Raw genomic sequence first — 56,431 nt, forward strand, 5'->3', positions numbered from 1 at the left:
CCGGTCGCCCTGTCCGAGCTGAGCGCGATCGTCCGAGCGGCCCGTTGCCGGTTTGCGCAACAAGCGGCCCGCAACGTATCGCTCTTCGCCCAACTGGGCATCCACGCAGAATAAATACACCCGCTTTTAGGAGTTAAGATGGCCCGCATCACGATTGAAGATTGCCTCAAGAATGTCCCCAACCGCTTCCAGCTGACCCTGGCCGCCACCTATCGCGCACGCCAGTTGCTGCAAGGCCACACGCCTAAAGTGGAAGCCAAGGACAAGCCAACCGTGGTCGCCCTGCGCGAAATCGCGGCCGGCAAAGTCGGTCTGGAAATGCTGAAAAAGGTTCCCATGTAAGTGGCACCCGCGTTCCATGGTGATGGTGGTCAGGACCTGGGCAGTTCTGCAATAATGCAGCTGGCGTGTTGACCATTTCACTGCGACGGAACGCGAACAAGATGAACCTGACTCCTGCCGACACCCTCCCCACCGGCACCCGCGCCAAGAATCCGCCCTCGGCGGCTGGCGCCAGTATCGCCACGTCCGCGGCAAGCGCCGCTCCCGTTTCCTCCCCATTGGCAACGCCCACCGTCACCGCCGGCGTCGCCTCGGTCACCCACCTGACGGAAAAACTGGCCGAATACATGACTCCCGCCGACCTGAAAAAGGTCAAGGAAGCCTATCGCTTCTCGGACGAGATGCATCTGGGCCAGGTGCGTAAATCGGGCGAGCCCTACATCTCGCACCCGATCGCCGTGGCCGAGATCTGCGCCGACTGGAAGCTGGACGCGCAAGCCATCATGGCCGCCCTGCTGCACGACGTGATGGAGGACCAGGATGTCAAGAAGGAAGAACTGATCGAGCGCTTCGGCGCGCCCGTGGCCAGCCTGGTAGATGGTTTGTCCAAGCTGGAAAAGATCGAGTTCCAGAGCCAGATCGAAGCGCAGGCGGAAAACTTCCGCAAGATGCTGCTGGCCATGGCCTCGGACGTGCGGGTGATCCTGATCAAGCTGGCCGACCGCCTGCACAACATGCGCACGCTGGACGTGATGGCGCCGGCCAAAAAGGCCCGCATCGCCGGCGAGACGATGGAAGTGTATGTGCCCATCGCGCACCGCCTGGGCCTGAACAATATCTACCGCGAACTGCAGGACTTGTCGTTCTGCCACCTGTACCCGCTGCGCTACCGCACCCTGTCCAAGGCCGTCAAGGCGGCCCGCGGCAACCGGCGCGAAGTGGTCAAGAAAATCCTGGAAGCGGTCAAGAGCACGCTGTCCATGGCCAATATCCAGGCCGAAGTGTACGGCCGCGAAAAGACCCTGTACGGCATCTACAAGAAGATGCGCAGCAAGCACCTGTCGTTCTCGCAGGTGCTGGACGTGTACGGTTTCCGCGTGGTGGTCGACAGCTTCCCCAACTGCTACGTGGCGCTGGGCACGCTGCACTCGCTGTACAAGCCCATGCCGGGCAAGTTCAAGGATTACATCGCGATCCGCAAGCTCAATGGCTACCAGTCGCTGCACACGACGCTGATCGGCCCCTACGGCACGCCGGTGGAATTCCAGATCCGCACCCAGGAAATGCACCGCACGGCCGAATCGGGCGTGGCGGCGCACTGGCTGTACAAGAATGGCGATTCGAACCTGTCGGACCTGCAGCAGCGCACCCATGCGTGGCTGCAATCGCTGCTCGATATCCAGCAGCAGACCGGCGACTCGGCCGAATTCCTGGAACACGTCAAAGTCGATCTGTTCCCCGATTCCGTCTACGTGTTCACGCCCAAGTCCAAGATCATCGCCCTGCCGCGCGGCGCCACGGCGATCGACTTCGCCTATTCGATCCACACCGGCATCGGCGACCATACGGTATCGGTCACCATCAACAACGAAGCGGCCTCGCTGCGCACGGAACTGCGCAATGGCGACATCGTCGAGATTGTCACCGACAGCAATTCGCGGCCCAGCCCGACATGGCTGTCGTTCGTGCGCACCGGCAAAGCCCGTTCGGCCATCCGCCACCACCTGCGCACCATCAACCTGCCGGAATCTATCACGCTGGGCAAGCAGTTGCTGGCCCAGGCCTTGACCACGCTGGGCATCGACCCGTCGATGGAAGACCAGCTGGTGGAACGCTTGCTGAACGAGTCGAGCGCCAAGTCGCTGGATGAACTATATGCCGACATCGGCATCGGCAAGCGCATGGCGGCACTGGTGGCGCGCCACATCTTCGGCCTCAAGGGCGGCGAATCGGCCAGCGCACCGATCGACCACAACAGCGCGACGGAGCTGGATCCTGTCACCATCTGCGGCAGCGAAGGCGTGTCCGTGCAACTGGCCCAGTGTTGCCTGCCGATTCCCGGCGACGCCATCATCGGCCAGTTGCGGCGCGACCAGGGCTTGCTGGTGCACACCAGCGACTGCACGCTGGCCAAGCGCCAGAAAAGCAAGGAGCCGGACCGCTGGATCGCCGTCAAGTGGGGTTCGGAGCTGAACCGACGTTTCGACTGCCGCATCAAGCTGTTGATCAACAACGAAAAAGGCATCCTGGCCCGGGTGGCGGCCGAGATCGGCGAATCGGACGCCAACATCACCTACGTGGGCATGGACGAGGACAAGGAACACATCCTGCACCAGTTGCGCTTCACGATACAGGTCAAGGACCGCGTCCACCTGGCCGGCCTGCTGCGCAACGTGCGCCGGGTGGCCGGCGTCAACCGCATCCTGCGCGAGCGCAGCTGATCAAAAATTTGGGGACGTAACTCAATTTGCGCTGACGCAAATTGTGTTACGTCCCCAATTTTTTCGCCGGTTTAACCCGCTTCCGGTGCCGGATAGCTCACTTCCAATATCTCCAGCTCCTCCATCCCGTGCGGCGCCTGGAAACTGACCACATCCCCCACCCGCGCCTTGGTCAGCGCGCGCGCCACCGGCGCCACCCAGCTGATCTTGCCCTTCAAGGGATCGAGTTCGTCGATGCCGACGATGGTGATGGTGCGCTCCGCCCCCGTCTGGTTGCAATAGGTGACGGTGGCGCCAAAAAAAACTTGCTCGCTGCCATGGTGCACGCTGGGATCGACCACGGCCGCCAAGTCCAGGCGCTTGGTGAGGAAGCGGATGCGGCGGTCGATCTCGCGCAGCCGCCGCTTGCCATATATATAGTCGCCATTTTCGGAGCGGTCGCCATTGGAGGCGGCCCAGTGCACGATGCGCACCACTTCCGGCCGGTCGACATCGATCAGCTGCAGCAGCTCATCCTTGATGCGCTGGTAGCCAGCCGGGGTGATGTAGTTCTTCGACCCGGGCGGGATGGCCAGCGCCAGCGCGGCCGCTTCCTCATCGTCGTCATGGTCGGATTCTTTGACAAAGGCTTTGTTCATACGCCTATTGTAGCGGCTAGCGGCTGGCCGGCGCCCTGCGCAGCGCACGTTTTTTCACGTATGATCCACGGATGCGCGCACTCGCCCAGCCGGCCTTCCCGGCATGAAACTCTCGCCCTCCGCGCGGCGCCGGCTGACGGCGCCCCTGGTCTATGTGGCCGCCCTGCTCCTGCTGCTGGAAGACTGGCTGTGGGACCTGGGCGCGGCCCTGATGGCCTACCTGGCCCGTTGGCCGCCGCTGCGCCGGCTCGAAGCCTGGCTGCAAGGCTTGCGCCCGGGGGCCGCGCTGGCCGTGTTCGTGCTGCCGGCCATGATGTTGTTTCCCGTCAAGCTGTTGGCCTTGTTCGCCATGGCCCATGGCCACGCCCTCATGGGCCTGGCCGTGATCGTGACGGCCAAGGTGGCAGGCGCGGCGGCGGTGGCGCGGCTGTATGCGCTGACCCGGCCCACGCTGCTCACCATCGCCTGGTTCGCCCGCCTGCTGCACTGGTTCCTGGCCCTCAAGCAACGCTGGATCGCCCGCCTGCGCGCCAGCGCCCCGTGGCGCGAAGTGCAGGCCCTGGCCGCCGCCGTGCGCCACTGGCGCCGCCGCCTGCCGCGCAAGCGCTGGTGGCCAACCCGGGTATTGCGCCGTTACGCGGCCCGCTGGCGCGCGCGCCGCCACGATTTTTCCGATGACCACGAACAATGACTGATCCCACCGCCTCCACCGCCCCCGTCCCCGCCCCTGCCGCCGACCCGGCCGCCGTGGCCGCCGAGCTGGCCCAGGTCCGGGCCCGCCTGGACGCCATCGTCTCCAACACGCCCGGCCTGGTGTACCAGTTCGAACTGCGCGCCGGCCAGCGCGTGTGCTTCCCTTACCTGAGCGATGGTTGCCAGGCCCTGCTGGGCTTGACGCCGGCCGCCCTGCACGCGGCGCCCGAGTGCTTCCTGGCCCTGATCCTGGAACCGGACCGGCTGTCCTACCTGGACGCCATGCAAGCCTCCGCCACCACCCTGGCCAGCTGGAACTGGGAAGGCCGGATCTGGATCGAGGCCTGGAAGGACATCAAGTGGATCAACCTGCGCGCCACCCCGCACCTGCTGCCCGACGGTGGCGTGCGCTGGGAAGGCATCATGACCAACATCACGGAAAGCCGGCGCGAGCAGCAGGAAGTGCGCCAGTCGCGCGCCCGGCTGGCCGAGCTGACGGCCCACATCGAAAAGGTCAAGGAACAGGAACGCACCCGCATCGCGCGCGAAATCCACGACGACCTGGGCGGCAACCTGACGGCCATCAAGATGGCGCTGGCCATGCTGGCGGCCCGCCTGCCCGAGGGCGATGCGGCGCTGCACGACAAGGCGGCCTATGTGGACGCGCTGGTCGACCGCACCATCGACGCCGTGCACCGCATCTCGCTGGACTTGCGCCCGCCGCTGCTGGACCTGGGCATCGTGGCCGCGCTCGAATGGCTGTGCAAGGAATTCGAGCAGCAGGCCGGGGTGCACTGCGCGTTCAGCGCCAACGCCCGCGAGTTCGCGCTCGACAACGACCAGACCACGGCCCTGTTCCGCATCGTGCAAGAGGCGCTCACCAACATCGCCAAGCACGCCGGCGCCAGCCGCGTCACCGTCAAGCTGGCCCGTACCCGCCACCACGTGGGCCTGAAAATCAGCGACAACGGCGGCGGCATCTGGCAGGGCGACCGCGCCAAACCGGAGTCGTTCGGCATCCGCGGCATGACGGAACGGGCGCGCGCGCTGGGCGGCACGTTGACGCTGAGCCACGCCGTGGGCGGCGGCACCGTGGTAGCCGTCAAAATTAAACGCGATGGCGTACACCCGGCCGCCATTCCAGCCGCCAGCGGCGCTACAATAGCGGATCAGAGTGTTTCCACTGTGAAATAACGCAACCCTGCAGAAGATCCATCCATGACAGAAAAAGCCATCATCAAGGTCTTCATCGCCGATGACCACGCCATCGTGCGCGAAGGCTTGAAACAGATCCTGGCCGAAACGGGCGACATCGTCGTGGCCGGCGAGGCTGAAAACGGGCTGGACGCCATCAAGCTGTTCCGCAAGGCCGACTGCCAGGTGGTGTTGCTCGACATCTCCCTGCCCGACCGCAGCGGCATCGAAGTGCTCAAGCAGATCAAGAAGGAAAAGCCGGAACTGGCCGTGCTGATGCTGTCCATGCACCGCGAAGATCAATATGCGATCCGCTCGCTCAAGGCCGGCGCGTCCGGCTATCTCACCAAGCAGAGCGCGCCGCGCGAACTGGTGACGGCGATCCGCCAGGTGGCCGGCGGCCTCAAGTACATCAGCCCCGCACTGGCCCAGGAACTGGCCAACCACGTGGGCGAAGACCACGAGGCGCCGCCGCATGACTGCCTGTCGGACCGCGAATACCAGACCCTCACCATGATCGCATCGGGCAAGACGGTGGGCGCCATCGCCAAGGAATTGTCGCTGTCGGTCAAGACCGTCAGCGAATACCGGGCCCGCTTGCTGGTCAAGATGAAACTCAAGAACAGCGCCGAACTGACCCACTACGCCATCAAGAACCAGCTGATCGAGTAAGGGCGGCGCCCGCGAGGGACAATAAAATTGCCAAGAAGAATATTTCGTATGCGTTTAATTAAGACCCCTTCCGGCCGCTAATCGTCGCTATGCACGGCCGCCGTGTCGCCTATCATGATAGGACTGAGTCACTGAAAGAGGCTGTGCGCAACCATGTCTAGCAAAAACACCCAAGCGGCCGCGGCGGAACAGAACCCGGCCGATATCGCCCGCGAAGCGTTCCGCCGCCTTGCCGTGCGCCGCATCGCGCCCACGCCCGACGCCTATCGCGACATCTATCTGGAAATCGCCGGTTTGCCGCCGGCCGTGCCCGCCATGCCACCGGCGCCGCTGGGCAGCGTTGACCCGGGACCGGAATCGGTGCTGAGCGGCTTCGCCAGCCGGTTGTCGGACGGCGTGGGCGACCTGGCCGAGTTCGGCCGCCGCTTCAACCGCGCCGTCAAGTCGCGCGACTGGGATGGCTACGCCAAAGCCCTGTCGCAACTGGTGGACAAGCACATCACCGTCAAGAAAGGCATCGAGACGGCCGCCGCCCCTGATTCCGAACAAAGCCGCATGCTGCGCGACCTGCTCAGCCGCACGCTCACCTTCGCCGTCGCCTCGCTGCTGACGGGCGCGCCGGCCCTGGTGGCCGAGGCCGAATCGCTGGGCGCGGCCACCCGCCAGGCCCACAGCGAGGAAGCACTGGCCGAAATCGCCGTGCGCCTCAAGCAACTGTGCTACCAGATCGAACTCAAGAGCGGCGACACGGCCGAGCAGCAGGAATTGTTGCTGCGCCTGTTCAAGCTGCTGCTGGAAAACGTCAGCGAACTGCTGGACGACGACAGCTGGCTGCGCGGCCAGATCGACGCCGTGCAAAACCTGATCGCCGGCCCGATCGACCAGCGCGCGCTGGAGGACGCCACCCGCAGCCTGAAGGACGTGATCTACAAGCAAAGCCAGCTCAAGCACAGCCTGTCGGACGTCAAGCTCACCGTCAAGAACATGATGATGACCTTCATCGACCGCCTGGGCCAGGTGGCCGCCTCCACCGGCGACTTCCACGAGAAGATCGGCGGCTATTCGGAAAAGATCAGCCGGGCCGAGAATATCGGCGAACTGAACCAGATTCTCGACGACGTGCTGCGCGAAACCCGCATCGTCCAGAACGAAGCGCTCAAGGCGCGCGACAAGATGGTGCTGGCGCGCCAGGAAGTGCAGGACGCCGAACAGCGCATCCACGCGCTGGAAGCAAAGCTGCAGCATATGAGCGAACTGGTGCGTGAAGACCAGCTCACGGGCAGCCTCAACCGACGCGGCCTGGACGACGTGTTCGAGCGCGAGACGGCCCGTTCCGACCGCCGCGGCACGCCGCTGTGCATCGCCCTGCTCGATCTGGACGACTTCAAGCGCCTCAACGACACCTACGGCCACATCGCCGGCGACGCGGCCTTGAAGCACCTGGTCAAGATCGTCAAGGAAACGCTGCGCTCAATGGACGTGATCGCCCGCTTCGGCGGCGAGGAATTCCTGATCCTGCTGCCGGAGACGACGGTGGAGGCGGCTTCGCAGACGATGACCCGGCTGCAGCGCGAGCTGACCAAGCACTTCTTCCTGCACGATAACGAGAAAGTGCTGATCACCTTCTCGGCCGGGGTGGCCTTGCGCCGTCCCAACGAGGAACAGGGCGAACTGGTCAAGCGGGCCGACAAGGCCATGTACCAGGCCAAGCAGTCGGGCAAGAACCGGGTGGTGGTGGCTGACTGACGGCTTGCCCCGCCTTATCCGCCGCCCCCAAGGCCGGCGCCAGCGATGGCGCCGGCCTTTTTTTCATCTCCACCACGCACTATGCTTAACATGAAGACCACAAAATTCCCGCCACCCTGTCCAAAACTGGCGGAAATAAAGGGCAAAATATAATTATTTTCACCCTAAAGATTCACCGGTCGCGGTCGTTTAAGCGGGCATGGGCCACCAACGTTTAGCCCCGCAAGTGAAAATTTCGCGCTCTTTTTTCGCTAAATTTTCCCGTGGGGCAACCGTTACACATTACAACAGCGGTTTGATTGTCTCGGAACGCGGAGACAGACCAAAGTGAAATGAGCAAGTCGCCCAAATCGAAGTACTAGTCTGGAGAAATATCATGGCTGCAACCATCAATACCAACATCGCCTCGCTGAACGCACAACGCAATCTGAACACCTCGCAGGCTTCGCTGTCGACCTCGTTGCAACGTCTGTCTTCCGGCCTGCGCATCAACAGCGCCAAGGACGACGCCGCCGGTCTGGCCATTTCCGAGCGCTTCACTTCGCAGATTCGCGGCGATACCCAGGCGGCACGCAACGCCAACGACGGTATCTCGCTGGCGCAAACTGCCGAGGGTGGTTTGAGCACGGCCGGTGACCTGCTGCAGCGTATCCGCGAACTGGCCGTGCAGTCGGCCAACGGCACCAACTCCGATTCGGACCGCAAATCGATCCAGAACGAAGTATCGTCGCTGTCCCAGGAACTGAACCGCGTGGCCAACACCACCCAGTTCAACGGCCAGAACGTGCTCGACGGCAGCCTGACCAGCACCCAGTTCCAGGTCGGCGCCAATTCGAACCAAACCATCAACGTGGGCATCCAGAGCGCCAAGGCTTCCGACATCGGCAACAACACGCTGAAATCGGCCTTCACCTCCGCTGGCGGCCAGATCTCCGACGCGTTCGGTGGCACCGCCAACAACGTGACGGCACAGACTCTGACCGTGACCTCGGGTACCGGCACCACCACCAGCGTGGACGTCAAGCTGGCCGACAGCGCCAAGCAGATCGCCGCCAACGTCAACGCCCTGAGCGGCACCACCGGCGTGACGGCCACCGCCAGCACCACGGCCACCCTGTCGGGCCTGGCCACCGGCGTCGACGGTTCCGTGCAATTCGAACTGCGCGGCCAGAATTCCGTCGCCAACGACGCCAATTCGACCCCGGTGACGATCTCGGCCAAGGTGAAAGGCAACGACCTGTCGGCCTTGGCCCAGGCCATCAACGCCCAGTCCGGCACCACCGGCATCACGGCCGCCGTCAAGCTGAACTCGACCACCAACGTCAAGGAAGTGGTGCTGACTGAAGCGTCGGGCGACGACATCCAGATCAAGAACGTCAACTCGGCCGCCGACGACCTGCTGACCGCCACCACCATGCGTGGTGCGGAAAAGCCAGCCGCAGGCCTGACCGCCGCCGTGGCCGCCAATGCGACGGCGATCGGCGCCAGCGGCCAGTCGATGACGGTGGGTGGCAGCCTGGCCTTCTCGTCCGACAGCGGCTTCACCATCACCAGCACCGCCACCAACGTGGTCAACAACGCTGCCGATGGTACGGGCGCCAACAACAACACCGGTAGCGACCTGCAATCGGTGGCCAAGATCGACGTCTCCACCGTGGCCGGCGCCAACGCCGCGCTGCTGTCGATCGACTCGGCCCTGAACCAGGTCAACAGCAACCGCGCGTCGCTCGGTGCGATCCAGAACCGTTTCGCTTCGACCATCTCGAACCTGCAAACGACGACGGAGAACTTGTCCGCCTCGCGTAGCCGGATTCAAGATACCGACTTCGCGGCGGAAACGGCCAGCCTGACCCGCGGCCAGATCCTGCAACAAGCCGGTACCGCGATGTTGGCCCAGGCTAACTCGCTGCCGAACGGCGTGCTGTCGCTGCTGCGTGGTTAAACCCGTGTGACGATGGACCTACATCGTTAAAACCCGGTTCCCCGGCTGCCTCGTGCAGCCGGGGTTTTTGCACAAATAGGAACCATCATGACCATCGACTCATTAAGCACTGCCTCGGCAGCGCGCCCGATCGAGCGCCATCCTGCCGGCTACGATGCCGCCCCCGCCTCCGGCGGCGCGGCGCGCGCACCGGCCACCGCCGTCGAGACGGCAGCCGCCGTCAAAGGCGCGGCCGCCGTGCCGACCCTGGACCAGGTGTCGCAAGCCGTGTCGCAGCTGAACCAGTCACCCCAGGCCCGCGCCCAGGGACTGGAATTTTCCATCGACAAGGACAGCAAACGCACCGTCGTCAAAGTGATCGACCAGACCACCAAGGAAGTACTGCGTCAGATCCCCTCGCCCGAAGCGCTGGAGATCGCTAAATCGCTGGGTAGCGCCAGCCACAACGCCGGCCTGCTGATCAAGCAGACGGCCTGAAGCGGACGCGCCAGGGGCGCGCCGCTTTTCCTTCCATCATGGCATGTTTGCGCTAAGCTATAGCCATGCGTCCCGTGCCGATCGCGCCCGCCCCGCCCCCGCGCGGCCAGCTTCCCCGCCCGCCGCATCAACGGCACGAACCCGTTTGCCGCTGCACAATTTTTAAGCGAAAGGCAAACAGACCGGCATTTCCCCCTCTCAAGTCCTCTTTGATTGCGCCGATAATGTCTTATATTGTTGCTTTCCTTAGGAGTCCAACGTGGGTATCTCTTCTCCCGGCATCGGTTCTGGCATCGACGTCAACACCATCGTCAGTAAGCTGATGCAGGTGGAGTCCGCCCCGTTGGCGGACTTCGACAAAAAATCGGCCAGCTACCTGGCCCAGGTATCGGCCTTTGGCAACCTGTCCGGCGCGCTCGGCCAGTTCCAGAGTTCGCTGTCGTCGCTGACCTCGCTGTCGAGCTTCCAGTCGCTCAGCGCCGTCCCCAGCGATTCGAGCGTGCTGAGCGCCAGCGCCACCACCAAGGCGCTGCCGGGCAGCTACCGCATCAACGTCAGCCAGGTGGCGCAGGCGCAGACCCTGGCCTCGGGCGGTTACAAGAGCACCACGGCCGCCATCGGCCTGGGCGCCACCACCACCATCAACTTCGCACTGGGCACGGTGGCCGGCGGCACCTTTGGCCTGGCCGGTACGGCCCTGGGCGCGGGGGTGAAAACGGGCGGCCTGACGCCGGGCGCGCTGACCCTCAACGGCACCACCATCGCCACCGACGGCAGCACCCGCAGCGCGCGCCTGCTGGCCGACGCCATCAATGCCAAGAGCGGCACCACGGGCGTATCGGCCAAGGCCAGCGCCACCGTCACCAGCGCCACCCTGTTCGGCGCGGCCGGCGCCAGCACCTTTGGCGCGGTCGATACCAGCGGCGGCGGTACGTACGCGCTGACAGTGGGCGGCGTGACCATCGCCAGCCAGGCCACCGGCGTGGCAGCCGGCGCCGCCGGCAGCATCGACGCGGCCGCGCTCGATACGGCACTGACCGGCGATACGGCCGTCACCCGCGCCCTGGCCGACGCCAACATCACCATCAGCGGCACGGCCGCCGGCGGCACCTTGCAGTTCACCAACGCCGACGGCACCAACATCAACGTGGCCGAAGCGGTCAGCGGCAGCGTCACCGGCGGCATCGGCAACAGCGGCACGGCCAATATCGGGTCCACCACCACGGCCGTCAGCACCATTGCGCTGGAGTCGGCCGACGCCAGCCCCATCACCGTGGGCGGCACCAATCCGGCCGCCGCCGGCTTGACGGCGGGCGTGGGCGGCGCCTACCTGGGGGCCGGCTTTACGGCCGATCCCGACCGCACCTCGGGCAGCATCGTCATCGACACCAGCAACAACACGCTGCAAGGGATCGCGGCCGCCATCAACAAGGGCAATTTCGGCGTCACCGCCAGCCTGGTGTCGGACGGCGCCACCGGCGCCAACGCCACCCCCAACCACCTGGTGCTGACCTCCACCGCCACCGGCGCCTCGTCGACCATGCGCATCACGCTCAGCGGCGCCAACGGCAACCCGGCCGACCCCGACCTGGTCAATCTGCTCGGTTACGACCCGGGCGGGGTGCAGAACATGAGCCAGAAAGCGTCCGCGCTCGACACGCTGGCCAACGTGAACGGCATCGCCGTCAGCAGCAGCAGCGCCTCCATCAGCGGCGCCATCGCCGGCGTCTCGCTCAACGTGAGCAAGACCGGCAGCAGCAGCCTGACGGTGGCGCGCGACACCGGTTCGCTGACCAATTCGGTCAACAGTTTCGTCAAGGCCTATAACGACCTCAACAACCAGATCACGCAGCTGTCGGGCTATAACGCCGATACCAAGACCGGCGGCCCGCTGTTGGGCGACGCCACCGTACGCAACCTGCAGGCGTCCGTGCGGCGCCAGCTGTCGCAACAAATCACCGGGCTCAAGGGCAACCTGACCAACCTGTCGCAGATCGGCATCTCGTTCCAGAAGGATGGCACGTTGACGCTCGACACGGGCAAGCTGAACAAAGCCATCACCAGCAACTTCAACGACATCGCGGGCCTGTTCGCGGCCGTCGGCAAGACCAGCGACAGCAAGATCAATTTCGTCAGTTCGACCTCGGCCACCCAGGCCGGCGACTACGCGCTCGATATCACCACGCTGGCCACCAAGGGCAACCTGACCAGCGCCGCCGCCGTGCCGGCCAGCACCGTGATCGACAGCGACACCACCTGGGTCGTCAAACTGAACGACACGGCCACGGCCGCCAGCACGGCCACCATCACGCTGCCGGCTGGCACCTACACGCCCAGCCAGCTGGCCACCCAGCTGCAATCGTCGATCAACGGCGTGAGCGGCTTCGCCAACGCGGGCTGGTCGGTCAGCGCCACGATCGGCACCGACGGCAAGCTCAAGCTGGAATCGAACCGCTATGGCGCCCAATCGAATATCAGCCTGGTCGATGACACCGGCAGCAGCGTGGCATCGCTGTTCGGCGGCGCCGCGTCGGTGGACGGGGTGGACGTGGCCGGCACCATCGGTGGCTACGCCGCTACCGGCGATGGCCAGACGCTGACGGGCGCCCCCGGCGCCCCCGTCGCCGGCCTCAAGCTCACCATCGATGGCGACACCACCGGTTCGCGCGGCGACATCGGCTTCTCCCAAGGTTATGCCTACCAGCTGAACAACCTGGCCGCCAACTTCCTGGGCAGTAAAGGCTATATCACCAGCCGCACCAACGGGCTGAACCAGAGCGTCAAGGATATCGGCAAGCAAAAGGATGCGCTTAGCGCCCGCCTGGTCGATGTCGAGGCGCGCTACCGGGCCCAATACACCAAACTCGATACGCTGGTGGCCAGCTTGAACACGACCCAATCGTATTTATCGCAACAATTGGCGGCCATCGCCAAAAACGGTTAACAGACAGGAGATACCCTATGTTCGGATCCCGACAAACTGGCGTGCATGCCTATGCCAAGATCGGCATGGAAACGGGCGTGCTCGCCGCCAGCCCGCACAAACTGATCGTGATGCTGTTCGATGGCGCCCTGGTGGCCATCAACACGGCGCAGGCTGCCATGCGCAGTGGCAACATCGGCGAAAAAGGCAAGTCCATCTCCAAGGCCATCATGATCATCGACAGCGGCCTGCGCGCCGCGCTCGACAAGAAGGCCGGCGGCGAGATCGCCGAAGGCCTGGACGCCCTCTACGAATACATGAGCGCGCGCCTGCTGGCGGCCAACCTGCAAAACGACCCGGCCATCCTGGAGGAAGTGCAGCGCCTGCTGACGGAACTGCGCGACGCCTGGAACGCCATCGGCGACGCCCCGGCCACCACCGGCCGTGCCACCCCCACCCCTTCCCTCGCGAGTGCCTGAACGATGATGACCAGCCAAGAAGTGTTGACCGTGTACGCCGCCATGGCGGAACTGACCGAACAGATGGTGCAGGCCGCCACCGCCAGTGACTGGGACCAGCTGGTGCAGCTGGAGCAGCGCTGCGCCGCCCATGTCCAGCGCCTGCGCGCGCATGAGCCGGCCGCGCCCATGCAGGGCGCCCAGCGCGAGCAAAAGATCGAACTGATCCGCCAGATGCTCAACGCCGACCGCCAGATCCGCGACCTGACCATGCCGTGGATGGCGCAGTTGTCCAAGCTGATCAATAACACCGGCACGGAACGGCGCCTGGTCAACGCCTACGGCAGCGTCTGATCCCGGCGGGGGCCATGCTGCCGCGCCTGGACGCCACCGTCGGCCCGCTCACCGCGGCCGACGCCGTACATGGCACGCCGGCCATCGGCGACGCCCGCCAGGCCGCGTTCCAGCGCAACCTGCAGGCGCTGGTGGGCCAGTCGCTGCAAGCGACCGTGCTGTCGAAATACCCTGACGGCAGCTTCCTGGTGCGGGTGGCCGACAACGCGGCCCGCATGCTGTTGCCGCCCGGGGTGCAAGTCGGCAGCGAAGTGCCGCTGACCGTGATCGCGGCCCAGCCCCGCCCCACTTTCCAGCTCGGCAACACCCCCGGCAGTGCCGCCACCCTGGTCTACAGCGACACCCCGCCGGCCGACGCCGACGCCCAGCTCTACCACCCCACACCGTCCGCGCCGGACACGGCCGCCAGCGCGGCCCGCCCGGCGGCGGGCGCGCCAACGGCCAGCCCGGCCAGCACCGCCCAGCAAGCCTTGCCAGCCGGCGCCCAAGGCGCCAACCAGGGCAACGGGGCCACCGCCAGCGCCACGCCCGCGTCCGCCGAGCTGGCGCGCCCGGCCACGGCCGGCGCCGCCCTGCTGGCCAGGGCGCCCTTGATCCCCGCCAGCGAATTGCCATCGCTGGACGCCAGCACGCCGCCGCCCACGCTGAGCGCGGCCGCGCGCGTGCTGACCACCGTGCTCACGGCCGCACCGGCCACCCCGGCTGGCGCGCCCGTCGTGCTGACGGGAAAAACGCCGCTGGTGGCCGCCGGCGCGCCGCCCGTGCCCGAGCAACTGGCCCAGCAGCTGCAAACGACCATCGCGCAAAGCGGCCTGTTCTACGAATCGCATGTGGCCGAATGGGTCAAGGGCGAACGCAGCCTGCCCGACCTGATGCGCGAACCGCAGATGCAGCGCCAGCAGCAAGCGCTGGCCGACGGCGGCGCACGGGCCCAGGCCGGCGGCCCGGACCTGTCGGCGGCGCTGATGATCAACCAGCAATTGCACGCACACGAACAAGGCCGGGTGCAATGGCAGGGCGAGGCGTGGCCGGGCCAGCCCATGCAGTGGGAAGTGCGGCGCGAGCAGCGCGACAGCGACAGCCAGCGGCGTGGCGACGGGCGCGACGGCGCCGATGGCCAGCCGGAACAGGTGTGGCGCAGCGGCGTACGGTTCCGCTTTCCGCTGCTGGGCCAGGTGGCGGCCTCCGTCACCCTGGTCGGCGACCAGGTGCAGATCCAGGTACAAACGGGCAGCGACCAGTCGGCCGTCACGCTGCGCGCCTACGCCGGCCTGCTGGAACAAGCGATGGCGGCGGCCGGCGCACCGCTGTCCTCGCTCACCATCTCCGCCGATACCGCCCAGGCCGGAGAGCACCATGAGCCGTGACGCCCCGCGCCGCCCGCTGCAAAGCGCCGTGGCGCTGGCCTACCAGACGGGCGCGGCCGCGCCCAAGGTGGTGGCCAAGGGCCGCGGCCTGGTGGCCGAGCAGATTATCGCCGTGGCCCAGGAGCACGATGTGTTCGTGCACGAATCGAAGGAACTGGTGTCGCTGTTGATGGAAATCGACCTCGACCACCAGATTCCGCCCACCCTGTATCGTACGATTGCGGAACTGTTGGCCTGGCTATATCATATTGAATCAGCGCAAAAATCAGGCGCGCCGCTTCCCGCGCCGCCCGATACCAGCCTGCCGCTCACCGAACCCTAGACCCCGATACGGACGCGATGCATTCACTACGACAGGAAGCAGACTTGGAAAACTGGCATGACTTCGAAGTCGAGTCGCGCCGGGAGATTATCGCCCTGCTGCGCAGCATCGGCGAGAAGAACCAGCTGATCCGCATGTTGGTGCAGGGCGAGGCCGACGTGTGCGTGACGTCCATCCTGGAAGTGCAGCCCGACAACGACGCCGTCATCCTCGATTGCTCCATCGACCGCGAGCAGAACCAGCGCGTGGTGGGCGCGGCGGCCGTCCATTTCGAGACGACGCTGGACAAGATCCGCATCCTGTTTTCTTCGAACAAGGTGGAAAAGTGCTTATACCGGGGTAACCCGGCGTTCCGCATGGCCTTGCCGGCCACGCTGATCCGTTTGCAGCGGCGCGAGTTCTACCGCATGAACACCCCGGTCAGCAATCCGGTGCGGGTGGCGATTCCCCTGCCGGCCGAGCTGGGCGGGGGCAACCACCCGTTTCCGCTGGCCGACATCAGCTGCGGCGGCATCGCCATCCTCGACAACAAGCAGTTGCTGGGCGACACCATTGGTCACAACTATGTGGATTGCCGCATCGACTTGCCGGACGTGGGCGCCATCGTCACGACCTTGCAGATCCGCAATTCGCTCGACATGACTTTGCTCAACAACAAATCGAACCGCCGCCTCGGTTGCCAGTTCATCGACATCCCCCGGCCCATGCTGGCCCAGGTGCAGCGCTACATCACCAAGCTCGAACGCGAGCGCAACGCCCGCCTGGCCGGCCTCGGTTGAACGGGCGGGGGCGTTCCAGCCCGGCCCGGCCGGCGCCGGACATCATTATCATTGGATGATGATCCGATGATAGTATAACTACAATACAATTACACTTGCATGTTCATGATGTCGTGATAGGCCGTCACCAGCTTGTTGCGCACCTGCATGGTGGCCTGGAAGTTGATGCTGGCCTTCTGCATCGAGATCATCACGTCCGACAGGCTGACCCCGTCGTCGCCCATGGCGAAGCTCTTGCCTTGCGCATCGGCCTTGACCTGGCTGGCGTTGACCGCGTCCAGCGAAGTTTTCAGCGCGTCGGCGAAATTGACTTTCGCGGCCGGGGTTTCCGTCTGCACCACGGGCGGCGTGGCCTGGGGCCGCGTCGCGTGGGCTTTCAGCTGCGCGATCATGGCCTGGATCTGGCTGCCGTCGATACCACCTGTTCTCATCTTGACTCCAATTTGTTGCTGCCGCGGAACAACTTCCGGCGGCCAGGACGACAGCGCACGTTACAATAGTGACTGTCAGGCTGTCAGAATAACAGTCCAGGCGCCAGCGGCACGCGCGAGCAGGAGGGGAAACGGGGTTCTGTTTGACCATTTGAATTCCCCTGTTCCCGGCGATAATCCGTATCAGGCCCAACTCCCGGCAGGGGATTGGATAGCGACACTCAGAGAACCTCACACCCACCATGGCCGTAGCCGAAGAACGCGACATCGACGCAGCAGAGCAAGCGCCCGCGCCCGACGAGGCGGCGGAAAAGCTGCCCTTCATCCAGACGCCGATGGGCAAGAATTTCCTGCGCGGGGGCGCGGCCGCCGGCGTGCTGGCCGTGATCCTGGCCCTGTGGCTGTGGAACAAGCCGCCCGAATACGGTGTGCTGTTCTCCAACTTCACCGACCGCGACGGCGGTGCCATCACGGCCGAACTGGACAAGCTGAACGTCAAGCACAAGTTTTCCGAGAACGGTACCGCGATCCTCGTGCCCACCGAGCAAGTGCACGACATCCGCCTCAAGCTGGCGGCCCAGGGCTTGCCCAAGGGCGGCAACGTCGGCTTCGAATTGATGGAGAACCAGAAGCTGGGCGTGTCCCAGTTCCTGGAACAGGTCAATTACCAGCGCGCGCTCGAAGGCGAACTGGCCCGTTCGATCCAGTCGCTGGCGGCGGTGGAGTCGGCGCGCGTGCACCTGGCCTTGCCCAAGCCATCCGTGTTCGTGCGCGACCAGCAAAAACCGACCGCTTCCGTGCTGCTCAACCTGCACCCCAACCGCGTGCTCGACCCGCAGCAAACCAGCGCCATCGTGCACCTGGTGGCCTCCAGCGTGCCGGAACTGCTGCCGGCCAACGTGACGGTGGTGGACCAGGCCGGCAACCTGATCTCCGACCTGAACAAGAACGGCAACGCCGGCCTGAACGCCAAGAACATGGATGAGACGCAGCTCAAGTATGTGAAGGAGATGCAGAACGCCGTCATCAAGCAGGTCGAATCGATCATCATCCCCATCGTGGGCGAAAACAATGTGCGGGCTGAAGCGACGGCCGACGTCGACTTTTCCCAGGTCGAGCAGGCGGCCGAGACGTACAAGCCGAACTCGCCGCCGGCCGCCTCGGCCATCCGCAGCCAGCAGACCAGCGAGAGCGGCGGCGCCGGCAACACCAACCCGTCCGGCATACCGGGCGCGCTGTCGAACCAGCCGCCGGGCACGGCCACCGCGCCGCTGACGGCCACCGGCCCCGGCGCCACCGCGCCCGCCCCCGGCACCCCACCGGGCGCCACCAACGCCACCGGCAACGGCCAGAGCCACAAGGAATCGACCACCAATTACGAAGTCGACAAGACGGTGCGCTACGAGCAGCGCGGCATGGGCGGCCTGCGCCGCCTGACGGTGGCCGTGGTGGTCAACTACCGCCGCATCATCGACAAGAACGGCAAGGTCACCATCAAGCCCTACACGCCCGAGGAGATGGGCAAGATCAACGACCTGGTCAAGCAAGCCATGGGCTACAACCAGGACCGCGGCGACGCCGTCAGCGTGGCCAACTCGCCGTTTGACGGCGTGGACCGCCCGCACGAGCCGGCACTGGACTGGTGGCGCGATCCGGCCAACCTGCCGATGGCCAAGGAGCTGGCCAAGTTCCTCATCACGGCCCTGATCCTGCTGTACATCTTCCTGCGCATCGTGCGCCCGATGATGCGGCCCGTGTTCAAGAAGATCGACGAAATCAACGCGCCGGAGCCGGAACCGGAACCGGAGCCGGAACCGGTGGAACACGCACCGGATCCGGTCCTGATCGCGGAAGAGGAATTGCGCCAGATGGAAGAGAATACGGCCCGCTCCTATCGTGACAACCTGGCCATGGCCAAGAAACTGGCGGCCGACGATCCACGCATCGTGGCCAATATCATCAAAGCTTGGGTAGGCGCCAATGACTGAGAATACCGGACTGCAAAAAGCGGCCATCCTGATGCTGGCCATGGGCGAGACGGAAGCGGCCGAAGTGATGAAATTCCTGGGCCCGCGCGAAGTGCTCAAGCTGGGCGCGGCCATGGCCACCATGAAAAACGTGCCGCACGAACAAGTGGTCGACACGCTCGACAACTTCCGCGACGAGGTGGCGGCCGCCTCCACCGTGGGCCTCGATTCGGACGAATACATCCGCCAGGTGCTGACCAAGGCGCTGGGCGACGACAAGGCCTCCGTGCTGCTGTCGCGCATCCTGGGCGGCAAGGACGCGTCCGGCATCGAAAGCTTGAAGTGGATGGATTCCAATTCCGTGGCCGAGCTGATCCGCAACGAACACCCGCAGATCATCGCCACCATCCTGGTCCACCTGGAACGCGACCAGGCTTGCGAAATCCTGGGCAACTTCACCGACCGTTTGCGCAACGACGTGGTGCTGCGCATCGCCACCCTCGATGGCGTGCAGCCGGCCGCGCTGCGCGAACTGAACGACGTGCTCACCAAGCTGCTGTCGGGTAATGAAAACATCAAGAAATCATCGCTGGGCGGGGTCCGCGCGGCGGCCGAGATCCTGAACTTCATGAGCGGCGAGCAGGAAGGTTCGGTGATGGACAACATCAAGAACTACGACAACGACATGGCGCAGAAGATCATGGACGAGATGTTCGTGTTCGACAACCTGATCGATATCGACGACCGCGGCATCCAGCTGCTGCTGCGCGAAGTGCAGTCGGAAATGCTGATCATCGCGCTCAAGGGCGCGTCGCAGGAATTGCGCGACAAGATCTTCAAGAACATGTCGGCCCGCGCCGGCGAAATGATGCGCGAAGACCTGGAATCGAAAGGCCCCGTACGCCTGTCCGAAGTGGAAACCCAGCAGAAACAGATCCTGCAGATCGTGCGCCGTCTGGCCGACGAAGGCCAGATCGTGCTTGGCGGCAAAGGTGAGGATTCCTTCGTCTGATGGCTACCATTCCGAAAGAGCAGCAAACGGCGTTCCAGCGCTGGGAGATGACGTCGTTCGGCGACGAGCGGGCCAGCACGCTGGCCGCGCGCCAAGCCGAGCAGCAAGCGCTGGAAGCCCAGCACGCCCAGGAATTACAGGAACTGCAACTGCAACAAACCTTACTGGAACAGCAACAGCAATTGGCCGAGATCGGCCCGCCCCTGCCGCCGCCGCCCACCTACCCCAGCGTGGAGGAAGTGGAAGCGATCCGCGAGCAGGCCCGCCTCGACGGTTACGAGGAAGGCCACGCGGCCGGCCATGCGGACGCGCTGGCGCTGGGCAAGATCGAATCGGCCAAGGAACTGGAACACCTGCAAGCGTTGACGGCCTCGTTCGGCACCGCCGTGCAGCAGGCCGACCAGCTGATCGCCAACGACGTGCTGGAACTGGCGCTGCAACTGGCCAAGGGCATGCTCAAGACGGCGCTGCACGTGAAGCCGGAACTGGTGCTGCCCATCGTGCGCGAAGCGATCGAATACCTGCCCGTATTGCAACAGCCAGCGCTGCTGGTGCTGCACCCGGACGACGCGTCCGTCGTGCGCGAGGGCATCGGCGAGGAACTGGACAAGGGCGGCTGGCGCGTGATCGAGGACCCCAGCGTGGGCCGCGGCGGCTGCAAGGTCGACACGGCCAGCAACCAGATCGACGCCCAGGCCGCCTCACGCTGGCAACGCCTGACCCACGCGCTGGGCAAGGACGTGGACTGGCTGGCCTGAGATGGACGTGATGGAGCACCTGATGCCCGCCTCTGCCGACGACCCCAACGGTCCCGCCAATCCCCACAGCGGCCGCTGGCAAGCCTATCTGCACGACTGCGGCGCGCTGGCCGGCTTTGTGGAACCGATGCAAGTGTCGGGCCGCGTCACGCGCGTGGCCGGCCTGGTGATGGAAGCGGTCGGCCTGCGGCTGGCCGTGGGCGCCGCCTGCACCGTGCCCCTGCCCAGCGGCGGCAAGGTGGAGGCGGAAGTGGTCGGTTTCGAAGGCGAGCGCCTGTTCCTGATGCCGCAAAGCGACGTGGAAGGCATCGTGCCCGGCACCCGTGTCTTCCCGGTCGAGCCCGCCATCCCCCGCCCCGGCAGCGTGGCCCATCCGCGCCGCCGTCCCAGCGACCGGGCCCGCCACCTGCCCGTGGGACCGGAACTGCTGGGCCGGGTGCTCGATGGCGCCGGCCGTCCGCTCGACCAGCTCGGTCCACTGCACGCGCATGACAGCGCCCCCATCAACGTGCGCCCCGCCAACCCGCTGGGCCGCGCCCCCATCGTCGAAACGCTGGACGTGGGCGTGCGCGCCATCAACGCCATGCTGACCGTGGGCCGGGGGCAACGCATGGGCCTGTTCGCCGGTTCCGGCGTCGGTAAATCGGTGCTGCTGGGCATGATGGCGCGCTACACGGAAGCGGACGTGATCGTCGTCGGCCTGATCGGCGAACGGGGCCGCGAGGTCAAGGAATTCATCGAACAGATCCTGGGCGAGGAAGGCCTGGCGCGCTCGGTGGTGGTGGCGGCCCCGGCCGACACGCCGCCCCTGATGCGCTTGCAGGGCGCCGCCTATGCCACCGCCATCGCTGAACATTTCCGCGACCAGGGCCAGAACGTGCTCTTGATCATGGATTCGCTGACCCGCTACGCCATGGCCCAGCGCGAGATCGCGCTGGCCATCGGCGAGCCGCCCGCCACCAAGGGGTATCCGCCGTCCGTGTTCGCCAAGCTGCCGGTGCTGGTGGAACGGGCCGGCAATGGCGAGCTGGGTGGCGGCTCCATCACCGCCTTCTACACCGTGCTGACGGAAGGCGACGACCAGCAGGATCCGATCGCCGACTCGGCCCGCGCCATCCTCGACGGCCACATCGTGCTGAACCGGCGCCTGGCCGAGGCCGGCCACTACCCGGCCATCGACATCGAACAATCGATCAGCCGCGCCATGCACTCGATCACGTCGCACGAGCACCAGACCCAGGCCCGCAACCTCAAGCAACTCTTTTCGCGCTACGAGCGCAGCCGCGACCTGATCAGCGTGGGCGCCTATGCGCCCGGCACCGATCCCGTGCTGGACCAGGCCATCGCGCTGCACGACAAGATCGAACATTTCCTCCAGCAACAGATCACGGAACGGGTCACGATGAGCGAGAGCTTGGGGCAACTTACCTCGCTATTCGACTGATTGCCTGTCAGACAGGACGCCTATAATGCTTGATCATGGCATCCCAATCTCAACTACAAACGCTGATTGAGCTGGCGCAACGGGAAACCGACGACGCCGCCAAGCGGCTGGGCGCGGCCCTGAAAGCGGTGGCCGAGGCGCAAGAAAAGCACCAGATGCTGATCGGCTACCGGGACGAGTATGTCAAGCGCTTCGAAGCGGCCCAGGCCGCCGGCATCACGCCCATGGCCTACCGCAACTTCCAAGCCTTCATGGGCAAGCTGGACCACGCCATCACGGGCCAGCAGGAAGTGATACGGCACGCCGAACAGCGTAGCGCGCAGGAAAAACAGGCCTGGCAGGCCAGCGAGCGCAAACGCATGTCCTACGCCGCGCTCAACGAGCGGGCGGCGGCGGCCGCACTCAAGGTCGAAGCCAAGCGCGACCAGAAGCAGATGGACGAACACGCAGCACGACAGGCTTATTACAAACGCTGAAGACCCACGCTCCATTGAGCTCGGCGGCAACCAACCATAACGGCGCAACCATGCAAACTCCCATCCTTCCCCTGCCCACCATCGGCGCCAAGGCGGCCGCCGCACCCAAGGTGAGCTTGAACGCGAACGGCCAGGATAACCAGTTCCAGCGCGCGCTGTCGCGCGAGATGGAGCAGCGCCAGTCGGCCAACGGCAGCAACGCGCCCACCCGCACGCCCGAGCGCCAGCCGGCCGCGCCGGCCGCCCCGCGCCCAAGCGGCATGCCGACCCGCCAGGCCGGCGCGCCGGCCAAACAGAATCCGGCGCCCACGGCGCGCGCAGCGGACAGCTCGGTGCAGCCGGGCGCGAAAAGCGCGCCGCCGGCCACCACCACCAGCGCCGCGCCCGCCACCGGCAAGCCGGCCGACGACGACGACGCGGACAGCGCCCAAAGCGACGCCCAGGCCGCCCTGGATGGCCCCGTGGCCGACATGTTGGCCCTGGTGGCCGCCTTCAATCCGCCCCCCGCGCCCGCCACGGCCGCGCTGCCGGCGGCGCTCACGCAGGCGGCCCCGGCCGCGCTGGGCACCGACGCTGGCGCTGGCGCAGCTACCACCTTGCCCGACGCGGCCGACGCCACGTCCGCCGCCACCGTGACCGACCCCGCCCTGCTCCAGGCTGGCGCCGGCCAGGCCGCCGGCACGGAAGATTTTCAGGCCACGCTGACCCAGGCCGGCGCGGCCCTGGCCGGCGCCAAGGCGGATCCGGCCGCCGCCGGCCCAGCCGATGCCGCCGCCAGCGCCGCCGCCAGCGCGCCGGCCGGCGGCGACGCCACCCTGGCCCAGCTCAGTACCGTCGACGGCGCCAAGGCTGACGCTGGCGCCGACGGCGTCGGCCAGCACAAGCCCAAGGCGGCGCCAGCGGACAACGCCGCCGTGCAAGCGGGCGGCGAGCGGCCCGCGCCGGACAACGCCATCCCCGTCACGGTGGCCAAGGCCGCGCCGGCCGAAACGGCCGCCGCACTGAAAGCGGCCACGCCCGCGGCACCGGCACCGGCCGCCCCCCCGCTCGCCCCGGCCGCCGTGGCTGGCCTGGAAGTGGCCAAGGCGGCGGCTGCCGCCGTGCCGGCCGAACGGCTGCCGGCCCGGGTCGGCACGCCCGGCTGGGACCAGCAACTGGGACAGAAGATCGTCTTCATGGCCGCCGGCGGCGAGCAGAGCGCCACCATGGAATTGAATCCACCGGACCTGGGGCCAGTGCAGGTGGTGCTGAGCATCTCGAACGACCACGCCACGGTGGCGTTCTCGTCGGCCCAGCCGGAAGTGCGGCAGGCGCTGGAAGCGGCCGTGCCCAAGCTGCGTGAGATGATGGGCGACGCCGGCATCCAGCTGGGCAACGCTACCGTGTCGGCCGGCATGAGCAACCAGGACCAGGGCTTCCAACAGCAGGCCGCCTCGACCCAGTCGGGCCACGGTGGCGGCACCGGCCAGGGCGGTTCCCGCTTCGGCCGCGACAGCACCGAAGCGGCGCCGCGCGGCGCCGCGCCGGTCCGCCGCCTGCCGGCCGGCGCGGTCGACACCTTCGCCTGAGCACCCCGCCCCGGCACAACGGGGACAGGGCACAACATGGGGACGTAACACATTTTTAACAGAAAATGGTGTCACGTCCCCATTTTGCTGCGCATTGTTGTTTGTTTCATCAAGGAAACGTGGAGCAAGCCCCGCTTCCCCCCTCTTTTCCATCGATGCTGATGCGCAGTCTTTGCCGATAATGACATAATGACGGCGTGAACCACTATCGCATGACGCAAGGATTATTTTGAAAGCGAATCCCAAATTGAAGGCTGACCCCAAAGCGGATGCCGCACCGGCTGGCGGTGGCGGCAAGAAAAAGCTGATCATCATCGTGGTGGCGGCCGTGCTGGCGCTGAGCGGGATCGGTGGCGGCGCGGCCTGGTTTTTCCTGCACGGAAAAGCGGACGAGGAAGCACCGGCCAAGACCAAGCACAAGCAGGCCAAGTCCGGCCCGCCCGTGTTCGTGCCGATCGAACCGTTCACCGTCAATTTGCAGCCGGAAAACGGCGCCGACCAATACCTGCAACTGGCGTTCACGCTGCAGGTGTCGGGCCTGGAGGAAGTGGAACTGATCAAGAACAATATGCCCAAGGTGCGTAGCCGGCTATTGTTGCTGTTGTCGGGCAAACATGCGTCGGAAATCAATACGCCCGAAGGCAAGAAGCAACTGAGCGCGGAAATCATCGCCCAGGTCAAGGAACCGTTTGAAGACCACGGCGCGCCGCAAGACGTGACCGACGTTTTATTTACCTCGTTTATCATTCAGTAATACTGTCATGGCCGATAATTTTCTCTCCCAGGAAGAAGTCGATGCCCTGTTAAAGGGGGTCAACGGCGATCAGGACGACGCGCAGGCGCCGGAAGAAGTCGCGGGAGTCAGAACCTACAACCTGGCAACCCAGGAGCGCATCGTGCGCGGCCGGATGCCGACGTTGGAGATCATCAACGAGCGCTTCGCGCGCCTGTTGCGCGTCGGCTTGTTCAATTTCCTGCGCCGCAGCGCCGAAGTGTCGGTGGGCTCGGTGCGGGTGTCCAAGTACAGCGAATTCATCCGTAACCTGGTGGTGCCCACCAACCTCAACCTGGTGCACATGAAGCCGCTGCGCGGCACGGCCCTGATGGTGTTCGATCCGGGCCTGGTGTTCCTGCTGGTGGACAACCTGTTCGGCGGCGATGGCCGCTTCCACACCCGGGTCGAGGGCCGCGATTTCACCCAGACCGAGCAGCGCATCATCCTGCGCATCCTCGACATCGTGTTCGAGGCCTATACCAAGTCGTGGGAACCGGTCTATCCGGTCGAGTTCGAATACATCCGTTCAGAGATGAACACCCAGTTCGCCAACATCGCCACCCCCAACGAGGTGGTGGTGGCCTCCACCTTCACGGTGGAACTGGGTTCCGTGTCGGGCCAGATCCACTTCTGCATGCCCTATTCCATGATCGAGCCGATCCGCGACGCGCTCACCTCCAGCCTGCAGGGCGAGGCGCTGGAAGTGGATAAACGGTGGATCCGTCTGATGACGCAGCAGATCCAGATCGCGGAAGTGGAACTGGTGGCCTCGCTGGGCACGGCCCGCGTGTCGTTCGACGAAATCCTCAACATGCGGGTGGGCGACATCATCCCCCTGAACATTCCGGAAATGATCTCGGCCACGGTGGACGGGGTCCCCGTGATGGATTGCAGTTACGGCGTATTGAACGGACAATACGCGCTCAAGGTCGAGAAATTGCTGGCCAATGCCGATAACATCAAATAAGCGGTCCAGCGACTACAGCTACACAGGAGAGTAACATGTCGGATAATCAAGACGATCAAAGCTTGGATGATGATTGGGGCGCCGCGATCGCCGAGCAGGCCAAGGCCGAAGCCGAGGCGCTGCAGAACCAGCAGGCCGCCAGCGCCGCCGTGTTCCAGGACTTTTCCAAACAGCAAAGCAAGACGGAAACCCACAACGATATCGATTTCATCCTCGATATCCCGGTCCAGCTGACGGTGGAACTGGGGCGCACCAAGATCGCCATCAAGAACCTGCTGCAACTGGCCCAGGGCTCGGTGGTGGAACTGGACGGCCTGGCCGGCGAGCCGATGGACGTGCTGGTCAACGGCTGCCTGATCGCCCAGGGCGAGGTGGTGGTGGTGAACGACAAGTTCGGTATCCGCCTGACCGACATCATCACGCCGTCTGAACGTATCCGAAAACTCAATAAGTAATCAATGAAACCTGCCCTCCTCCTAGGCCTGCTGCTGGCGGCGCTGGCCGCCGCTCCCGCGCAGGCCCAGCGCAGCGTGTCGGGCACCATCGGCGCCGCCCCGGCGGCGCCCGCCACCGCGACGACAGCAACCACAGCAACCACATCGACAGTGGCGCCCGCGCCAGCCACGCCGGCTGGCGCCGCCGCCGCCGCTGCCCAGTCCGCGCCGCAGGATACGGCCGTACCGGCCGCGCCGGCCGCCGTCCCATCCGCCCCCCCGGCCGGCGCCCTGCCCGCCGCCCCCGCACGCGCGCCGTTGCCGGCCATGACGCTGCCGGCGCCGGCGCCGTCAGCCACCGGTGGCCTGCTGCAAAGCATTTTCGCGCTCGGTTTCGTGCTGGCCCTGCTGGTGGGCGCGGCTTGGCTGCTCAAGCGCTTCGGTCCCAAGTCCGTCACCGGCGGCGCCCATGTGCGCCTGGTGGGCGCGCTCAGCGTGGGCGCGCGCGAACGTATCCTGGTGGTGGAAGTGGGCGAACAGTGGATCGTGGTGGGCGCCTCGCCCGGCCGCATGAACGCGCTGGCCACCATGGCGCGCCAGCCGCACGACCCGGCCGACGACGCCGTGCTGGCGCCGGCCTTGCCCGGCGCCCAGTTCGCCGAATGGCTCAAACACACAATAGAAAAACGTAATGGCAAATAAGCAAGTCGGCCTGACGCCGGGCGCGGCATGCAAGTGGCTGCTCACGTTGGTGGTACTGGCGCTGCCGCTGTGGGCGGCGGCCGAACCGGGCATCCCGGCCTTCACCAGCACCCCGGCGGCCGGCGGCGGCACCAGCTACACGCTGCCGATCCAGACCATGCTGCTGATGACGGCGCTGTCGTTCATCCCGGCCGCGCTGCTGATGATGACCAGCTTCACCCGCATCATCATCGTGCTGTCGCTGCTGCGCCAGGCGCTGGGCACCCAGTCGGCCCCGCCCAACCAGGTGATGGTGGGGCTGGCCCTGTTCCTGACCCTGTTCGTGATGGGGCCCGTGTTCGACAAAATTTATACGGAAGCCTACCAGCCTTTGCAGGAAAACAAGATCACCATGGGCCAGGCGATGGACAAGGGCGTGGCCCCGCTCAAGGAATTCATGCTCAAGCAGACGCGCCAGGCCGACCTGGCCCTGTTCGTCAAGCTGTCGCGCACCCCGGCCCTGCAAGGTCCGGAGGATGTGCCGCTGCGGGTCTTGATCCCGGCCTTCGTCACCAGCGAGCTCAAGACGGCGTTCCAGATCGGTTTCGCCATCTTCATCCCCTTCCTCATCATCGACATGGTGGTGGCGTCGGTGCTGATGTCGATGGGGATGATGATGATGTCGCCGGCCGTGATCTCGCTGCCGTTCAAGCTGATGCTGTTCGTGCTGGTCGATGGCTGGCAATTGCTGCTGGGTTCGCTGTCCCAGAGTTTTTACTGACGAGGCCGCAAGATGACTCCGGAAAGCGTCATGACGATGGGCCGCCACGCGATGGAGGTGACCTTGATGATCGCCGCCCCGCTGCTGCTGGTGGCGCTCGTCATCGGCCTGGTGGTGAGCATTTTCCAGGCCGCCACCCAGATCAACGAAGCCACGCTGTCGTTCATCCCCAAGCTGGTCGGCATTTTTGTCGCGCTGGTGGTGGCCGGACCGTGGATGCTGGCCGTGATGCTCGATTACATGCGGGAAGTGTTCAGCGGCATTCCTGGCCTGGTGGGCTGAGGCGGCCATGGCAGGACAGAGCAGCACAGGCGGGCGCGCATGATCACGCTGACCACGGCCGAGATGAATACGTGGATCGCGGCGCTGCTGTGGCCGCTCACGCGCATCCTGGGCTTGATCGCGGCCGCGCCCCTGTTCGGCAACTCGGCCGTGCCGGTCACCATCAAGGTGGGGCTGGGCGTGCTGCTGGCGCTGATCGTGGCGCCGGCCGTACCGGCCCTGCCGGCCACCGATCCGCTGTCGCTGGCCGGGCTGCTGATCCTGGCGCAAGAGTTGCTGGTGGGACTGGCGATGGGGTTTTCCATCCGTATCGTGTTCGCGGCCGTGGAAATGGCGGGCGAGATCGGCAGCCTGACCATGGGCCTGGGGTTCGCCACGTTTTTCGATCCTAACACCCAGGGCCGCTCGTCAGCCATCAGCCAGTTCCTGGCGCTGGTGGCCACCATGGGTTTTTTGGCCGTCAACGCGCACCTGGTGCTGCTGTCGGCCCTGGTGGAAAGTTTCAACAGCCTGCCGGTGTCGGCCCGGCCCCTGTATGGGGGCGGCTTCAAGCAGCTGGCGGACTGGGGCAGCATCATTTTCAGCACCGGGGTGCAACTGTCGCTGCCCATCGTGGCCGCTTTATTGATCACCAACGTGGCGCTGGGCATTTTGACACGGGCCGCGCCGCAACTGAACTTGTTCGGGATCGGGTTTCCCATCACCTTGGGTGTAGGTCTGCTGGTGATCGCCATGTCGCTCCCCTACCTGGCGACACCCATGCAAAACCTGTTCCTGGAAGGCATAGAACGGGCCCGGCTCCTGCCGCGCACGTGGTCGCAACGGCAAGATGCGATCAAGACGCCCACCTCACCATTGACGCCGCAGCGTCCACCCGGCCAACATCCCTAGCCGGTCGCGCCACCATGGGGCGCCGCGGGTCAGCTGATATAGTTGAACAGGGACAGGCCCGACAGCGTTTTGAACGATTTTTGCGCCGCGTCCAGGGTGATTTGCTGCTGGGTAAATGCGGAAATCGCCTTGACGGTATCGACATCCTGCAAGTCCGACAGCGTGGACGCGTATTGCAGGTTCAAGTCATCGCCCGCGCTGTCGAGGTAATCGAGCTCCTTCAAGCGCGAACCGACCTCGGCCCGCACCGACAGCACGTTGTCGAGCGAGTTGTCGATGCTGGCATTGGCCTGGTTGAGCTTGTTGGTCAAGCTGGCCTGGCCGGCGGCACCGTCGCCGGGTGCCCGCAACGTGCTGATCAGGTCGGTCAGTGTGGTGAACACCGACTGCCGGGTGGAAGGCTGGACCGTGAACTGGTCCAGGTCGGCCGGCGCCCCCTTGATGTCGAACTGCATGCCGTCGAACGTGATGTTCTGCCCGCTAACGTAGGGAATCGGCGTGGCCGGCACCGGCGCTGGCGGCACCGGCTGGTTCAAAGTCAGGTCTGTCACGGTGTAGGTGGTCACACTGGGCACCCCGGGCGTGGCCGGCGTGACGGCGAAGTCGAGTTGGTACTGGTGGCCCGTCAGCAGGGTGGGATCCTGGACCGAACCGGGCGAAATGATGCCGCTGCCGCCGCGCGCATAGTTGCCCGCAGCGGCGCCCGTCAGGAAGGTGCCATTGCCGTTGATATTGTTCTCGAACACGGACGAACCGGAGTCGCTGATGGCCAGCTTGCGGGTCGAGCCCACTTGCAGTTCGCGCTGGCCCTGGTCGCCCTGGTAGGCGGCGCCGGTGGCCGTCTGGGTGAACGGCAAGGTGGTCGATTTGTAGCCCGAGAACAAATAACCGCCGGCGCCATCGGCCGTGTTGGCGATGCCCAGCAGATCGGTGAGCCGCCCTTCCAGTTCCACCGCCAGCGATTCGCGGTCCTTTTGCGTCATCGAGCCATTGCCGGCGTTCACGGTCAGCGTCTTGACGTCCTGCAGCAGGCTGGTGGTGCTGGTCAGCGCCACCTCTTCCTGGCCCAGGCTGCTCTTGGCGTTCTGGCGGTTGGTCACCAATTGGGTGTTGATCGATTGCGACTGCGTCACCTCCAGCGCGCGCGCGGTGGCGATCGGGTCGTCGGCCGCCGTCAGGTTCTTGCGGCCCGTGGACAGTTGCTGCTGGGTGCGCGCCAGCGAGGTCTGCAGGGTGCCGATCTGGTTGACCCCGATGTCATAAATCGTCTTGGAGCTGATGCGCATGTTCATGATGCTATCCTGTCAAAAAATTCTCAGCCGCCCAGGTTCATCAACACGTCGAACAACTGGCCGGCCACCTGCATCACCTTGCCGCACGCCTGGTAAGCCTGCTGGTAACGCAGCAGATTGGCCGCTTCCTCGTCCAGGTTGACGCCCGACACGCTCTGCTGGGCATTGGTGGCCTGCTGCACGGCCGCATCGCTGGCCTGGCCGCTGATCTGGGCTTCGCGCGTCTTGTTGCCCACGAAGTTGACCATTTGCGCATACGAGGACTGGAACGTGGCGTTGCCGCCATCGAGCACATTCTTGGTCTGCAAGCCGGCCAGCAACTGGCCATTGCGGTTGTCACCCACGCCCGCCGTGTTGGGGCCGACGATATAGGTATCGTTGTCGGCCGGGGCGCCGCTGATGGAAAAATTAACGCCGCCAAAACTGATGGCCGCACCGTCCGTGTACGGGATCGACGGCGTGCCGGCCGGGTACAGGGTGGGCACGCCGTTGACAGTCACCGTCACGTCCTGCGCCGGCGGAAAGCCCGACAGCGTATTGGCCGCCTTGTTATAGCTCAGCGTCACGGGCGCCGCCAGCGCGTTGCCCGGCGTCAGATAGTTGACGTCCACGCTGCCGGCGCTGATCTTGGCGCTACCCACATTGGTGGTGGGCGCGGAGGTGCTGATGGGAGCGGCCAGCGCCACCTTGGTACGGTCGCTCAGCACCACCTTGAAATTGGCGGCCGCGCTGTAGGTCGGGCGCACCAGGAAATCGTCGCCCGCTTGCGGCGCGCCCGTGATCGTGTAATCGACCCCGTCGATGGTTTGCGGCACCGCTTGCGGGAAGGGGTTGATCTGGGTCTTGGTGCCGTCGGACTGGCGGGTCACATAGAAATTGGTGCCGTCGTAATCGACGCTGTAATCGCTGGCCGTGAGCTGGCTGGGGTCCGACACGACGGCCGTCACGTCGGCCGTGCTGAGCGGCGAATTGCGGGTGCTGGCCGCCACCGACGCCTGCACCGGCGCGAAGAAGTCGCCGCCCAGGGCGCCGTTCTGGTCCTGGCCCAGGTGATGCTGCTGGTTGAACGCGGTGGCCATGCCGGCCGCCACTTGGCCCAGCTCATTTTGCGCCTTGTCCAGTGCGCCGCTGCGAAAGTCCAGCAAGCCGCCCAGCTGCCCGCCCGCGAACACGCTCTCGGGCAAGGCGCTGACGACGTTGCCAACCTGATAGCCCACCGTCACGCGGGTGACGTCGGTGGGCGAGGTGGTGGTGGCCAGCGAAAAATTATGGTTGCCCACCACCAGCGGCTGGCCGGTGCCGATTGACACGGTCAGCATGTGGTTTTCGCCCGGAATGACGGTGGTTTTGACCAGCTTGTTCAATTCCGTCAACAACTGGTCGCGGTGGTCCAGCAAATCGTTGGGCGCCTTGGACGGGTCGCTGCTGAGGCCGGCAATACTGTCGTTCAGGGCCGCGATCTGGCTGGCGTAGGAATTGATCTGGGTGACGGTGGACGTGACCTGGCTGTTGACGCCGTCGCCGATCTCCGACAGGCGCGCGCTCAAGCCCTGGAAACGGGCGGCCAGCGAGTCGGCGCTCGACAGCATGGCCTGGCGCGAGGCGGCCGAGGCCGGATTGGAGGCCGCGTCATGCACCCCGTTGAAGAAATCCTGCATGGCCGGCGACAGGCCGGCCGTGGGATCGGCCAGCAAGTTGTCGATCTGGCTGATCTGCGAAAAATACGTGTCCAGCGACGCCTTGGTGGTTTCCGCGCCGCGCAACTGGTTGTTCAGGAAGTCGTCGTAATAGCGCTTGACCTGGCTCACCTCGGTGCCGGTGCCGACGAAGCCGAAACCCATGTCCTGGGTGCCGGTGTCGGCCTGGATCGCCACCTGGCGGCTGTAGCCGGCCACGCTGGCGTTGGTAATATTGTTGCCGGTCGTGGATAAACCGACCTGGGCCGCCAATAAACCGCTTTTTCCGATGCTCAGTAGGGACATGATGTGTTCTAACGCTCTGTGTGGTTAATTTACGGCGGCGCGGCGCAAAACTTGAACCGGGCCCGCCGCCATGCCGTCAGCCGACCAGCGAATGCTTGATGATGTTGGTCAGCTTGCGGGCGTAATGGGGGTCGGTGGCGTAGCCGGCCCGCTGCAAGCCGTGGGCGAAGCTGCTGGCGTCGCCCGCGCTGGCCAGCACTTTTTCATAACGGGGATTGCTGGCCAACAACTTGGCGTAATCCTTGAAGCTGTCGCCATAGCTGTCGTAGGCGCGGAACCGTTCCACCCGGGTCTGGGCCTTGCCATTCACATATTCCGTGGTGACGGCCTCGGCCACCTTGCCCTTCCAGTCGGGGCCGGCCTTGATGCCGAACAGGTTGTGGCTGTTGCTGCCGTCGCGGCCCTTGATCTCGCGTTTGCCCCAGCCGCTCTCCAGCGCCGCCTGGCCCAGCATGAACTTGGCCGGAATGCCGGTGGCGCGGCTGGCCTCTTCCGCGTGGGCGCCCAGCTTGGCCTGGAAATTGCGCACATGGGGGGCGGTGCTGCCCTTGGCCGCGTCGCTGGCGGCGTCGGTGGCGCTGGTGCCGGACGTGCTGGCGCCGGCCGCGCCGGCGCCGCCGGCGGCCGCGATGGCCCGCTGCAGCAGGGCCGGGTCGAAACGGCTGCTGGCGGCCGGTGCGGCCGGCGTGGCCCCGTCCGTGGCCGCGCCCTCGTTGCCGATCGCCAGCGCCTGGGTATTGGCCGCTTGCTGCGACAGTTGCCGGATCAGCACGTCGGCCAGGCCGATGCCCTTCTTGGCGATGCTCTGGCTGGTCTGCTGGTCCAACATGGTGGTGAACATCTTGCTCTGCTGGCTGTCGAGCATGCCGTCCTGGGGCGTGGCGTCGCGCATGCTCTTCATCATCATGTTGACGAACATGGCTTCGAACTGGGTGGCCGCGCTTTTCAGCGCCTCGGGCGAACCGGCCTTGGCCGACTGGCGCAGCGCGCCCATGCCCTGCACGTCGAGCGCGAGCTTGCCGCTCAGGTCGTTTTGGGTGTTCATGGGCGTGTCCTTAAATGATTTCCAGCTCGGCCCGCAAGGCGCCGGCCGCCTTCATCGCTTGCAGGATGGCCAGCAAATCCTGGGGCGTGGCACCGATCGCGTTGAGCGCCTTGACCACCTCGGCCAGCGAAGCGCCGCCCTTGACCAGCATCACCTTACCGCTGTCTTTCTTGATGTCGACCTGGGTATTCTGGGTCACGGCCGTGCGCCCGCCCGACAAGGCGTTGGGCTGGCTCACCTGCGGTTCGGCCGTGACGGCGATCGACAGGTTGCCGTGCGAAATGGCACACGTGTCGAGCGTGACGGCCTGGTTCATCACCACCGAACCGGTGCGGGCGTTCATGATCACCTTGGCCGCCTGCGCCGCCGGGTTGACCTGCATGTCCTGCAAGGTACCGATGAACGTCACGCGCTGGTCGCTGCTGCTGGGCGCCTGGACCCGGATCACGCGCCCGTCGAGCGCGTAAGCGATGCCGGGGCCATACTTGTCATTGATGGCTTCGACGATGCGGCTGGCCGTCGAGAAGTCCGTGTTGTTGAGCTCCAGCTTGATCATATTGTTCTCGCCGAGGGCCGAGGCGACGGCCCGCTCCACGGTGGCGCCGCCCGAGATCTTGCCCACGCTCAGGTGGTTCACCTGCAGCGAATTGCCGCCGGCGGCCACGCCCACGCCGCCCACCAGCACATTGCCCTGGGCCATGCCATAGACCTGGCCATCGGCGCCCTTGAGCGGCGTCATCAGCAAGGTGCCGCCGCGCAAGCTCTTGGCGTTGCCCATGGACGAGACGGTGATGTCAAGCGTCTGGCCCGGCTGGGCGAACGGCGGCAGCGAGGCCGTCACCATCACGGCCGCCACGTTTTTCAGTTGCAGACTGGAGGCGGCCGGCAAGTTCACGCCCAATTGCTGCAGCATGGACACCACGCTTTGCACCGTGAACGGGGTTTGCGTGGTCTGGTCGCCGCTGCCGTCCAGGCCCACCACGAGGCCGTAGCCGATCAACTGGTTCTGGCGCACGCCGGCGATGCTGACCAGGTCCTTGAGGCGCTCGGCGCTGGCCAGCGGCGCGGCCAGCAAGGCGGCGCCCAGGCCCAGCACGGTGGCGGCGCGGCGGAAAAGAGTGAGAGTATTCATGATCAGAAAGGCAGCAAGCTCTGGAAGAAGCGCGACGCCATCGACGTCATTTCAGCCCGGTCGATCTGGCTGTTGGTGCGGTACTCGACCCGGGCGTCGGCCACGGCCGTGGACGCGACCGTGTTGCCGGTGGCGATGTTGTCGGGATTGACCATGCCCGAGAAGCGGATGAATTCCGTGCCCTTGTTCATGGCGATCTGCTTCTCGCCGGCCACGATCAAATTGCCGTTGGCCAGCACTTCGACCACGGTCACGCCCATCGTACCCGTGAACGTGTTGCTGGCCGACTGGTTGTCGCCGTCCGCATACTTGCTGGCGCTGTTGGCGGCCACGGTGGCGCCGAACGTGCCTTGCAGCGGATGGGGCACGCTGGCGCTGACGCTGCCGGACTTGTTGCCCGAGCTGGCGCCGGCCTTGACGGCGGCCGTCTTTTCCGTGATGACCAGGGTCAGCACATCGCCCACGTGGCGCGCGCGGCGGTCCTCGAAGATGGGGCGGAAGGCGGCCGGCTGGTAAATGGCGCCGTTGTTGGCCACGGCCTGCTCGGCGGCCAGCGGACGCGAGGTCAGCGGCGTCTGCACGATGGTGGTGGGAATGGCCGTGCAGCCGGCCAGTGCGGCGGCGCCCAGCGTCAGGACCATGGTGGCGAAGGTTTTCATGGCGCCTCCTTACATCTGCGTCAGTTTTTGCAGCATCTGGTCGGAGGTGGTGATGGCCTTGCTGTTGATCTCGTAGGCCCGCTGGGTCTGGATCATATTGACCATCTCCTCCACCACGCTCACGTTCGACGTTTCCACGTAGCCTTGCATGATGGTGCCGGTGCCGTTGGTGCCGGGGGTGTTGGCTTGCGGATTGCCCGAGGCGCCCGTTTCCACGTACAGGTTCTCGCCCTTCGATTCCAGCCCGGTGGGGTTGATGAAGGTCGACAACTGGATCGAGCCGATCTGGGATGGCGCCGTCTGCCCCGGCAGCGTGACGGACACGGTGCCGTCGCGGCCCACGGTGATGCTGGTGGCGTTGATGGGAATGGTGATGGCCGGCTGCAGCACGAAGCCGCTGGAGGTGACCATCTGGCCGTTGTTGTCGCGTTGGAAGGAGCCGTCGCGGGTGTAGGCGGTGGTGCCGTCAGGCAGCAGCACGTTGAAGAAGCCATTGCCGTTGACCATCAAGTCCTTGTCGTTGCCCGTCGATTGCGGATTGCCCTGGGTGAAGATGCGCTCCACCGCCACCGGCCGCACACCGGTACCGATCTGCATCCCCGAGGGCAAATTCGTCTGCTGCGACGACTGGGCGCCCGGCTGGCGCACATTTTGGTACAGCAAGTCCTCGAACACGGCGCGCGATTTCTTGAAACCGTTGGTGCTGACGTTGGCCAGATTATTGGACGTCACGTCCATCTGCGTCTGCTGCGCCTCCATGCCAGTCTTGGCAATCCAAAGTGAACGTATCATTTGCTTCTCCCAGTCGCTTGGATCGCGGCGGCCGGTACGACCGCTGCTTATCCCATGCCACCATTATGGAGCAGCAACACTCAACTCAAAGCGAGGATCTGGGTGGCTTTTGCGGCGTTATTCTCGGCGTTCTTCAGCAAGCTCATTTGCATTTCGAACTGGCGCGCCAGGCTGATCATGTTGACCATGGAATCGACCGCGTTCACGTTGCTGCCTTCGAGCGCGCCATCGACCAGCCGCACGGACGGGTCGTTATCGGCCGTCACGCCGCTGTTCAGGCGGAACAAACCATCGTCGCCGCGCACCATGGCCTTGGGGTCGGGATTGACCAGCTTGATACGCCCCAGCACGTTGGCCGGCCCCGGCTTGAAGTCGGTGGAGATGGTGCTCACCGTGCCGTCGCTGGCGATCGACACGCTCGTATCGGGCGGCACCGCGATCGGGCCGCCGTCGCCCTGCAGGGTCTGGCCGCTGGAGGTTTGCAGCAAGCCGTTGTCGCTCACCTTCAGACTGCCGTTGCGGGTATAGGCTTCCGAACCGTCGGCCGATTGCACGGCGAGCCAGCCGTCGCCGCGCAGCGCCACGTCGAGCGCGCGGCCGGTGGTCTGGATCGGGCCGGCGCGCATGTCGGCGCCGGCCGTCGTGTCGACCACGAAGGTACGGGTGGGCAAGCCTTCCGACATCACGGGCACGGCCCGGAACGCGTCGAGCTGGGCCCGGAAGCCGGTGGTGGTGGCGTTGGCCAGGTTGTTCGACACGGTGGACTGCTGGTCCAGCACGTGGCGCGCGCCAGTCATGGCGGTATAGACGAGACGGTCCATGGTGTTCGGTGACTCCGGTAAGGGGCTGGGCGCGGCCGGCTGGCCGCGCCCCTGCCGTCAGGCTAGGTTTAACGCAGGTTGACCAGGGTCTGCAGCACCGAATCCTCGGTCTTGATGGTCTGGGCGTTGGCCTGGTACACGCGCTGGGCCGTGATCATGTTGACCAGCTCGGCCGTCAAGTCCACGTTCGAGGTTTCCACCGAACTGGCGCGCAGACTGCCCAGGCTGCCCGCGCCGGGCACGCCCACCTGCGGCACGCCGGAGTTGGAGCTCTCGGCCCAGGCGTTGTTGCCCAGCGGCGTGAGGCCGTTGACGTTGGCGAAATTGGCCAGCACCACCTGCGCCAGCGGACGCGATTTACCGTTGCTGTACTGGCCCAGGATCACGCCGTCGGCGCCGGCCGCGAAGCGTTCCAGGTGGCCCGACGAATAGCCGTCCTGGGTCGACGCTTTCTCGCTGGTGCTGCTGCCGTATTGCGTGGTGCCGACCCAGTTGGCCTTGATGGTGAGCGGCTGCAGCGAACCCGTGTCCGGGAAGATCGGCAGGCTGATGGTCATGGGCAGGGTTTGCGGCACGGGCAGGTTGGCCATGGCGGCCGCGCTCAGCGCGCCATTGTTGTTGAACACCAGGCTACCCACTTTCACGGCCGGCACCCCGACGGCGGCCGCCAGCGCGGCATCGATCTGGTCCAGGTTGGTGCCGGTCTTGGTGCCGGCGCCATTGACGGGATCGTAAGCGGCCTGCAACGTGGCGAGCTGGGCGGCGCTGGCGCCGGCCGCCGTGGCCGCCGCCAACATGACCGGGCCGGCCGCCTGGGCATAGGCCAGCGCGTCGGCGTCGATGGTCGCTTGCACGGGAGGCAAGGCGTTGACGTCGGTCTGGTACTGCAGCCGCGCCGCCTGCACCCCGGGGTCGGCCAGGATCGACGTGGCCACGGTCTTGGCCGTGATCTCGGTGCCATCCACGCCCGCATACACGTCCCAGTTGTTGGCGCCCGTCTTGACGTAGTAGGTCGACATGGTGTGGGCGTTGCCCAGGCTGTCGAACACGTCGAGCACGGTCTGCTTGTTGTAGGTGAGCGGATCGTTGGCGTCGAACGGCACCTTGGTCGGCGCCAGCGTGTTGGAATTGAGGTTGAGCGAGAAGTTGGCCTGGGTGGTGGCCACCGGCGTCAGGTCGGACGAATCGATGGTGATCGGCACCGGCGCGCCCTGCAGGATCACACCCGAGGAATTGGTCAGGAAGCCCGTCACCTGCGCGCCCTGGGCGTTGATCAGGGTGCCGTTCTTGTCGAGCTGGAACTGGCCGTTGCGCGAATACTGGATCGCGCCGTCGACCGAGGTGCGGAAGAAGCCGCCGCCATTGATGGAGATGTCGAGCGGGTTGTTGCTGGTCTCGATATTCCCCTGGGTGAACTGCTGGGCGATCTGGGACACCGACACGCCGATACCGGCGTTGTTGCCGCTCACGCCATTGAGCGAATTGGCGTACAAGTCGGCGAACTGGGCCTGGGAACCTTTGAAGCCTACCGTACTGGCGTTGGCGATGTTGTTGCCGATCACGTCGAGCGATTTAGACGCGCCGTTCAGGCCGCTGAGTCCTTGTTGGAACATGGTATTCCCCTATCTGATGAGGTGGCTTACAAAACTGGTTGAACGTTGAGGTTGTTTCAAAATGACCGTGGCGCGGCGTGGCGACGACGACAGTGCGCTTGCACGGCGAGGCGCCACAACGACGCCACGGGCTTGTTGAAACGACCTCCTTAGAGCACTTGTTTGATGTCGGCCATATTCAGCTGGCCGATGGCGGGCACGTTGAGCTTGACGCCAGCGCTGCCGGTGGACACGCTGGCGACAGTGCCGAACGTCAGGGCGGTGGCGTCCTTGAGCGCCTTGCCGCCCGAGGTGGCCGTGACGGAGAACGAATATTTGCCGTCCGGCGCGACCGTGGTGCCGTCGTCCAGCTTGCCGTCCCACACCAGCGGCAAGGTGCCCACGTCCACGCCCTTCATGGCGATGCTGTGCACCACGGCGCCGCTGCTGTTCTTGACATCGATCTGCACACTGTCGGCGGGGGTGGCCAGGTCCACGCCGAACACGGCCTTGCCGCCGGACAGGGCCAGCTGGTTGCCGGGGGCCAGCACGCCGTGGTTGATCAGGTTGGTGGCCTGCATCGCCTCGCTGGACTGGTAGCTGGACTTGAGCGACTCCAGCGTCGTGTTGAGCTTGTTGACGCCTGTCACCGTCGACAGCTGGGCCAGCTGGCTGGTCACTTGCGCGTTGTCGAGCGGATTCAAGGGGTCCTGGTTCTTCAACTGGGTCACCAGCAAGGTCATGAATTTGTCGGTGTCGGCCTGGGTGCTGTCGGTGGCCGTCGCCTTTTTGGGGTTGACGGCGTTCAGCAAACTGTCCGAAATGGGGGCGGCGGTGGATACGCTCATGATGATCTCTTTCTATGTCCGGCTTACTGGCCGATGGTCAGGGTTTTCAGCAACAGGGTCTTGGCCGCGTTCATGGTTTCCACGTTGGTCTGGTAGGAACGCGAGGCCGACAACATGTTGACCATTTCATCGACCACATTGACGTTGGGCATGGTCACATAACCCTTCTCGTCGGCCAGCGGATTCTTGGGGTCGTACTTGAGCTTCATGGGCGATTGGTCCTCCACCACCTGGCGCACCCGCACCCCGGTGGAGGCGCCGCCCTCGGTGGCCGGGGTGGCTTCGAACACCACCTGCTTGGCGCGGTAAGCTTCGCCGCTGGCGCTGGTGGCGCTGTCGGCGTTGGCCAGGTTGCTGGCCACCACGTTCAGGCGCTGGGCCTGGGCGCTCATGGCCGAACCGGAAACATTGAAGATACTGAACAGCGACGACATGATTAATTACCTCCCTGGATGGCCGCCATCATTTCCTTGATCTGGGCGTTGATCATCGTGATGCCGGCCTCGTAGCGCAGCGCGTTATCGGCGAACTGGTTGCGTTCCACATCCATATCCACCGTGTTGCCGTCCACGGCGCCCTGCACCACGCCGCGGTACAGCAGCGGGGTACCGTCCGGCAGGGCCGTGCCATCCTTGGCCGGGGCCGGATAGTGGCGCGCCGCCGTGGTACGCAAGGGCGCCGGCGCACTGGCGGCCATGGCGCTTTGCAGCGCGCTGGAAAAATCGATGTCACGGGCCTTGTAGTTAGGGGTGTCGCCGTTGGCGATGTTGGACGCGAGCACCGTCTGGCGCTGCGAGCGCAAGCTCAGCGCGGCTTCGTGAAAGCGCAGGTAATCGTCGAGTTTCCCTAACATGACAGGCTCCTAAGCGTGCGTCCGGCCGTTGCAGGCTGGACGAACTGGTGATGACAGGAGCCATGATACGGCCGCTTGCCCGGCGGCAATCGAACGATAAAGCCGTGCTTTTCCGCCCTATTCCGGGCTTGCCCGCTGGCGCGCCGGACTATCATGGCATCATTCCAGGAACCTCCACACCATGAAACCACTGTTACTCACCACCTTGCTGCTGGCCTTGTGCGCCCATGTTCCCGCCGGCGCCGACACGGGCGCCGGGCGCCAGGATGCGGCCGCGCTGCGCCATAGCGTGGAACAATTCCTGCAAACGCAAACGGCCGGCTTGCCGGGCCAGGCCAAGGTGACCGTGGGCGCGATCGATGCCCGTATGGCCCTGCCCGCCTGCCCGGCGCCGCAAGCGTTCCTGATGCCCGGCAGCCGGGCCTGGGGCAAGACCACGGTGGGCCTGCGTTGCACGGCGCCCCTGTGGACCATTTATGTGCAGGCCAACGTGAGCGTGGTGGCCGATTACATCGCCAGCGCCGTGCCGCTGGCCCAGGGCCAGACCATCGAAGCGGGCCAGCTGGTGGCCGTGCAGGGCGATTTGACAACCTTGCCACCCGGCATAGCCACCGACATGGCCCAGGTGGTGGGCCGCTATGCCAACGTATCGCTGCCGTCGGGCACGCCGCTGCGGCTGGACACGCTCAAAAGCCGGCCCGTGGTGCAGCAAGGCCAGCTGGTGCGGCTGGTATCGAGCGGCAACGGTTTTTCCGTCTCGGCCGAGGCGCGCGCCGTGAGCACTGCCGGCGACGGCCAGGTGGTGCAGGTAAGAACGGCTGGCGGGCAACAAATTAGCGGGATCGCCAAAGCGGGCGGCCTGGTGGAAGTCGCGTTCTGAAGAAATATGGGTCGTATGCGGCAAGACGCTAAAGTTTATTCAAGCGACGCCGTTATAGACTCATATCCCGGAGTCCAGGACTTCGATCAGACGAGGATGATGCTGTGAAAATCAACGATACACTCAAGAGCACCCCCGGCTTGCCGGCGTCGCCTGCCGGCACGTCCAACGCCCGCGGTGCCGATAAGGCGGCCGCGACCCCGGCCACGACGGACAATGTACGCCTGTCGCCGCAAGGCCAGGCATTGGCGGCCAGTGCGGCCGGCGGCGCCAGCGCCGTGTTCGACACCAAGAAAGTCGAACGCATCAAGCTGGCCATCGCCGACGGCCAGTTCCAGGTCAATTCGGAAAAAGTGGCGGACGGACTGCTGGACACGGTCAAGGATCTGCTGCACTCAAGGAAACGTTAGGACTCATCATGCAAACCGTCGACCCGATGCACCTGCTGCGCGAAGAACAGCGCCTCATGACGTCCCTGCTGGAAGTGCTGAAGCAGGAGCAGCAGCATCTGGTGGCCGCCAACATTGACGGCTTGACGGCGCTGACGCCGGAAAAATCAGCCCTGGTCGGCCAGATGTCGACCCTCGCCAAGCAGCGCCACGGCGCGCTGGGCACGGCCGGTTTCGCACCGCAGGAAGCGGGCATGACGCAATGGATCGCCGCCTGCGGCGATAGCACGGCCGACGCCTTGTGGCAAACCCTGCTCGCGCAGACGCGCGAAGCGAAAGAACTGAACCGCATCAATGGCATGTTGATCAACAAGCACATGAGCCACACGCAAGGCGCGCTGCAAGCGCTGCGCCCGCGCGCGGCCGCCAGCAGCAGCTTCTACGGCCCCAGCGGCCACGCCACCACCTCCACCACCAGCCGCGGCTTCTTCGCCGGCTGAGCAAAACACAGCAAAAAAAATCGGGGACAGCCCCCATTTTCACCTGCGGATTGCGCACTCCCCGATGTTCCCGACGCCGTTCTTCCCGGGTTGGGAACGCCTGCGCGAGCGTGAAATATTATTTCATCCTCACGCCTGAAATGAACAAATATTTCATGGCTTGATGACGGGTGCCGGCAATTCCGTGACCGTGTCCGGCAGCCCGGACAGGATGGTGACGGCCACCCGCCGGTTGCGGGCCCGGCCCTCGAGCGAGGCGTTGGACGACACGGGATGATTGGCAGCATGGCCGACGGCCGTCAGCCGGGTGGGCGCCACGCCGGCGTCGATGAACAGCCGCACCACACTGGCCGCCCGCACCGACGACAGTTCCCAGTTCGACGGATACAAGGTGTTGCGGATCGGCTGGTTGTCCGTGTGCCCTTCCACCTGTACGTCGTGGCTGTCATCCTTGAGCAGCACGGCCACAGCCCGCAACGCCTCGGTCGACTCGGCCGTCAGGCGCGCGTCACCCGGATCGAACAGCACGCTGGCGTTGATCTCCACGCTGACCCCGCGACTGTTCTGCGTGACCCGCACTTTGCCTTCCTTGACCAGTGGCGCCAGCGTGGACAACAGATCCTGCGCCAGCTTGGTCATGTGTTCCTTTTCCTTGCGCAGCAATTCCGTGCGGCGGCGCAGGCCGGGATTGGGGATGGGCAGGTTCTGCACCTGGGTGGTGACGGGCTTGGCCGCGCCGGCGCCGCCGAAAGCGTCGCCGAGCGCGTCCGAGAACACCTTGTACTTGCCGATATTGACCGAGGACACGGCGTACAGGACGACGAAGAAGGCGAACAGCAGCGTGATGAAATCGGCGTACGAGATCAGCCAGCGCTCGTGGTTCTCCGGTTCGTCGTCGAACTTCCTGCGCGCGCGCCGGTACTGCATATCACTGTTCCCGCAGCAGGGTGGCCACGCGCTCGTCGATCACGCGCGTGTGGTCGCCGGTGGCGATGTCGTGGAACACGGCGGCCGCGATTTCCTGCTGGTGCACGGCCTGGGTGACGATGGCCTTGAGCTTGTTGGCCACCGGATACAGGAACAGGTTGGCCAGCCCCACGCCATAAATGGTGGAAACGAAGGCGACCGCGATGCCCGCGCCCAGCCGGCTGGGGTCGGTCAGGTTTTCCATCACGTGGATCAGGCCCAGCACGGCGCCCAGGATGCCGATGGTGGGCGCATAACCGGCCGCCGATTCCCAGATCCGCACGGCTTGCCGCTGTTCCGTCTCGTAGGCCGTGATTTCCGTGTCCAGGATGTGGCGCAGCTTGTCGGGCGCGATGCCGTCCACGATCAGGCGCAAGCCCTTGGCGTTGAATTTATCCTTGGAGCCGAGCATATAGCGTTCCAGCGCCAGCAAGCCGTCGCGCCGGGCCGCCAGGTTCCAGGCGTTGATCTCGCGCGCCAGCGCGGCGCGGTTGTCGGGCGGTGGCGCGAACACCAGGCGCAACATGCGCAGCCCGCGCCAGAACGTGGGCGGCCGGGTCTGCAGCAGCACGGCGCCGAAGGTGCCGACGATCACGATGGCGAACGCGGCCGGCTGGATCAATGACCCCAGCCGCCCTCCTTCCAGCCCCTGGCCGACGATGATGCCGGCCAGCGCCAGCAGCACCCCGGCTACGCTGGCCCAGTCCAAGACCGCTCCCGTAAGGTGGCCCGCAGCCGCGCCACGGCTTGCGTGTGCAATTGCGACACGCGCGATTCCGATACGCCCATGACGGCGCCGATTTCTTTCAAGTTCAGTTCCTCTTCGTAGTACAGGCCCATCAGGATTTTCTCGCGCGGTGGCAAGGCGTCGATGGCGTCGATCACGGCCTGGCGGAAGTCGCCGTCGAGCAGCGAACGCAGCGGATCGCTCTCTTCGTCCGAGCAATAGCGGTCCAGGAAGCTGTCGTTGCCGTCGTCGTCATGGAAATCTTCGTAATAAACCAGTTGGTGGCCGCCGCCGTCGGACAGCATTTCCTGGTAGTCGGCCAGCGACATCTTGAGCATCTTGGCCACCTCCGATTCCGTGGGCGGATGGCCCAGGCGCTGCTGCAGCGTGCTCATGGCCGTTTCGATCTTGCGCATGTTCTGGCGCATGGAACGGGGCAGCCAGTCGCTGTTGCGCAGCTCGTCGAGCATGGCGCCGCGGATGCGCAGCACGGCATAGGTTTCGAACTGGGCGCCATGGGTTTCCTCGTAGCGGCTGATGGCGTCGAGCAAGCCTATCATCCCGGCCTGGACCAGATCATCCACCTCCACGCTGGGTGGCAGCTTGGCCTTCATGTGGTGTGCGAGGCGCTTGACCAACGGCATGTGCTCCGTCAGCAAGCTGTCTCTGCTCGGTTTCCCTTTGACCGTGTACATAAATTCTTGTTATTCGTTAGGCGCTAAAATGGTGTGGACTCCCCGCGCGTAAGGAAGGCGAGCCGGCCAGCGCGAACCGCCCCGCCAGTTGACGAAACGCGACCGAGGCGCCAGCCAGCGGGAAGGCGTCGACCACGGCCCGCCCCAGGCGCGCCGCCCGTTGCAGGTATTCGTCGGCCGGCACCGAGCCCATGGATACCAGGTTGACCGCCAGGTAACGGCTCGCCGCTTGCGCCATGTTATCGTATACCACCTTTGCTTCCGTTTCGGAAGCCCCAGTGACGAGAATTCCGAACGGGCGGCGGCCCAGTTCATGGTTCAGGCGCTTGATCATGGCATAAGCGGCCGTGATGGAACGGGCGTGGTTGGACACCTGCACCACGATCTCGGCGCTGGCCATGACGGGCACGGGAAACGCGCCGTCGTCGAACTCGCCATCGACGATCACCATCCCGGTCTGCTTGACCAGCACGTCGAAGGCCTTGGCCAGCCGGCGCGCCTCATCCGGACCGCGGCGCGCTTCGCCGCGCGTCATCGACGCCACCGTGAAACCTTGCGGCGCTTCATACAGCACCTGGTTCAGCGCGCACTCCTGGCGCGCCACGTTGAGCAGGCTGGCGCCGCCGTCCACGCCCAGGCGCGAGGCCACGCCATGGGCGCTGGCGCAGGCATCCATCAGCAGCACGTCGTTGCCGGCCCGGGCCAGCGAGGCGCCCAGGTTGACCAGCATGGCGGCCTTGTCGTCTTGCGGCGTGGCCGACAGGAAGGTGACGATGCGTGGCGTGGGGCCGGCCAGCATCCGGCGCAGGCCTTCAGCCTGGTCGAAATCGAAGTTAGCCAAGGTGCACCTCGCGCAGCGAGCCGTCCACGCCGGCGTTGGACATCAGCAACGGCAATTCCGCGTCCAGGTACTGGCCGGGGATGGCGTCGCGCTTGAGCTTGAAGGCGCGGTCGATCAGCCAGGCCGGATCGGCCAGGTGCAGGTCTTCCGGCACGCGCTGGCCGTTGGACACGTAGAACAGGTTGAGCTTCTGGCGGATCACCACGTCGAGCACGTTGCCGATGGCGGCCGCCTCGTCCAGCTTGGTCATGATGCAGCCGGCCAGGCCACTGCCCTGGTAGGCGCGCACCACTTCGTTCAAGGTTTCCTGGGTGGCCGTGGCGTTCAGGCACAGCAGGCGTTTGACGTCGGCGCCGGCGCCTTGCAGCATGGCCACCTGCTCCGTCACCATCTGGTCGCGCTGGCTCACGCCGACCGTATCGATCAGCACCGTGTGCTTGTTTTTCAGTTCCTTCAAGGCGATGCGCAGGTCGGCCTCGTCCTTGACCGAGTGCACCATCACGCCCAGGATCTTGCCGTAGATGCGCAGTTGCTCGTGGGCGCCGATACGGTAGGCGTCGGTCGTGATCAGGGCCAGCTTGTCGGCGCCGTGGCGCATCACGCAACGGGCGGCCAGCTTGGCCGTGCTGGTGGTCTTGCCGACGCCGGTGGGGCCCACCAGGGCGAACACGCCCCCCTGGTCGATCAGGGCATCCTCATTGGCCATGGCGCTCAGGTTGCGGGTCAGGACAGTCTTGATCCAGCGCATGCTGTCGGCCGCGTCGGGGCTGGCCGGCAGTTTTTCGATCAGGTAGCGTGCCAGGCTGGCCGAAAAACCGGCCGCCAGCATCTCGCGCAGCACGGCCGCCTTGTGCGGTTCACGCTGCTGGGTCGAGCCCCAGGCGATTTCCGCCAACTGGGTTTCCATCATGCCGCGCATGGCGCGGATTTCATTCATCATGCCGCTCATTTCGGCGGCAGCGTTCTGCTTGGCGCTGGCCACGGCGGCGGCCACCATTTCCGAAATACGTTCCATGTCGAGCGCGGCGGCGCGTGGCTGGGCCGGCGCGGCGGCCGAGGCCGACGCGTACGACGAAGGCGAAGCCACCACGCGACGGGCCGGCTGGGCTGCCATCGCGACCGGCGCGGCGGGCGGCAGGTCCAGCTGAGGACGGGGCGCGGCCATCGGCGATTGCGGCGAGGGGCTGGCCAGCGAAGCGGCGTCGTCATTGGCGAGGGCCAGGATTTCGACTTCACCATCGGCCTGGCGGTTGGACAGGATCACGGCGTCGGGGCCGAGCGCCTCGCGCACCTTGCGCAGCGCTTCGCGCGACGTGGGCGCGGTGAATTTCTTGACGTTCATGGCCGGCTCCCCTGGGCAAGGGCAGCACGTGGTTGGAAAAGTGGTTTGGCCATCATCATCGACTCCTGTTACTTGAGCGCTGCGTCTTCGACATGAGACGCATCTTTGCTCTGACAGTGCCATTATTGACGATGCACCACGGAAACGATCTGACGAACAAGCGTGGAAATGGGCCGTATTTCAGCGTTGCCACATCGGCAGCGTGCGCCATGCGCCCAGTTCAGGCTCCGCGCGATACGGCCCCGTGCGCGGGCGCAAGGGGCCGTGCGTCACCATCAAGCCGGCTGCCCGCCCACCAGCGACGTCACCCGGATGGTCTTGGTTTCCGGAATCTCCGCGTGCGACAGCACTTTCAGCTGCGGCAAGGCGCGGCGCAGGAAGCGCGACAGCAAGGCGCGCAGCGGCCCCGGCACCAGCAGCACCGGTGTCAGCCCCAGCGCTTCCTGCTGGCTGGCGGCCGCCTGGGCTTGCTGGGCGATCGTGTCGGCCAGGCCCGGTTCGATGCCGGCGCCATCCGGTCCGCTGGCCGACAGCGCCTGCATCAGCAAACGCTCCAGGCGGTTGTCCAGCGTCATCACCGACAACTCGCCGGCGCCAGGGAACAGTTGCTGCACGATGGCCCTTCCCAGCGCGATCCGCACCAGCGCCGTCAAGTCGTTCGGGTCCTGGGTGTGCACGGCATGCTCGGCCAAGGTTTCGATGATGGAACGCATGTCGCGGATGTGCACGCCTTCGACCAGCAGGTTCTGCAACACTTTCTGCAAGGTCGACAGCGACACCAGCTTCGGCACCAGGTCCTCCACCAGCTTGGGCGCGTCCTTGCCCAGGTGGTCCAGCAGCGCTTGCACCTCGGCCCGGCCCAGCAGTTCCGACGCGTGCGTCGTGATCAGGTGGTTCAAATGGGTGGCCACCACCGTGCCGGCATCGACCACCGTGTAACCCATGCTCTGGGCCTGGTCGCGCAGGCCGGCATCGATCCAGGTGGCCGGCAGGCCGAAGGCGGGATCGGTGGTCACCAGGCCCGGCAGCGTGCCGCTGGCCATGCCCGGATTGATGGCCAGGAACTGGCCGTTGAAGGCCTCGCCCGTCCCCACCTCCACGCCCTTGAGCGTGATGCGGTAGGCCGACGGTTTCAATTCCAGGTTGTCGCGGATGTGCACCGGCGGCGCCAGGAAACCCACTTCCTGCGCGAATTTCTTGCGGATACCCTTGATGCGCTTGAGCAGCTCGCCGCCCTGGGTCTTGTCCACCAGCGGGATCAAACGATAGCCCACTTCCAGGCCCAGCGTGTCGACCGGCATGATGTCCTGCCAGGTGGCCTCCTCCTGCTCCGGCGCGGCCGGCGGCGGCGCTTCCGGGGCCGCCTCGGCCGCCGTGGCGGCAACGGTGGCGCGCCGCGTCAGCAGCCAGCCCGAACCGATCAGGATGCTGGCCAGCAGCAGGAACACCAGGTTGGGCATGCCAGGAATCAAGCCCATGCCGCCGATGATGCCACCCGTGATGTACAGCACCTGGGGCTTGGCGAACAACTGGCCGATCACCTGGCCACCAATGTCCTGCTCGCTGGCCACGCGCGAGACGACGATACCGGCCGCCGTGGAAATGACCAGCGACGGAATCTGCGCCACCAGGCCGTCACCGATGGCCAGCAAGGTGTAGTTCTTGATCGCGTCGGCGAACACCATATCGTGCTGCAGCAAGCCCACCAGCAGCCCGCCCACCACGTTGATGACGGTCACCAGGATGCCGGCCACGGCGTCGCCGCGCACATACTTACTGGCACCGTCCATGGCGCCGTAGAATTCCGCTTCCTGCGCCACTTCGCTGCGGCGCTTGCGGGCCTCGGCCTCGCCGATCAGGCCGGCGTTGAGGTCTGCGTCGATCGCCATCTGTTTACCAGGCATGGCGTCCAGCGCGAAACGGGCGCCCACCTCGGCGATACGGCCCGCGCCCTTGGTGACGACGGTGAAGTTGATGATGGTCAGGATGATGAACACGACGATACCGACCGCGTAGTTGCCGCCGATCAGGAAGTGGCCGAACGCTTCGATCACCTTGCCGGCCGCATCGGCGCCCGTATGGCCTTCCGTCAACACCACGCGGGTGGAAGCCACGTTGAGCGACAGGCGCAGCATGGTCGACACCAGCAAAATGGTGGGGAAAGCCATGAAGTCCAGCGGCTTGACCGTGTACAGGCTGGTCAGCAGCACGATGATGGCCAGCGCGATATTGAAACTGAAGAACAAGTCCAGCACGAACGCAGGCAGCGGCAGCACCATCATCGCCAGCAGCATGATGATCAGGATGGGCGCGGCCAGGCTCTTGTTGGCGCCTTTGGCCAGGCCCTGCATCCAGGCCGGCAGTTTCAGGTTGCTCAAGGCGTTCATGCGGGTGCTCCGTTATTCGTATCGTTAAGCTTGCGGCTGGCGTAGGCCGGGTCGAGCGGATCCAGCTCGGGTGGCACCTCGAGCCTGGTCGGGGTGTCGGGACGATGGCCGCCCTGTTTGCTGAACACGCGCAGCTGGAACACATAGGCCAGCACTTCGGCCACGGCCGCGTACAGGGCTTCCGGGATCTCGTCGCCGATGTCCGTGTGCTTGTGCAGCGCACGCGCCAGTGGCGGCGCTTCCAGGATGGCGACCTTGTTTTCCTTGGCGATCTCGCGGATCTTGGCCGCCACCTCATCGGTACCCTTGGCCACCACCCGCGGCGCGCCGCGCGAACCGTCGGCGTATTTGAGCGCCACGGCATAGTGGGTCGGGTTGATCACCACCACGTCGGCAGTGGGCACGTCGGCCATCATGCGGCGCTTGGCCATCTCGCGCTGCATCTGGCGGATCTTGGCCTTGATCTGGGGATTACCGTCGGACTCCTTGGATTCCTGGATCATTTCCTGGCGCGTCATCTTGAGCTTGTTGGCGTAGTGCCACATCTGATACGGGCCATCGACGGCGGCGATCAGGCCCAGCGCGCCGACGATGAACAGGAAGCTCATGGCGATCATGTCCAGCAAATGCACGGCGCCCAGCTTGAGCGGCTCCACGGCCAGGCCCAGCACGGCATCCTTTTGCTTCATCACCACCATCCACGCCACCAGCCCCACCACCAGCGTCTTGGCGATCGCCTTGAGCAATTCCACCAGCGCGTTGGCCGACACCAGGTTGGACAAGCCCTTGATCGGATTGAGCTTGCCGAAATTGGGGGTCACAGCCTTGCCGCTGAACAGCCAGCCGCCCACCAGCAGCGGCGACGCCAGCGCCACCAGCATCACGGCCAGGCCCAGCGGCAAACAGGCCAGCAGCACGCGGCCCACGTCGATACCGATGCGGTTCAGCAGCACGTCGGCATGAAAAATCTGTTCCTGGTCCAGCGCCAGGCCCGACACCATGGCCGAGCGCAGCTGGCGCACCAGCGAGGAACCGGTCAGCCACAGGCCGGCGCCGGCCACCATCAGCACGGTGAACGTCGCCACTTCACGCGATCGGGGAACGTCGCCTTCTTCTCGCGCCTGCTCGAGGCGCTTCGCTGACGCCGGTTCGGTCTTTTCTGCGTCGCTTTCTTCAGCCATCGCCTGCTCCTGTGGATACGCTAGCCATCATAGGCGATATTGCCGTATGGCTATGCGCGGAACAGGATGGCAAAAGGGGGCCTATTTGCCGCTCCCGGCCGGATCGGCCCGGGTCACGGTCTGCTCGATGGCGCCAAAGATGGACTTGCCGTCGCCGTTCAGCATCTCGATGCGGATGGTGTCGCCGAACGCCATGAACGGCGTGACGGGCGCGCCGCCAGCGATGATTTCCAGGCAACGTTGCTCGGCGATACAGGAGTAGCCGCGCTTGCTGTCCTTGTTCGACACGGTGCCGGAACCGACGATGCTGCCGGCCCGGATACGGCGCGACTTGGCCAGGTGCGCCAGCAGCTGGGGAAAGTTGAAGATCATGTCCACCCCCGCATGCGGCTGGCCCACCAGCTTGCCATTCCACGTCGACCGCAGCGGCAGGTGCACCTTGCCGCCCTTCCAGGCGTCGTCCAGCTCATCAGGCGTGACGGCCACGGGCGAGAAACTGGTGGCCGGCTTGCTTTGCAGGAAACCAAAACCCTTGGCCAGTTCGTCCGGAATCAGGTTGCGCAGCGACACGTCGTTGACCAGCGCCAGCAAGCGGATCTGCTGGTAAGCCTGGTCGGGCGAGGCGCCCATGGGGATATCGTCCGTGATCACGGCCACTTCCGCTTCGAAATCGATGCCCCACTCTTCATGGAACAGCGCGATATCGTCGCGCGCACCGAGCAAGTCGTCGCTGCCGCCCTGGTACATCAGCGGCTCTTCCCAGAACGAGGCGGGCAGCTCGGCGCCGCGCGCCTTGCGCACCAGCTCCACATGGTTGACGTAGGCCGAACCGTCGGCCCACTGGTAGGCGCGCGGCAACGGCGCCATGCAGCGCGCCGGATCGAAGTCGAAGCTGCGGCGGCCGCGGCCATTACTCAAGTCCTGGTACAGCTGCTGCAACTGGGGCGCGATGAAGGCCCAGTCGTCCAGCGCCCGCTGCAGGGTGGGCGCGATGCCATCGGCCAGCTGGGCCGTTTTCAGGTCGCGCGCGACGACGGCCAGTTGGCCGTCGCGGGTGCCGTCTTTGAGAGTGGCGAGTTTCATGGATGCGTGAGGAAAAATGCAACGCCCGCGCCGCCAGGCGGCGGCACGGACGGCGGGAACGGGGTTTAGACGGGCGCCAGCAAGGCCAGTTGTTCAGGCGTCAGATAGCACCACTCGCCTTCGCCCAAGCCCAGCGATTCGAGTTGCAGGGTGCCGATGGCGGAACGGTGCAGCGCGCTGCAATGGTTGCCGGCGGCCGCCAGCATGCGCTTGACCTGGTGATATTTGCCCTGCTCCAGCACGATTTCCAACAGGTGCTCGCCGCGCTGCTCGCACACCAGGGCGGCCAGCGGCGCCGGCTCGTCATGCAACTGCACGCCGGCCAGCAACTGCGCCACCAGCGCCGGCGTCACCGGGTCCTGGGTGGTGGCCTGGTAGACCTTGGGCACGTGGCGCTTGGGCGAGGACTGGGCATGGATGAAGGGACCATCGTCCGACATCAGCAGCATGCCGGTGGTGTCGTGGTCGAGCCGGCCCACGGGCTGCACTTCGCGCCACGTGAATTGTTCAGGCAGCAAGGTCAGCACACCGGGATGGTGGCTGGGCTTGCGCGAGCATTCGAAATTGGCCGGCTTGTTGAGGGCGATATACAGGTGTTCGCGGTACACCCACTCCTCGTCGAATACGGTCAGCACCAGGCCATCCGTTTCCACCGTGGTGCGGTAATTGTCCTGCACCTGGCCGGCGATGCTCACTTCGCCGTCCTCGATCAGGGAGCGGCAGTACTTGCGGGTACCAAATCCTTGCGATTGCAGGATGCGGTCTAGGGATAATTTACTCATGGCGAGACTTTAACAGATGCGGCTGCGAGCGTGAAGGCAAGCGGCCCGGCCCGGCGCCGCCCCGCCGGACGGCGGCCCCCACACTTTATTGATGCAAATCAATAAGCCTACGCTTGGCGTTGATACACTGAAACTTCATTAGGAATCGGCCTAACACCAATTGGGAATAACGGAAGAGGTTGTTAGACCGGACAGGCTGCCCGCCGAAGGAAGTATCATGCCAAATCGCGCCCCACACCGCCAGCTTACCCCATCCCGCGCTGAGGATACGGAGGGCGAACCGCATCCGCCCGCCACCACCGTGGCCGCCGAAGCGGCCGCGGCGCACCGCACGGCGCTGGCATTGTCGCGCTGGTGCAGCGGCGACACGGCGGCCGACTTGCGGACGGCCGCCGCGCTCCACCCGGGGCCGCAAGCCCAGTGGCACGCGGCCCTGCAACGCCAGTTCTGCGCCTGGCTGGAAGCGGGTGGTTTCGCGGCCCAGGAGCGGCAGCGGCCCACGCCGCGTACGGACGCGCCAATGAAAACAGCGGCGTTGCGCCGCTGTTCTCAGCCCCATTGCGGGACTATTGACGAGGAATTGAAATTCTCTCTACTCCGCATTCGCGATGCGGTTGAGTAGTTCCATCAACTGCTTGGCAAGACAGTGCGGACAACGATCTGAACTGTTAATCTGACCTCCCTTGGAAAGAACTACAACACCACTATAGACCAAGGTGAGCGATATACAAGCCCATTCCAGGGCGTATTAATAATGTTAATCGTCCTGACATTGCCGCTCAATGGAGCAGCGGCCGCGCCCCCGCGACCACGGATTTGACGGCGCCCGCCCCCATGGCGGCGCCGAATTTCTTCAGCACCCGCTCCGGCAAGCCTTCATGCTGGGTATAGTCGATGATGTCCTCCGCCTTGATCACGTCGCGCGCCACGCTGTCGACCGTACCCAGGTCGTCGGCCAGGCCCATGTCGATGGCCCGCGCGCCACTCCAGAACAGGCCGGAGAACATGTCAGGCGTTTCCTTCAGGCGCTTGCCGCGGCCACTGCGCACCACGTCGATGAACTGATGGTGGATCTCGCCCAACATGGCCTGGGCATGCTGCTTGTGCTTTTCTGTCAGCGGGCTGAACGGGTCCATGAAACCCTTGTTCTCGCCGGCCGTCAACAGCCGCCGCTCCACGCCGGCCTTCTCCATGATGCCCGTGAAGCCGAAGCCATCCATCAGCACCCCGATCGAGCCGACGATGGAGGCCTTGTCCACATAGATGCGGTCGGCGGCGGCCGCGATGTAATAACCGCCGGAGGCGCAGATCTCGTCCACCACCACATACAGCGGCTTGGCCGGATAGCCCTTGCGCAGGCGCCGGATCTCGTCGACGATCATGCCGGCCTGCACCGGGCTGCCGCCGGGGCTGTTGATATGCAGGACCACGGCCACCGAGCCGCTGTCGGAAAACGCCTTGTTCAGCGCCGGAATCACGACGGCGGCCGAACCGCTGCCTTCCGTGTCGATTTCGCCTTCGATCTCGATCAGGGCCGTATGGCGCCCCAGCGCCTCGCCGTCCACCCCGGGCCAGCTGAAATCGAAATAGGCGGCCAGCCCCACCAGCACCACCAGCAGGAACAGGAACTTGAAGAAGATGCCCCAGCGGCGCTGGGCGCGCTGCTCGGTCAAGGTGGCGAACACCAGCTTTTCCAGCACGTCGCGTTCCCAGTTGGTGGGCGCGGCGGCCGGCTTGGCCGGCGCCGCCGGCGGGATGGGCGCGCGTTCGGACGCGCTATCGCTCGTATTTTCGCTCATGGTTGCTGCCAGATGGAATACATGGAATGGAAAGGCGGCGACGGCTCAGGCACAGGCCGGCCGTACATACTCGTCAGGTTGCCAATAGATATGCTGGTCGCGTTCGATCACCGTGATGGGGCGCAGCCGTCCGCCCCGGCACGGTCCGCCGGCGCAGAAACCGCTCTCGGGCACATAGATGGCGCCGTGCGTGGAACACATCAGGTACAGGCCGCTGGACTCGAAGAACTCGCCTTCGGCCCAGTCCAGCTCGATGGGCACGTGGGCGCAGCGGTTCAGGTAGCCATACACCTTGCCTTGGTAGCGCACCACGAAACCGGTGCCGTCCTCGCCGCCGGCCGTGACGGGAAAGCGCACGCCCTTGCCGCCTTCCAGCACGGCATCGGCGGCGCACACCAGGATCTCCGGCGCGCTGGAAGTGCTGACGTCGCTCATGGTCAAGCGTGCTCGTTCAGCCAGTGGTGCAACTCGGTCACGGAAGCGGCCGAGAACAGCGGCTGGCAGGCGGCCAACTGGTCCACCGGATGGGCGCCATACTGGACCGCGATGGCCGATGCACCCGCATTGTTGGCCATCAACAAGTCATGGGTGGTATCGCCGATCATCACCGTGCGCTTCATGTCCTGGCCCAGCTCGCGCGTCAGTTCCTGCAGCATGGCCGGATGCGGCTTGGAGAATGTTTCGTCCGCGCAACGCGTAGCATCGAACAGCGACAGCAGGCCGGCGTCGTTCAAGGCCCGGTTCAGCCCGACCCGGCTCTTGCCGGTGGCCACGGCCAGGAAATACGCTTGCTGCGCCAATTCCTCCAGCATCTCGCGCGCGCCCTTGAACAGCGTCAACTCGTGGTCGCGCGACAGGTAATGGTAGCGGTAGCGCTCCACCAGCCGTGGATAGAATTTGGGGTCGATGCCGGGCATGGCGGCCTGCATGGCTTCCGACAGGCCCAGGCCGATCACATGCGCGGCCGCCTCGTCGCGGGGAATCGGCAAGCCGAGGTCCTTGGCCGCCGCCTGTATGCATTTCACGATCGCCGATGTGGAATCCATCAGCGTGCCATCCCAATCGAATACGATTAAGTCAAATTGCTTTCTTGCCATGTCTCCCGGCCGCGTTTGGCGCCGGCTCCTTGATTCCATGCCCGGCGACGGCGGATGGCCGTGCCTGACACTATATATATTAGCTAGATGCGTTAAGGGGTTTCCCTAAGCTTAACAAGAAACGCTCACATTCGGCGGCCAATGGCGCATTTAATGTTAACAATTTGCCAGTTTCCGGGTGCGTAAACGTAATTTGATGGGCGTGCAGGAACATCCGCTTGAGCGCGCCGCGCGTGGCGTCGGCTTTCAGCAAGGCGCGGTTGAGCGCGAAATCGCCGTACTTGTCGTCACCTGCTATCGCGAAGCCAGACGATGCCAGATGAACGCGAATCTGGTGGGTGCGCCCCGTTTTCAGCTCCGCCTCCAGCAGCGCGAAATCCTTGAACTTGCGCAATAAGGTGAAGACCGTGTGCGACGGCAAGCCATCGGCCTGCACCGCCACCCGGCGTTCACCATCGGCCGTCGTGTATTTATGCAATGGCAACTTCACGTGCTGGCGCGCGTTCTTCCAGTCGCCCGCCACCAGGGTCAGGTAACGCTTGTCCGTGTGGCCTTCGCGCATTTGCTCGTGCAGGTTGGTCAGCGCCGTACGTTTCTTGGCGAGCAACAACAAGCCGGACGTATCGCGGTCCAGCCGGTGCACCAGTTCCAGGAATTTCGCTTGCGGGCGTGAAGCCCGCAACTGCTCGATCACGCCGAACGACACGCCCGAGCCGCCATGCACGGCCACTCCGGCCGGCTTGTCGATCACCAGCAACTGCTGGTCCTCGTAGATGATGTCGAATTCGGCCGCCGGCACCGTGCTGGTGTCGGCCTTGTCGGCCACCCGCACCGGTGGAATACGGACGATATCGCCTTGTACCAAGCGGTACAATTGATCGATCCGGCCCTTGTTGACCCGCACCTCGCCCGAGCGCAGGATGCGATAGATATGGCTTTTCGGCACGCCTTTGCATACACGCAACAAGTAGTTATCGATGCGCTGACCGGCCTCTTCTTCCGTGATTGTGACGAATTGTGCTTGCGGCGGAACCTGTGTTGAAGGGGGAACAACATCGTTTTGCATCTTCATTTGCTCTGTCTTCCCAGAAAATCTCTCTAAGTCCTTCATTTTGAATATATAATCATTTAGCGGCGGTTCATGCTGCTGCAAGTGTAAGAATAAAAGCATATTTTACACAGGGGCGTCTCCACTGGCCTCGCCAAATTGCAAATTCAGAGGAAAAAATGTATACGCACCACCCCTGCGCGGATCAAGGTTGCACCGTCGTTGTAATCGGATGGCGCGCAAGAGTGCTGAATTAGGATGGTTGGATTGTAAGGATAACGCCGGCAAGCATGATCAAGAGTTGTGCTCGCTGGTTAATGAAGTTGATAACGCTTGCCGTTTTCGCCAGACCCCATGCTTAGTTGCAAGCTAATGACGGAAGGCTGAAACAAGCCTAGTTGTCGAAGTTGTAGTACTTGTCACGTAAGCACGGCCAGGATCTGGCTCATCGACGCTGCCCACCGCCTGCGTTCTCTGCCCCCCGCCCACGCGGGCCGCATGGAAGAATCGCAGGTGACGCGGGTACTCGGCATGTCGATCGACCTCATGCGCCCAGTGGCGGCCGCAACCTACGTTGCTGCGCCGCCCATCAGGGCATACCCACCGCAACCATGTTAATTCTCGCGTATATCCCTGTACCTTCGCCGCTCCACGGAGCGGCATTGAGATGGCCCATAGGGTCGCGGAGTTAATAAAAATGAAACGCATGTTGTTTAATGCTACGCAACAAGAGGAGCTGCGTGTAGCGATCGTCGATGGCCAGAAACTGATCGACATCGACATCGAGACGGCCGGACGCGAGCAACGCAAGTCCAACATCTACAAAGGCGTGATCACCCGTATCGAGCCGTCGCTGGAAGCGTGCTTCGTCAGCTACGGCGAAGACCGCCACGGTTTCCTGCCGTTCAAGGAAGTGGCCCGTACCTACTTCCGCGAAGGCGTG

Annotated in this window: 59 protein-coding genes (2 of these 59 running past the window's edge); 33 read left to right on the forward strand and 26 right to left on the reverse strand. The window is 65.0% G+C overall.

Annotated features, from left to right (window positions below):
• From gmk to H3H39_RS04985, 3 genes are all read left to right on the forward strand, one after another.
• On the forward strand, positions 1-114 hold the final stretch of the coding sequence (gmk, locus tag H3H39_RS04975; RefSeq protein ID WP_182152202.1) for a guanylate kinase. Its footprint begins 525 nt before the window's first position; 114 of the gene's 639 nt are visible here — the last part of the coding sequence; its start codon lies off the left edge, out of view; it ends in the stop codon at positions 112-114.
• A gap of 24 nt (positions 115-138) precedes the next feature.
• The gene (rpoZ, locus tag H3H39_RS04980; protein ID WP_005665923.1) at positions 139-342 is read left to right on the forward strand and encodes a DNA-directed RNA polymerase subunit omega; all 204 of its coding nucleotides are present in this window, start codon (positions 139-141) and stop codon (positions 340-342) included.
• Positions 343-443: 101 nt separating this feature from the next.
• Complete coding sequence (locus tag H3H39_RS04985) at positions 444-2,723, forward strand: RelA/SpoT family protein (RefSeq protein WP_182152203.1); 2,280 nt, start codon at positions 444-446, stop codon at positions 2,721-2,723.
• A gap of 71 nt (positions 2,724-2,794) precedes the next feature.
• Here H3H39_RS04985 and greB read toward each other — a convergent pair whose 3' ends face one another.
• Positions 2,795-3,361: a transcription elongation factor GreB gene (gene greB / locus H3H39_RS04990; RefSeq protein WP_182152204.1), complete on the reverse strand. Its 567-nt coding sequence runs from the start codon at positions 3,359-3,361 to the stop codon at positions 2,795-2,797.
• 103 nt (positions 3,362-3,464) lie between these two features.
• Between greB and H3H39_RS04995 the strand changes: the two genes are divergently transcribed.
• The 12 genes from H3H39_RS04995 (at position 3,465) to H3H39_RS05050 (ending at position 16,288) form a co-directional block, all read left to right on the forward strand.
• Positions 3,465-4,052 carry a hypothetical protein gene (locus H3H39_RS04995; protein ID WP_182152205.1) on the forward strand — a complete coding sequence of 196 codons (588 nt, stop codon included), beginning with the start codon at positions 3,465-3,467 and terminating at the stop codon, positions 4,050-4,052.
• Entirely contained in the window at positions 4,049-5,248 is a 1,200-nt protein-coding gene (locus H3H39_RS05000; RefSeq protein ID WP_182152206.1) for a sensor histidine kinase, read from the forward strand. Before H3H39_RS04995 ends, H3H39_RS05000 begins: the two co-directional genes overlap by 4 nt.
• Before the next feature lie 24 nt (positions 5,249-5,272).
• Entirely contained in the window at positions 5,273-5,920 is a 648-nt protein-coding gene (locus H3H39_RS05005) for a response regulator (RefSeq protein WP_182152207.1), read from the forward strand.
• Positions 5,921-6,073: 153 nt separating this feature from the next.
• Positions 6,074-7,666: a GGDEF domain-containing protein gene (locus tag H3H39_RS05010; protein WP_182152208.1), complete on the forward strand. Its 1,593-nt coding sequence runs from the start codon at positions 6,074-6,076 to the stop codon at positions 7,664-7,666.
• Between the two features lie 376 nt (positions 7,667-8,042).
• The gene (locus tag H3H39_RS05015) at positions 8,043-9,608 is read left to right on the forward strand and encodes a flagellin N-terminal helical domain-containing protein (protein ID WP_182152209.1); all 1,566 of its coding nucleotides are present in this window, start codon (positions 8,043-8,045) and stop codon (positions 9,606-9,608) included.
• Between the two features lie 87 nt (positions 9,609-9,695).
• Entirely contained in the window at positions 9,696-10,085 is a 390-nt protein-coding gene (locus H3H39_RS05020; RefSeq protein ID WP_182152210.1) for a flagellar protein FlaG, read from the forward strand.
• Positions 10,086-10,344: 259 nt separating this feature from the next.
• Entirely contained in the window at positions 10,345-13,029 is a 2,685-nt protein-coding gene (gene fliD / locus H3H39_RS28280; protein ID WP_182152211.1) for a flagellar filament capping protein FliD, read from the forward strand.
• Positions 13,030-13,046: 17 nt separating this feature from the next.
• Positions 13,047-13,487 carry a flagellar export chaperone FliS gene (gene fliS / locus H3H39_RS05030; protein WP_182152212.1) on the forward strand — a complete coding sequence of 147 codons (441 nt, stop codon included), beginning with the start codon at positions 13,047-13,049 and terminating at the stop codon, positions 13,485-13,487.
• Between the two features lie 3 nt (positions 13,488-13,490).
• Positions 13,491-13,820, forward strand: a complete 330-nt coding sequence (locus tag H3H39_RS05035; RefSeq protein WP_182152213.1) for a flagellar protein FliT — start codon at positions 13,491-13,493, stop codon at positions 13,818-13,820.
• A gap of 14 nt (positions 13,821-13,834) precedes the next feature.
• A complete protein-coding gene (fliK, locus tag H3H39_RS05040) occupies positions 13,835-15,187 on the forward strand; it encodes a flagellar hook-length control protein FliK (RefSeq protein WP_182152214.1) in 1,353 nt (450 codons plus the stop codon).
• On the forward strand, positions 15,177-15,509 hold the full coding sequence (locus tag H3H39_RS05045; protein ID WP_182152215.1) for an EscU/YscU/HrcU family type III secretion system export apparatus switch protein: 333 nt from the start codon (positions 15,177-15,179) through the stop codon (positions 15,507-15,509). The genes fliK and H3H39_RS05045 overlap by 11 nt, the downstream gene beginning before the upstream one ends.
• 44 nt (positions 15,510-15,553) lie before the next feature.
• A complete protein-coding gene (locus H3H39_RS05050) occupies positions 15,554-16,288 on the forward strand; it encodes a flagellar brake protein (RefSeq protein ID WP_375540403.1) in 735 nt (244 codons plus the stop codon).
• Between the two features lie 89 nt (positions 16,289-16,377).
• On the opposite strand, the gene fliE is transcribed toward H3H39_RS05050, so the two are convergent.
• Positions 16,378-16,719: a flagellar hook-basal body complex protein FliE gene (fliE, locus tag H3H39_RS05055; protein WP_182152217.1), complete on the reverse strand. Its 342-nt coding sequence runs from the start codon at positions 16,717-16,719 to the stop codon at positions 16,378-16,380.
• A gap of 242 nt (positions 16,720-16,961) precedes the next feature.
• Between fliE and fliF the strand changes: the two genes are divergently transcribed.
• The 13 genes from fliF to fliR all read left to right on the forward strand — a co-directional run bounded on the left by fliF (position 16,962) and on the right by fliR (position 28,755).
• Complete coding sequence (fliF, locus tag H3H39_RS05060; protein ID WP_182152218.1) at positions 16,962-18,707, forward strand: flagellar basal-body MS-ring/collar protein FliF; 1,746 nt, start codon at positions 16,962-16,964, stop codon at positions 18,705-18,707.
• Positions 18,700-19,698 carry a flagellar motor switch protein FliG gene (fliG, locus tag H3H39_RS05065; RefSeq protein WP_182152219.1) on the forward strand — a complete coding sequence of 333 codons (999 nt, stop codon included), beginning with the start codon at positions 18,700-18,702 and terminating at the stop codon, positions 19,696-19,698. The genes fliF and fliG overlap by 8 nt, the downstream gene beginning before the upstream one ends.
• The gene (locus H3H39_RS05070) at positions 19,698-20,456 is read left to right on the forward strand and encodes a flagellar assembly protein FliH (RefSeq protein WP_182152220.1); all 759 of its coding nucleotides are present in this window, start codon (positions 19,698-19,700) and stop codon (positions 20,454-20,456) included. Before fliG ends, H3H39_RS05070 begins: the two co-directional genes overlap by 1 nt.
• A 22-nt stretch (positions 20,457-20,478) precedes the next feature.
• On the forward strand, positions 20,479-21,900 hold the full coding sequence (gene fliI, locus H3H39_RS05075; protein ID WP_182152221.1) for a flagellar protein export ATPase FliI: 1,422 nt from the start codon (positions 20,479-20,481) through the stop codon (positions 21,898-21,900).
• Positions 21,901-21,935: 35 nt separating this feature from the next.
• Entirely contained in the window at positions 21,936-22,376 is a 441-nt protein-coding gene (fliJ, locus tag H3H39_RS05080; protein WP_182152222.1) for a flagellar export protein FliJ, read from the forward strand.
• Between the two features lie 50 nt (positions 22,377-22,426).
• Positions 22,427-23,944: a flagellar hook-length control protein FliK gene (locus H3H39_RS05085; RefSeq protein WP_182152223.1), complete on the forward strand. Its 1,518-nt coding sequence runs from the start codon at positions 22,427-22,429 to the stop codon at positions 23,942-23,944.
• A gap of 229 nt (positions 23,945-24,173) precedes the next feature.
• Entirely contained in the window at positions 24,174-24,698 is a 525-nt protein-coding gene (gene fliL / locus H3H39_RS05090; protein WP_375540404.1) for a flagellar basal body-associated protein FliL, read from the forward strand.
• Positions 24,699-24,705: 7 nt separating this feature from the next.
• The gene (gene fliM / locus H3H39_RS05095) at positions 24,706-25,686 is read left to right on the forward strand and encodes a flagellar motor switch protein FliM (protein ID WP_182152224.1); all 981 of its coding nucleotides are present in this window, start codon (positions 24,706-24,708) and stop codon (positions 25,684-25,686) included.
• 35 nt (positions 25,687-25,721) lie between these two features.
• Positions 25,722-26,141, forward strand: coding sequence for a flagellar motor switch protein FliN (gene fliN, locus H3H39_RS05100; protein WP_182152225.1), 420 nt, complete (start codon positions 25,722-25,724; stop codon positions 26,139-26,141).
• Positions 26,142-26,144: 3 nt separating this feature from the next.
• Complete coding sequence (fliO, locus tag H3H39_RS05105) at positions 26,145-26,822, forward strand: flagellar biosynthetic protein FliO (RefSeq protein WP_182152226.1); 678 nt, start codon at positions 26,145-26,147, stop codon at positions 26,820-26,822.
• Positions 26,812-27,582 carry a flagellar type III secretion system pore protein FliP gene (gene fliP, locus H3H39_RS05110; RefSeq protein WP_182152227.1) on the forward strand — a complete coding sequence of 257 codons (771 nt, stop codon included), beginning with the start codon at positions 26,812-26,814 and terminating at the stop codon, positions 27,580-27,582. Before fliO ends, fliP begins: the two co-directional genes overlap by 11 nt.
• A gap of 12 nt (positions 27,583-27,594) precedes the next feature.
• Positions 27,595-27,864 (forward strand): flagellar biosynthesis protein FliQ, encoded by a 270-nt coding sequence (fliQ, locus tag H3H39_RS05115; protein ID WP_182152228.1) that lies wholly within the window; start codon positions 27,595-27,597, stop codon positions 27,862-27,864.
• Between the two features lie 39 nt (positions 27,865-27,903).
• Positions 27,904-28,755 (forward strand): flagellar biosynthetic protein FliR, encoded by an 852-nt coding sequence (gene fliR, locus H3H39_RS05120; RefSeq protein WP_182152229.1) that lies wholly within the window; start codon positions 27,904-27,906, stop codon positions 28,753-28,755.
• Positions 28,756-28,784: 29 nt separating this feature from the next.
• Here fliR and flgL read toward each other — a convergent pair whose 3' ends face one another.
• From flgL to flgB, 11 genes are all read right to left on the reverse strand, one after another.
• Positions 28,785-30,047: a flagellar hook-associated protein FlgL gene (flgL, locus tag H3H39_RS05125; RefSeq protein ID WP_229217874.1), complete on the reverse strand. Its 1,263-nt coding sequence runs from the start codon at positions 30,045-30,047 to the stop codon at positions 28,785-28,787.
• 23 nt (positions 30,048-30,070) lie between these two features.
• On the reverse strand, positions 30,071-32,029 hold the full coding sequence (gene flgK / locus H3H39_RS05130; RefSeq protein ID WP_182152230.1) for a flagellar hook-associated protein FlgK: 1,959 nt from the start codon (positions 32,027-32,029) through the stop codon (positions 30,071-30,073).
• Between the two features lie 76 nt (positions 32,030-32,105).
• Positions 32,106-33,074, reverse strand: a complete 969-nt coding sequence (gene flgJ, locus H3H39_RS05135; RefSeq protein WP_182152231.1) for a flagellar assembly peptidoglycan hydrolase FlgJ — start codon at positions 33,072-33,074, stop codon at positions 32,106-32,108.
• Positions 33,075-33,084: 10 nt separating this feature from the next.
• Positions 33,085-34,206, reverse strand: a complete 1,122-nt coding sequence (locus H3H39_RS05140; protein ID WP_229217875.1) for a flagellar basal body P-ring protein FlgI — start codon at positions 34,204-34,206, stop codon at positions 33,085-33,087.
• A 2-nt stretch (positions 34,207-34,208) separates the two neighbouring features.
• A complete protein-coding gene (locus tag H3H39_RS05145; protein ID WP_182152232.1) occupies positions 34,209-34,865 on the reverse strand; it encodes a flagellar basal body L-ring protein FlgH in 657 nt (218 codons plus the stop codon).
• A gap of 9 nt (positions 34,866-34,874) precedes the next feature.
• Positions 34,875-35,657 (reverse strand): flagellar basal-body rod protein FlgG, encoded by a 783-nt coding sequence (gene flgG, locus H3H39_RS05150; RefSeq protein WP_182152233.1) that lies wholly within the window; start codon positions 35,655-35,657, stop codon positions 34,875-34,877.
• Between the two features lie 80 nt (positions 35,658-35,737).
• On the reverse strand, positions 35,738-36,478 hold the full coding sequence (gene flgF / locus H3H39_RS05155; RefSeq protein ID WP_182152234.1) for a flagellar basal-body rod protein FlgF: 741 nt from the start codon (positions 36,476-36,478) through the stop codon (positions 35,738-35,740).
• Between the two features lie 68 nt (positions 36,479-36,546).
• The gene (locus H3H39_RS05160; RefSeq protein WP_182152235.1) at positions 36,547-38,091 is read right to left on the reverse strand and encodes a flagellar hook protein FlgE; all 1,545 of its coding nucleotides are present in this window, start codon (positions 38,089-38,091) and stop codon (positions 36,547-36,549) included.
• 149 nt (positions 38,092-38,240) lie between these two features.
• The gene (locus H3H39_RS05165) at positions 38,241-38,918 is read right to left on the reverse strand and encodes a flagellar hook assembly protein FlgD (RefSeq protein ID WP_182152236.1); all 678 of its coding nucleotides are present in this window, start codon (positions 38,916-38,918) and stop codon (positions 38,241-38,243) included.
• 23 nt (positions 38,919-38,941) lie between these two features.
• Entirely contained in the window at positions 38,942-39,352 is a 411-nt protein-coding gene (gene flgC / locus H3H39_RS05170; protein ID WP_182152237.1) for a flagellar basal body rod protein FlgC, read from the reverse strand.
• Positions 39,353-39,354: 2 nt separating this feature from the next.
• Complete coding sequence (gene flgB / locus H3H39_RS05175) at positions 39,355-39,771, reverse strand: flagellar basal body rod protein FlgB (RefSeq protein ID WP_182152238.1); 417 nt, start codon at positions 39,769-39,771, stop codon at positions 39,355-39,357.
• 181 nt (positions 39,772-39,952) lie between these two features.
• On the opposite strand from flgB, the gene flgA reads away from it, so the two are divergent.
• The 3 genes from flgA (at position 39,953) to H3H39_RS05190 (ending at position 41,540) form a co-directional block, all read left to right on the forward strand.
• The gene (gene flgA, locus H3H39_RS05180; protein WP_182152239.1) at positions 39,953-40,651 is read left to right on the forward strand and encodes a flagellar basal body P-ring formation chaperone FlgA; all 699 of its coding nucleotides are present in this window, start codon (positions 39,953-39,955) and stop codon (positions 40,649-40,651) included.
• A 104-nt stretch (positions 40,652-40,755) separates the two neighbouring features.
• Positions 40,756-41,061: a flagellar biosynthesis anti-sigma factor FlgM gene (gene flgM / locus H3H39_RS05185; protein ID WP_182152240.1), complete on the forward strand. Its 306-nt coding sequence runs from the start codon at positions 40,756-40,758 to the stop codon at positions 41,059-41,061.
• A gap of 8 nt (positions 41,062-41,069) precedes the next feature.
• Positions 41,070-41,540 carry a flagellar protein FlgN gene (locus tag H3H39_RS05190; RefSeq protein WP_182152241.1) on the forward strand — a complete coding sequence of 157 codons (471 nt, stop codon included), beginning with the start codon at positions 41,070-41,072 and terminating at the stop codon, positions 41,538-41,540.
• 153 nt (positions 41,541-41,693) lie between these two features.
• Here H3H39_RS05190 and motD read toward each other — a convergent pair whose 3' ends face one another.
• From motD to H3H39_RS05235, 9 genes are all read right to left on the reverse strand, one after another.
• The gene (gene motD / locus H3H39_RS05195; RefSeq protein WP_182152242.1) at positions 41,694-42,467 is read right to left on the reverse strand and encodes a flagellar motor protein MotD; all 774 of its coding nucleotides are present in this window, start codon (positions 42,465-42,467) and stop codon (positions 41,694-41,696) included.
• Between the two features lies 1 nt (position 42,468).
• Positions 42,469-43,215, reverse strand: a complete 747-nt coding sequence (locus tag H3H39_RS05200) for a flagellar motor protein (protein WP_182152243.1) — start codon at positions 43,213-43,215, stop codon at positions 42,469-42,471.
• Positions 43,197-43,928: an RNA polymerase sigma factor FliA gene (locus H3H39_RS05205; protein WP_182152244.1), complete on the reverse strand. Its 732-nt coding sequence runs from the start codon at positions 43,926-43,928 to the stop codon at positions 43,197-43,199. Before H3H39_RS05205 ends, H3H39_RS05200 begins: the two co-directional genes overlap by 19 nt.
• Positions 43,929-43,944: 16 nt before the next feature.
• Positions 43,945-44,769 (reverse strand): MinD/ParA family ATP-binding protein, encoded by an 825-nt coding sequence (locus H3H39_RS05210; protein ID WP_182152245.1) that lies wholly within the window; start codon positions 44,767-44,769, stop codon positions 43,945-43,947.
• Positions 44,762-46,111 (reverse strand): flagellar biosynthesis GTPase FlhF, encoded by a 1,350-nt coding sequence (flhF, locus tag H3H39_RS05215; RefSeq protein ID WP_182152246.1) that lies wholly within the window; start codon positions 46,109-46,111, stop codon positions 44,762-44,764. Before flhF ends, H3H39_RS05210 begins: the two co-directional genes overlap by 8 nt.
• A gap of 275 nt (positions 46,112-46,386) precedes the next feature.
• Positions 46,387-48,498 (reverse strand): flagellar biosynthesis protein FlhA, encoded by a 2,112-nt coding sequence (gene flhA / locus H3H39_RS05220; protein WP_311196857.1) that lies wholly within the window; start codon positions 48,496-48,498, stop codon positions 46,387-46,389.
• Positions 48,495-49,679: a flagellar biosynthesis protein FlhB gene (gene flhB / locus H3H39_RS05225; RefSeq protein WP_182152247.1), complete on the reverse strand. Its 1,185-nt coding sequence runs from the start codon at positions 49,677-49,679 to the stop codon at positions 48,495-48,497. The genes flhA and flhB overlap by 4 nt, the downstream gene beginning before the upstream one ends.
• Positions 49,680-49,760: 81 nt before the next feature.
• Complete coding sequence (locus H3H39_RS05230) at positions 49,761-50,762, reverse strand: fumarylacetoacetate hydrolase family protein (protein ID WP_182152248.1); 1,002 nt, start codon at positions 50,760-50,762, stop codon at positions 49,761-49,763.
• Positions 50,763-50,827: 65 nt separating this feature from the next.
• The gene (locus H3H39_RS05235; RefSeq protein WP_182152249.1) at positions 50,828-51,544 is read right to left on the reverse strand and encodes a pseudouridine synthase; all 717 of its coding nucleotides are present in this window, start codon (positions 51,542-51,544) and stop codon (positions 50,828-50,830) included.
• 217 nt (positions 51,545-51,761) lie between these two features.
• On the opposite strand from H3H39_RS05235, the gene H3H39_RS05240 reads away from it, so the two are divergent.
• Positions 51,762-52,166: a hypothetical protein gene (locus H3H39_RS05240; protein WP_220461436.1), complete on the forward strand. Its 405-nt coding sequence runs from the start codon at positions 51,762-51,764 to the stop codon at positions 52,164-52,166.
• A gap of 157 nt (positions 52,167-52,323) precedes the next feature.
• Here the strand turns inward: H3H39_RS05240 and H3H39_RS05245 are convergent, their stop codons facing one another.
• The 4 genes from H3H39_RS05245 to H3H39_RS05260 all read right to left on the reverse strand — a co-directional run bounded on the left by H3H39_RS05245 (position 52,324) and on the right by H3H39_RS05260 (position 55,512).
• The gene (locus tag H3H39_RS05245; RefSeq protein WP_182152250.1) at positions 52,324-53,343 is read right to left on the reverse strand and encodes a S49 family peptidase; all 1,020 of its coding nucleotides are present in this window, start codon (positions 53,341-53,343) and stop codon (positions 52,324-52,326) included.
• 45 nt (positions 53,344-53,388) lie between these two features.
• Entirely contained in the window at positions 53,389-53,778 is a 390-nt protein-coding gene (locus H3H39_RS05250) for a Rieske (2Fe-2S) protein (protein WP_182152251.1), read from the reverse strand.
• A gap of 2 nt (positions 53,779-53,780) precedes the next feature.
• Positions 53,781-54,440, reverse strand: coding sequence for an HAD-IIIA family hydrolase (locus tag H3H39_RS05255; RefSeq protein ID WP_182152252.1), 660 nt, complete (start codon positions 54,438-54,440; stop codon positions 53,781-53,783).
• A 79-nt stretch (positions 54,441-54,519) separates the two neighbouring features.
• A complete protein-coding gene (locus H3H39_RS05260) occupies positions 54,520-55,512 on the reverse strand; it encodes an RluA family pseudouridine synthase (RefSeq protein WP_182152253.1) in 993 nt (330 codons plus the stop codon).
• A gap of 673 nt (positions 55,513-56,185) precedes the next feature.
• Between H3H39_RS05260 and H3H39_RS05265 the strand changes: the two genes are divergently transcribed.
• Positions 56,186-56,431: the 5' portion of an Rne/Rng family ribonuclease gene (locus H3H39_RS05265; protein ID WP_182152254.1), read on the forward strand. Its footprint extends 2,808 nt past the window's final position; only the first 246 of its 3,054 coding nucleotides appear in the window; the start codon lies at positions 56,186-56,188; the stop codon falls past the right edge of the window.

The sequence above is a fragment of the Rugamonas apoptosis genome (assembly GCF_014042355.1).
Lineage (GTDB): Bacteria > Pseudomonadota > Gammaproteobacteria > Burkholderiales > Burkholderiaceae_D > Rugamonas > Rugamonas apoptosis.

Coding starts and splice junctions, on each gene's coding strand:
- flhA (WP_311196857.1), bottom strand. CDS start 48,498: ATGAACGCCTTGAGCAACCTGAAACTGCCGGCCTGGATGCAGGGCCTG.
- H3H39_RS05070 (WP_182152220.1), top strand. CDS start 19,698: ATGGCTACCATTCCGAAAGAGCAGCAAACGGCGTTCCAGCGCTGGGAG.
- fliQ (WP_182152228.1), top strand. CDS start 27,595: ATGACTCCGGAAAGCGTCATGACGATGGGCCGCCACGCGATGGAGGTG.
- H3H39_RS05165 (WP_182152236.1), bottom strand. CDS start 38,918: ATGAGCGTATCCACCGCCGCCCCCATTTCGGACAGTTTGCTGAACGCC.
- flgK (WP_182152230.1), bottom strand. CDS start 32,029: ATGTCCCTACTGAGCATCGGAAAAAGCGGTTTATTGGCGGCCCAGGTC.
- H3H39_RS04995 (WP_182152205.1), top strand. CDS start 3,465: ATGAAACTCTCGCCCTCCGCGCGGCGCCGGCTGACGGCGCCCCTGGTC.
- H3H39_RS05035 (WP_182152213.1), top strand. CDS start 13,491: ATGATGACCAGCCAAGAAGTGTTGACCGTGTACGCCGCCATGGCGGAA.
- H3H39_RS05015 (WP_182152209.1), top strand. CDS start 8,043: ATGGCTGCAACCATCAATACCAACATCGCCTCGCTGAACGCACAACGC.
- fliR (WP_182152229.1), top strand. CDS start 27,904: ATGATCACGCTGACCACGGCCGAGATGAATACGTGGATCGCGGCGCTG.
- flgF (WP_182152234.1), bottom strand. CDS start 36,478: ATGGACCGTCTCGTCTATACCGCCATGACTGGCGCGCGCCACGTGCTG.
- H3H39_RS05245 (WP_182152250.1), bottom strand. CDS start 53,343: ATGAGCGAAAATACGAGCGATAGCGCGTCCGAACGCGCGCCCATCCCG.
- H3H39_RS05045 (WP_182152215.1), top strand. CDS start 15,177: ATGAGCCGTGACGCCCCGCGCCGCCCGCTGCAAAGCGCCGTGGCGCTG.
- H3H39_RS05230 (WP_182152248.1), bottom strand. CDS start 50,762: ATGAAACTCGCCACTCTCAAAGACGGCACCCGCGACGGCCAACTGGCC.
- rpoZ (WP_005665923.1), top strand. CDS start 139: ATGGCCCGCATCACGATTGAAGATTGCCTCAAGAATGTCCCCAACCGC.
- fliN (WP_182152225.1), top strand. CDS start 25,722: ATGTCGGATAATCAAGACGATCAAAGCTTGGATGATGATTGGGGCGCC.
- H3H39_RS05255 (WP_182152252.1), bottom strand. CDS start 54,440: ATGGCAAGAAAGCAATTTGACTTAATCGTATTCGATTGGGATGGCACG.
- flgG (WP_182152233.1), bottom strand. CDS start 35,657: ATGATACGTTCACTTTGGATTGCCAAGACTGGCATGGAGGCGCAGCAG.
- H3H39_RS05145 (WP_182152232.1), bottom strand. CDS start 34,865: ATGAAAACCTTCGCCACCATGGTCCTGACGCTGGGCGCCGCCGCACTG.
- fliJ (WP_182152222.1), top strand. CDS start 21,936: ATGGCATCCCAATCTCAACTACAAACGCTGATTGAGCTGGCGCAACGG.
- flgA (WP_182152239.1), top strand. CDS start 39,953: ATGAAACCACTGTTACTCACCACCTTGCTGCTGGCCTTGTGCGCCCAT.
- H3H39_RS05160 (WP_182152235.1), bottom strand. CDS start 38,091: ATGTTCCAACAAGGACTCAGCGGCCTGAACGGCGCGTCTAAATCGCTC.
- fliK (WP_182152214.1), top strand. CDS start 13,835: ATGCTGCCGCGCCTGGACGCCACCGTCGGCCCGCTCACCGCGGCCGAC.
- H3H39_RS05140 (WP_229217875.1), bottom strand. CDS start 34,206: ATGAATACTCTCACTCTTTTCCGCCGCGCCGCCACCGTGCTGGGCCTG.
- flhF (WP_182152246.1), bottom strand. CDS start 46,111: ATGAACGTCAAGAAATTCACCGCGCCCACGTCGCGCGAAGCGCTGCGC.
- greB (WP_182152204.1), bottom strand. CDS start 3,361: ATGAACAAAGCCTTTGTCAAAGAATCCGACCATGACGACGATGAGGAA.
- H3H39_RS04985 (WP_182152203.1), top strand. CDS start 444: ATGAACCTGACTCCTGCCGACACCCTCCCCACCGGCACCCGCGCCAAG.
- flgC (WP_182152237.1), bottom strand. CDS start 39,352: ATGTCGTCGCTGTTCAGTATCTTCAATGTTTCCGGTTCGGCCATGAGC.
- fliP (WP_182152227.1), top strand. CDS start 26,812: ATGGCAAATAAGCAAGTCGGCCTGACGCCGGGCGCGGCATGCAAGTGG.
- fliG (WP_182152219.1), top strand. CDS start 18,700: ATGACTGAGAATACCGGACTGCAAAAAGCGGCCATCCTGATGCTGGCC.
- flhB (WP_182152247.1), bottom strand. CDS start 49,679: ATGGCTGAAGAAAGCGACGCAGAAAAGACCGAACCGGCGTCAGCGAAG.
- H3H39_RS05250 (WP_182152251.1), bottom strand. CDS start 53,778: ATGAGCGACGTCAGCACTTCCAGCGCGCCGGAGATCCTGGTGTGCGCC.
- H3H39_RS05205 (WP_182152244.1), bottom strand. CDS start 43,928: ATGTACACGGTCAAAGGGAAACCGAGCAGAGACAGCTTGCTGACGGAG.
- H3H39_RS05190 (WP_182152241.1), top strand. CDS start 41,070: ATGCAAACCGTCGACCCGATGCACCTGCTGCGCGAAGAACAGCGCCTC.
- H3H39_RS05260 (WP_182152253.1), bottom strand. CDS start 55,512: ATGAAGATGCAAAACGATGTTGTTCCCCCTTCAACACAGGTTCCGCCG.
- H3H39_RS05010 (WP_182152208.1), top strand. CDS start 6,074: ATGTCTAGCAAAAACACCCAAGCGGCCGCGGCGGAACAGAACCCGGCC.
- fliM (WP_182152224.1), top strand. CDS start 24,706: ATGGCCGATAATTTTCTCTCCCAGGAAGAAGTCGATGCCCTGTTAAAG.
- H3H39_RS05005 (WP_182152207.1), top strand. CDS start 5,273: ATGACAGAAAAAGCCATCATCAAGGTCTTCATCGCCGATGACCACGCC.
- H3H39_RS05085 (WP_182152223.1), top strand. CDS start 22,427: ATGCAAACTCCCATCCTTCCCCTGCCCACCATCGGCGCCAAGGCGGCC.
- motD (WP_182152242.1), bottom strand. CDS start 42,467: ATGCAGTACCGGCGCGCGCGCAGGAAGTTCGACGACGAACCGGAGAAC.
- fliF (WP_182152218.1), top strand. CDS start 16,962: ATGGCCGTAGCCGAAGAACGCGACATCGACGCAGCAGAGCAAGCGCCC.
- flgJ (WP_182152231.1), bottom strand. CDS start 33,074: ATGAACACCCAAAACGACCTGAGCGGCAAGCTCGCGCTCGACGTGCAG.
- fliE (WP_182152217.1), bottom strand. CDS start 16,719: ATGAGAACAGGTGGTATCGACGGCAGCCAGATCCAGGCCATGATCGCG.
- flgB (WP_182152238.1), bottom strand. CDS start 39,771: ATGTTAGGGAAACTCGACGATTACCTGCGCTTTCACGAAGCCGCGCTG.
- H3H39_RS05020 (WP_182152210.1), top strand. CDS start 9,696: ATGACCATCGACTCATTAAGCACTGCCTCGGCAGCGCGCCCGATCGAG.
- H3H39_RS05240 (WP_220461436.1), top strand. CDS start 51,762: ATGCCAAATCGCGCCCCACACCGCCAGCTTACCCCATCCCGCGCTGAG.
- H3H39_RS05235 (WP_182152249.1), bottom strand. CDS start 51,544: ATGAGTAAATTATCCCTAGACCGCATCCTGCAATCGCAAGGATTTGGT.
- H3H39_RS05000 (WP_182152206.1), top strand. CDS start 4,049: ATGACTGATCCCACCGCCTCCACCGCCCCCGTCCCCGCCCCTGCCGCC.
- fliO (WP_182152226.1), top strand. CDS start 26,145: ATGAAACCTGCCCTCCTCCTAGGCCTGCTGCTGGCGGCGCTGGCCGCC.
- fliI (WP_182152221.1), top strand. CDS start 20,479: ATGCCCGCCTCTGCCGACGACCCCAACGGTCCCGCCAATCCCCACAGC.
- flgL (WP_229217874.1), bottom strand. CDS start 30,047: ATGAACATGCGCATCAGCTCCAAGACGATTTATGACATCGGGGTCAAC.
- fliS (WP_182152212.1), top strand. CDS start 13,047: ATGTTCGGATCCCGACAAACTGGCGTGCATGCCTATGCCAAGATCGGC.